Source organism: Mangrovimonas sp. ST2L15, from assembly GCF_001280515.1.
GTDB classification, from domain to species: domain Bacteria; phylum Bacteroidota; class Bacteroidia; order Flavobacteriales; family Flavobacteriaceae; genus Mangrovimonas; species Mangrovimonas futianensis.
On sequence record NZ_LBIQ01000030.1, the window covers coordinates 807,403 to 863,909 of the forward strand.

The window sequence follows — 56,507 nt, forward strand, 5'->3', positions numbered from 1 at the left end:
GAAATTGCAGGACGTCTTTCACAGATCAAGTCAGATGGATATATCGACCGAGCAACGTCCGACTTAAAATCCTATTTTGTTCAAGGCTCCTATGTAAGTGACCAAACCTTAATCAAGGCGGTTATGTTTGGTGGTAAGGAAGTAACCTATCAAAGCTGGAATGGTCTAGAAGATTTAGACAAGCTGGAAAACGATAGAACTTTTAACACGGCAGGGATGTATTTTGATGAGGATGGCAACATGCAGTTTTATGACAATGAAGTAGATAACTACAGCCAAGACCATTACCAACTGCATTGGAATCAAAAGTATAACAACCGTTGGTCAACCAATGTGGGGCTAAATTATACCTACGGAAGGGGGTTTTTTGAGCAATATAAAGAAGATGAAGATTTTTCAGATTACGGTTTGGAAGAGATTGAATTAGGTAGCGAAATTATCAATACCACTGATTTAATTCGTCGCAGATGGTTGGATAACGACTTTTATGTGGTCAATGCGAATGCCAACTATAAAGATGATTTTATGGATGTGATCTTTGGAGGATCTTATAGCTATTATGAAGGGGATCATTTTGGAGAAATCATTTGGGCACGTTACGCGAGCCAAAGTGAAATAAGAGACCGCTACTATGATGGGGTTGGTAAGAAACAGGATTTAAGTGGTTTTGCCAAGGCTAACTTGCGCTTTGATAGCCATTGGAGTCTTTTTGCCGATTTCCAAGTAAGAAATGTGGCCTATGAGACTTCTGGAATTTCATCTGATTTGGTGCCTTTTGTAGTCGATAAAAACTATACGTTTTTCAACCCAAAGCTGGGATTGACCTATGAGCTAAACCAAATGAATAACCTCTATTTCTCCTATGCTAGAGCCAATAGAGAACCTAATAGAGATGATTTTAAAGGAAACCCAGACGTGCAACCAGAGCGCTTAAACGACTTTGAATTGGGTTGGAGACATAACAATAAAAATTTCAGGTTAAATGTTAATGGCTATTACATGATGTACAATGAACAACTGGTGCTTACGGGTGAGTTGGATGATGTGGGTAGCCCTTTACGTGACAACAGTGGTGAGAGCTACCGTTTGGGACTTGAGGTGGAAGCTGCGGTAAGAATCAATGATGTATTGACAGTGCAGCCAAATATGACGTTAAGCACCAATAAAAATAAGGAGTTTGTCACATCTTTGGATGGCGAATTGGTGAACTTAGGAAAAACAAACATTTCGTTTTCGCCAGAGTTGATTGCTGGAAATGCCATCATTGTGACTCCTTTGAAGAATCTACAAATGACCTTGTTGAGTAAATATGTAGGTGAGCAATATATGGGAAATACAGATGCTGAAAGATCAAAGTTGGATAGCTATTTTGTAAACGATTTTAATATTTCGTATGAAATTAAAACCAAAACGGTATTTGATAGTATTGTGATTACTGGTTTAGCCAATAACATTTTCAATACCAAATACATCTCCAACGGATACTACTATACCTATGATGATACTTGGAGTGACCCCAATCAAATTACAACCATTGAAGGCACGGGATATTACCCACAAGCTACGGCTAACTTTTTAGTGGGAGTGACACTGAATTTTTAAAGGGAATTGTCATTCTGAACTTGTTTCAGAATCTATTAGTCTTAAAAAAAGCCAAGGATTTCCTTGGCTTTTTTAATTCAATAAAATAGATTTAAAAATTATTACATTTTTTGTTGGGTTTTAATTTCCATAGGTTGGCCCAATTTAGAAAGTTTCAAGTCTTGCATTTATTTCGAAGGCTGGATTAGTAAGGAATATATTTAAATGTTATGATAAGAAAATTTAGTATTCTGGTAATGGTTTTAGTTTTTTTGAGTTGCCAACCGGTTTTAAGAACTGTTACTGGTATAAAGAAACCACAAGTGGAAAGTATCCATTCTCTTAAAAAATACATCCAAGAGGAATCCTTACCCGTTGATTTAGCCCATAACTTTTATTTGTCTGCTTACACTGCCTATCAAGATTTAGCCATATTTAGGGATTCATTATTCCGACTGCCAGACACCTATCTGTTTAATAAAAATGGAGGGTACGTAGAAGAAACCCAAATGTGTTTGGTTAAGAAAAAAGAGGATGATTCAGATGCGAACTATTACGATATGATTTTAGAAGATCAGGAGCTTCAATTTAATGAAAAAAGCATATCGCAAATAGAGGGTTTTATAATTGATCAGCATGGAGATTCAGTTCGTTTTCCTGAGAATCAAAATATAGCTATAGTTCTTTGGGCTAAATTCATGGGGAGTAAAAAAAACAGGAAAATTTTAAAGACCTCAAATCAACAATTAAAAGATTCAAATAAAAACATTCAAATCTACTATTTGAACCTAGACATGTTGAATTTTTGGCCAGAAGAGGAAGCTTCAATAGAATAATGCTATCTTAGGTTTTTATGGTTGTGAATTATGGGAAATCATTTAAGTATTCTTTTTATTCTATCTTGTTTCGGTTTAAATGCCCAAACTGATATCTCAGGCTATTCCCTATTAAGCTTAGAGGTAAAAGATAGCTCATTGGGATTGTTCAGTTCTTCTCCATCCAAAAAGCAAATCATACTTGACGGTTTTGTGTTGTCATCACAAGCCAATTTTGAGACTGCTACGTCTAACGACGTATTATTCCTGAGGGAGCGTCCCAAGTTTCGTTTTGATGAGGGTGCTATGTCAATCTCACGCGAAGATGAAGTAAAAATGAAGCCCGTTCGGTTTCCTAAAACCTATTTAAGAATTAAGGTTTATGATAAGTGCAATTAGTTATATACCCTAATGATGCTACCAGAAACTTGTACCCGGTAATTTAAAAGCGCATAGGGGCCGTTGGTACCTTCTTGAGGGCTGCCCGTAACAATGTCATAGGAGTTGCCATCATCACAGTTGCAAGTGGCAATAATGCCATCTACAGTAAGTGTAGAGCAAGTTTGAAGGGTATGATTGGGATCTGCAATTTCAAAAGCGGTATAGCCACTACCCGTATTATATACAACAATACCTCTTATACCCACACCTTCTCCAGGAACCACCTTGTGGTTGCCAGTAAAATTCAAATCACTATACTGGGGTAAATTGGTGTTGATCATATTTCCAGTGTCAAAAGACACGTTGGGTAAATAAGGGTTTCTGTTGTTGTCATCATCATCCTTATTACATGAAAACAGCACGGTAACCGCCAAGATTATGAGGAGTTTAAAGGATTTCATTTTTTCTTCAATTTTTAGGTACAATTTACAACAAAAAGCACAGAGACATAAATATTTTGTATATTTGTAGGACAATCTCGTGAGAACGGGATTTTTTGCGTTTATGTCCCGTCTTCAGGAATTTTTTGGACGGGCTTTTTGTACACAAACAAGCGCTAATTATAATTTAAAAACGATGAAGTTATGAGTAAAGTATCTTATTACACGGCAGAAGGATTAAAAAAGTTACGAGACGAGTTAAACCAATTAAAAGATATAGAACGTCCAAAGGCCTCCCAAGCTATTGCAGACGCAAGAGATAAGGGAGACTTAAGTGAGAATGCCGAATATGATGCCGCCAAGGAAGCGCAAGGGCTTTTGGAAATGAAAATATCCAAAATGGAAGAGACGCTGGCCAATGCGAGACTGATTGACGAATCACAATTGGATACTTCTAAAGTATTGGTGTTGTCTAAGGTGAAATTAAAAAACCAGACCAATGGTATGGAAATGACCTATACGTTAGTAGCAGAAAGTGAAGCCGATTTAAAAACTGGAAAAATTTCTGTGAATTCCCCTATTGGAAAAGGCTTGCTTGGTAAATCTGTTGGTGATGTAGCCGAGATACAGGTGCCTAATGGGATCATGAAATTTGACATCTTAGAAATCAGCCGATAAGATTTTTACAACCTATAAAGATTCCTGCTTAGATGACTTTAGGCAGGAATTTTCTTTTTATCTTTAGTACTCAAAACACATACCCATGGCATCCATTTTTACTAAAATTATCAACGGAGAAATCCCATGTTACAAAATTGCAGAAACCGATGACTTTTTGGCGTTTCTGGATATTAATCCCAATGCCAAGGGACATACCCTATGTATTCCTAAAAAGGAAGTGGATAAACTCTTTGACTTGGATAAGGAAACCTATTTGGGCTTAATGGCTTTTTCAAGAACCGTGGCTTTGGCCATAGAAAAGGCTGTGCCATGTAAACGGGTGGGTATGACTGTAATTGGGTTGGAAGTGCCGCATGTTCATGTGCATCTCATTCCTTTGACTTCTATGGATGATGCCCGGTTTATTACAAAGTCGGCTCACACGCCTGAGGACTTTGAAGTTGTTGCTAAAGCCATAAGAGCGCAGCTGTAATAAGGAGCGCCAGTAATATGATTGAGGAAATTATTAGAACCCAAGACAGTTTCTTTAATTTCAAGGACTTGGTTTTTGGGATAAAAGCCTTTTGGTGGTACTTAAAAACACGTTCAATATCTTCTGTCCATCTTATGGGGTAAATCATGGTGTTGCACACACGGCATTCAATTTCTTGGATGGTCTCTTCGGTTAAAGACTTATAGAATTTATTCTCCACAAACTTCTGTTTGAAAGTCAAGTTGAGCCCTTGATTGTTGAAGCATTCCGGACAATTGTTGTTCAGGGCAGCTTCCTTAATCGTAATGTACTTAACGTCCATATTTAGATGGTTTTTAAGATGATTTGCATGGTGGTTCCTTTTCCTATTTCAGAATGTAAAACTTTAATCTTGCCACTGTGAAAGTCTTCAATAATGCGCTTTGCCAGAGACAGGCCTAGTCCCCAGCCTCTTTTTTTGGTGGTGAAACCAGGTTCAAATATACTTTTAAATTGGTTTTTATGGAGACCTTTTCCGGTATCTTTTACTTGAATTTTTACTTCGTCTTCCAAATGGGTAATACGCACCGATAGTTTTCCCTTACCCTTCATGGCGTCAATGGCATTTTTGACTAAGTTTTCTATGGTCCAACTATAAAGTTGCTGGTTTAAAAGCACAAAAATTTCTTCTTGAGGTGTCTCAAGTTCAAATTCCACCAGATTAGAGGAACGTGCCTTGAGATAGTCATAAGACTCAATAGTCTCCTGCACAATATCGGCTTTTTGCAAGGTGGGCACAGAGCCTATTTTGCTGAAGCGTTCGGTAATGGTTTGCAGCCTGCTTATATCTTTCTCAATTTCAACGATGTACTCTGGGTTGGTGTTTTCAGATTTTAATATTTCGGTCCAACCAATCAATGATGACAAAGGCGTTCCTATTTGATGTGCTGTTTCCTTGGCCATACCAGACCAGAGTTTGTTCTGGGTGGCTATCTTGGAGCTTCTATAAAAGAAATAAACCACAGCGCTAAACAGCACGATAATCAAAATAAGGGCAAGTGGGTAATATTTGAGTTTATTGAGTAAGGGTGAATTTCCGTAGTAGAGTGTTTGGTTTTCATTGATAATGGCAATGGGTTTGTTTTCATTGCTGAATTGCTCAATGAGTTGTTTGGCATTGTCCATAACAAACAACGAGTCTTTCTTGCTTACAAAGGTGGAGTCGGTCACTTTGCTTTCTCCAATGTTACTGAAAGTTACCACATTCAAATCTTGGTCGGCCACAATCATGGGTGTGGTGGTATTGCTTCCTAGTATTTTCAAGATAAGGTCTAGATCCTTTGGGTTGAAGTCGTTATCTATGGAAAGGTTGTCTAAAATCCTCAAATACTCCTTTTGGGCAAAGGACCAGTTTTCCATTTTGGTGCGCTCTTCTTCCTTGAAGTTTTGAAAAAATACATAGGTATTCCACAAAATGAGGGATATAATGACAAAAGAGAGGAACACCATGACCCATCTCATGACATTGGGGTATTTTGAAAAAAGCATGCGACTTATTTTGTTCTTGAAATATAATGTAATTCTGTTAATAATATTGTACAAGTCCTACTTCAAATCATTTTTTGTTGAAATGCTAATTGGTTACATTTGTACAAATTGGAAACTTAATGACCTCATACGAACCTCAGGAATTGCCTACAGCCAAATTGCAGGCTTATTTACAGAGTGCTGTTGCGCCTCGGCCTATAGCTTTTGCAAGTACCGTGGATGAAAACGGAAATCCAAACTTGTCCCCGTTTAGTTTCTTTAATGTGTTTAGCTCGAATCCGCCAATTTTGGTATTTTCGCCGGCTCGAAGAGTTAGGGATAATACCACTAAGCACACTTTGGAGAATGCTGAAGCAACGAGAGAGGTGGTTATCAATGTGGTGAACTATGATTTGGTACACCAAATGTCATTGAGTAGTACCGAATATCCTGATGGAGTCAATGAATTTGACAAGGCCGGATTGACCATGGTTCCATCTGATTTGGTGAAACCTTATAGAGTCGCAGAATCGCCTGTGCAATTTGAGTGCAAGGTCAATGATATTATCAAATTGGGGACTGAAGGTGGTGCTGGAAATTTAATTATCTGTGAGGTGATAAAGCTGCATTTAGACGGCGATGTTCTGGATGATCATGGCATGATTGTTCAGGAAAAATTAGATTTGGTTTCTCGTGCCGGTGGCATTTATTACAGTAGGGCCAAGAGTGGCTTTTTTGAAATTCCAAAACCTTTGACTACCTTGGGCATAGGAGTGGATAGCATGCCTGAAGCCATTAGGAATAGCATGGTGTTAACGGGCAACGATTTGGGAATGTTAGGCAATGTAGAAACCTTACCATCGCAAGATGAGGTGAAGACCTTTGTGTCTCAACTATCAGAGAAACACCCTAATTTGAAGACCGCTACCAACAGGGAGAAACATAAGTTGGCACAAAATTATTTAAGTTATGGCGATGTAGAAAGCGCCTGGAAAATATTATTATCGTAATTAGTAAATTGAATTAGAAAATGGAAGTACAAGGAAGAATTAAATTGATTGGAGACACGCAATCGTTTGGAAGTAATGGTTTTAGAAAGCGTGAGGTAGTTGTAACTACAGAAGAGCAATATCCGCAGCACATCATGATTGAGTTTGTTCAAGATAAAACGGATTTGTTGAATACATTTCAAGTAGGACAACAGGTGAAAGTTAGCATCAATTTAAGAGGAAGAGAATGGGTGAATCCACAAGGAGAGACTAAATATTTTAACTCGATTCAAGGGTGGAGAATTGAAGCGCTACAAGCGGATGCTTCAAATGGAAATATGCCACCTATGCCACCAGCTGAGGCTTTTGAACCAGCCAATGATTTAAATGATGAAGATCACGACGATTTACCATTTTAATAAAAGAGATTAAAAGATTAAATTGAGCCTGTTAAGTTAATTAACGGGCTTTTTTATGAATATTACCCAAACCATAGAGACTGCTTTTAAGAGGTTTTTGCCTTCACCTTTTACCATCGCTGTTTTGCTTACTTTGCTGACTATAGCTCTCGGTTTTATTTTTTCACCGGGGGATGCTGATGGGAAGTCGTTTCTTCAAGTGCTTTCTTTTTGGGAGAATGGTATCTGGAATAATGCCCTTTTGGTTTTTGCCTATCAAATGATGCTTATTTTGGTTCTTGGGCATGTGTTGGTTCTTAGTAAACCAATGAACCAGCTTATTCTAAAGTTGACCCAATATGCTAATACCATGACCAAAGCTATCGTTTTGGTAAGTGTCAGTACCATGTTGGTGGCCTTTTTTAATTGGGGTCTCGGACTTATTTTTGGAGCCATTTTGGCTCGAAAGGTAGGAGAACAGGCAGCAGAAAATCAAACCCCTATCAATTATCCGTTAATTGGTGCTTGTGGCTATGTGGGTCTAATGGTGTGGCATGGAGGGATAAGTGGTTCGGCACCCATAAAAGTAGCTGAGACGGGACACTTGAATTCTTTGATGTCTCAAATAGCCTCCGAGGAGGTTCTTGCCAAATTGCCTAATAGTATCAATTTTAATGAAACGGTTTTCAGTTGGTGGAACTTGATACTCATTGGTGTTTTATTGATATTGATTCCGTGGGTTCTTGTCAAAGTATCTAAGTCTACTTCTATGAAAGTACCGTCTTTAGAAGTTTACAAGTTTCATACAAAAGAAAATCAAAAAGTGGAGGGAGCAGAACGGCTTGAAATTTCAAAAATAATGGCTTGGGTTTTCGGACTCATTATTTTAGGAGCTCTTTTATATCAATATTGGGATGCTTTTATGACCTTGCAAATCACACCCAATATGTTGAATTTTTTCATGTTGGGATTGGCTATTTTGATGCACGGTAATTTCCATAATTTTCTTGCTGCTCTAGAAGAAGCTATCAAGGATACTTCTGGAATATTGATACAGTTTCCTTTGTATTTTGGAATTATGGGAATTATGAAGGAAACGGGTATGGTAGTCATGGTTTCTGATTTTTTTGTGTCCATAGCCAATGCTACAACTCTTCCTATTGTTACTTTTTTTAGCGCCGGTTTGGTCAATATCTTTGTTCCCAGTGGAGGCGGACAATGGGCCATTCAGGGACCTATTGTTATTGAATCGGCTTTAAAGCTAGGTGTTTCGCTTCCAAAGGCGATTATGGCCTTGGCTTATGGCGATCAAATCACCAATATGTTACAACCGTTTTGGGCGTTGCCTTTATTAGGAATAACCAAGCTTAAGGCTAAGGAAATTTTACCTTATACCTTAATCATGATGTTAGTAGGGATGGTTGTTTTTCTAATGGGATTGCTCATTTTTTAAGATAAGTTATGTTGTTTTTAGAACCTAATGTACCGTTTCCTGAAATCTCACAAGTGGCTATGGAGGGCATAGTAGCGGTAGGTGGCGATCTCTCAGTAAACCGACTTTTAGAAGCATATGGAAAGGGAATTTTTCCTTGGTTTGAAGAGGGGCAAACGATTCTTTGGTGGTGTCCCGATCCACGGTTTGTGCTATTTCCAGACAAGCTGAAGGTTTCAAAAAGTATGAAGCAGGTTTTGAGGAGTAATCGATTTCGGGTTACCTACAATATGGATTTTCGAGCGGTGATTGAGAATTGTGCTCAAATCCATCGGAAAGGTCAAGATAGTACTTGGATCACTAAGGAAATGATTCGGTCCTATGTGAGTCTTCATCGATGGGGGTATGCCAAATCGGTCGAGGTATGGGAAAATGACGAATTGGTAGGAGGTCTTTATGGTGTGGATTTGGGTCACGGCGTGTTTTGTGGGGAGAGCATGTTTTCTAAAGTCAGTAATGCCAGTAAGGTGGGTTTTATCCAGTTTGTTCAGGAGACCAATTATCGGCTTATTGATTGCCAAGTGTACACCCAGCATTTGGCCAGTTTGGGTGCCGAGGATATGGATCGGGACGTGTTTTTGAGTTATTTTTAGATTTAAATATAAAGGAAAGTTGTGGGGCAGGTGTTTGTGGTAGAATCACGGATTGCAAATCCGCGATATTGGAAAGCAGATTTCGACAGGTCATTAAGTGGGTTAAGTCTTAATTCTTCTCAAAAGTCAAATAATCCGTACCACCATTACCACCACTAACATCAATCAATTCGATTTTTGTAGTCGTTTGCGAAATAAAATCCCAGTCGTCATTTAAATCTTCAAAGTTATTGGTCACGTTGAAGTTTAAATTGAAGTGTAAATCATCTGGACTATCATCATTGCTATTACTGTCTGTGATGCTCCAAGTGCCTTCGTAGGTGTTGCTACCATTAGTGGCACTCACAGTACCATTGCTCATAAAGTTGAAATTGTAACCAGAGAAATTGGCAGTTTCATTGTCTCCCGAGTCAATAAACTTAGTAATCCTCCAAGTGCTAGTGGTGACATTATTTTCAATTTCATTTTGGGTGTTGTTTGAGCTGCTATCGTCATCGTTATTGCACGAAAAAATGACTAATAAACCCAATAGCAGACTGGAGATTAGTGTTCTCATTTTTAACTAAATTAGTTTGTGAAGTATCTCTAAGGTACGAAAAAAATGAATGTTAAAAAAGCTTCCTTAGCCTTGATTTTTGTCATGGCTAAACAAAGGAATTTTTATTTGTTTGGCTGATTCCCTTGCGGTCAATAACATAGGGGCAAACACCCCTACAGCAATGGCCAATAGAATGAACATGGTCTTGAAGCCATTGGTCACAGTCTCGTTTAGCAACGGTAAAAAATCTTCAGGAGTTTGGTTGTAAGCCAGTTTGATAATCCCTTTCATGGTATAGTAGGCAAAAGAACCGGGAACCATGGGAATGACGGCCGGAATGGCAAAAACAAAAGGCGGAGAATGCTTGGAATGGGCAGCAGCGATACTTACAAAGCCAACAAAAATAGAGGCGATTAAAGTGCCTAAAATAACACCGTTATTCCATTCTAAGAATAACAGTTTGACAAGGCCTCCAAAACCCCCCATCATAAAAATAGCGGTTAGGGTTCTTTTGGGAACGTTAAACAAGATGGCAAACCCCAAGGCAGCAAAACCAAACCAAAACCAACTTTCTATAAAGTGCATCCAGTCCATCCGTTATACAAAATTATAGATTAATAAGGCTATCAATAATCCTGATGCAATGGCAAAGGAAATAACAAACCCGTTTACAGCTCTTACCAATCCGTTTAGGGAATAGCCATCTAAGAAATCCGAAATAGAATTGATTAATGGAATCCCAGGAATCAAATATAAAATTGAAGTTACTAAGGTGATGTTATCGTGCTCGTAAAGCCCAAAATAGCCAAGACTTCCAGAGATTATTGTGGACAGGAACGCCGCTAAAAATACGGAGAAATAGGGGTTAAAACTTTTTTTTGTCAATTCCTGTCTAAGGAAAAGGCCTGTAATGGCTGCAAAAAAGACGGCTCCCATTTCAAGGGGATCGCCTCCCGCTAACCTACAAAAGGAACTACAGGCGAATGCCACAGCTGTTAAAACCACCCATCTTGGATATTTGGGTTTGGATTTTAAACGTTCGATCTCTTTCCTAACTTCGGCCATGGGTAATTGTTCTTCAACTATGTGCCAGCTTAAACGACTGATGCCGCTTACCATGGTGAAATCGGGGACTTGGGCATATGTTTGCTTTACTTGATTGAAAAAGGTTTTGCCTTTTTCGTCATAAATAGTCAACATAATGGCCCTATGGGTAATGAGAAATTCGGCTTGGTTGTGATAGCTTTGGGCAATACGTTTCATGGTCACCCTAATCCTGTTGGTGTTGGCCCCAGCACTCATCAATAAGGTTCCCACCTCGAGTAGGAGGTCGCCCAGATCGTTTAAATGGTCGTTATTGTTGGTAGCCTGTTGCATACTAAACTTCTTGATACCTAAAACAATCCACTTCATGGTCATTGACCATACCTGTAGCCTGCATGTGGGCATAAATAACGGTAGAGCCAACAAACTTAAAACCGCGTTTCTTTAAATCTTTACTTATGGCATCGCTGAGTGGGGTGGTAGCAGGTGCTGACTTGAAATGATCCAATTTGTTTTTAATGGGTTTGCCATCTACAAATCCCCAAATATATTTGGAAAACGACCCGAATTCTTCCTGGACTTTCATGAATGCCTGGGCATTGGTCACAGTGGCGCGTACTTTCAGTTTGTTTCTAATGATGCCCGCATCTTGAAGGAGATCCAATATTTTTTCTTCTGAATAGTGTGCTATTTTATGATAGTCAAAATCATCAAAGGCTTTTCTAAAGTTGTCGCGTTTTCTTAGGATGGTAATCCAACTTAAACCTGCTTGAAAGGTTTCTAAAACAAGGAATTCAAAAAGGGTTTCGTCGTCATAAACAGGAACGCCCCATTCTTGATCATGGTAAGCTTCATAGAGGTCGTCGCCTACACACCAGCCACATTTATGTTTCGCCATTTTGTGCCAAATTAAGACACTAAGATAAGAAAGAAACGGAAGCTAATGTTTGGATTTAAATAAAAATGTGATGGTTCCTAATTGGGTTTTTTTAGCCCGATCGGGATTAAATCTGGCCTTTTTGGCATATTCCAAAGCGCTTTCTTCCAAACACTCGTTTGAGGAAGTTGTGGATCCGTTCACGTTAGCCTTGGTGACCATGCCCTGTTCGTTAACTGTGATATTAATGACTACTTTTCCGCCATCTTCACAGAGGTAAATGGGAATGGGAAGGTGTTCATGAGTTCGGTCCTTAAGGGAGTATCTGATGGTTGTATTTTTGTTAACCGATTGTTCTCCCGGAGCCGCACTGCTGCGTTGTTTTTTTAATAGCGCATTAACCTCATTGAAAGAACTCATGGTTTCCTCATCGATACCCGCATCGCTATCAGCACTAGAATCTTCCATTGGCTCTTCTGATACTTCTGTGGTTTCGGTGTTTTTTAATTCGTAGTCTTGGGGTGGCTCAATGGGTTGGTATGCTTGAGCGAAACGTTTGTAAGTGCTGGTTTCGTTTATGGCCTTATTGGTGCTATTGGCGGCATTGTCTTCTGCCTCGGCTTCCAATTCTTCCAGTTTTTTAAGCTCTTCAAGCATTTCTTGAGGCTCCATTTCGTAGTAGCTTTCTGCAAGCACCTCTTTTTGCCTTTTTAAATGCATATTGAAAACGGTGAGCAAAACAGTACCAGAAATGAGTGCTGTTATGAGAATGGCCTTATGTTTGTCAGATAAATTCAAACGTCACAATTTGGGTTGGATGCCGTTAGTTTTCACGAAATATACGTAAAATTCACGTTTTTAGTTCATAAGTTGTCCAAAAAGCTATCAATGGACTGGCTATTCTCAATGGAGAAATCGCCAATTCTAGTACGTCTGAGAGCCGAAAGATGTCCTCCAGAATTCAAAGCTTTTCCAAAATCATGGGCCAAAGAGCGGATGTAAGTTCCTTTGCTGCAAACCACCCTAAAATCTACTTGCAACCCATTTATTTGGGTGATTTCAAATTCTGATATGTTAATGGTTCTGGATTGAATTTCTACTTCTTTACCTTCTCTGGCAAATTCGTAAAGGCGCTTTCCTTCCTTTTTAATGGCAGAAAATACAGGTGGAAATTGCTGGATGTCACCAATAAACTGTTTGGTGGTTTCGTGAATCAAGGTTTCGGAAATATGCTCGGTAGGAAAGGTTTGATCAATTTCGGTTTCCAAATCATAAGAAGGTGTCGTGCTTCCCAATACGATGGTTCCGGTGTATTCTTTTTCCTGACCTTGGAAGGTTTGTATTTCCTTGGTTTTTTTTCCTGTGCAGATGACCAATAGCCCAGTAGCCAAAGGATCTAGTGTTCCTGCGTGACCGACTTTTATTTTTTTAAGGTTGTGTTTTTTTCTAATTGCCCAACGAAGCTTATTCACCACTTGAAAGGAAGTCCAATCTAAAGGCTTGTCAATGAGCAGCACCTGTCCGTTTTTAAAATCTTCTCCCGTTATCATTAGCTCGTGAATGAATAAATGATGGCAATTAAACCAACGATGGCACAATAGACTGCAAAATAGGTGAGTTTGCTTTTTCTTACCAAAGAAATCATCCAGGTGCAAGCAAATAACCCTGATACAAAGGCAGCAATAAAACCTATGGTCAAAGGCATAAAGTTGGTAGCTTCATAAGTTAATTCGCCCCCTAAAATGTCTTTAGCAATTTTCCCCAAGATTAATGGGACCACCATTAAGAAAGAAAATCTAGCGGCTTTGGTTTTGTCATTTCCTAGCAATACAGATGTAGAAATGGTTGCTCCCGATCTGGAAATACCGGGCAACATAGCAATAGCTTGTGATATTCCAATCACAAAGGCATTGGCAAAACTTACTGGTTTTTGGGTGTCTTTGGCACGATCTGCCAAGAATAAAAGGGCTGCTGTAACCAATAGCATCAAGCCTACCAACAGAATGTTTCCACTGAACAGACTTTCCAATTCTTCTTCAAATAACAAGCCTATGATGACCGCCGGAATCATGGAAATACCAATTTTCACTGCAAATTGTAAATCGTCATTCCATTGGAATTTTAAAATTCCTTTGATAATGTTGTAAATGTCTTTTCTGAAAATGACCAAGGTGCTCAATGCTGTTGCAAAGTGTAATACAACGGTAAACAACAGACTTTCCTTAGGTACGGAATTATCCCCTAGAATGGCTTTTCCCAGTTCCAAATGGCCGCTGGAAGATACAGGTAAAAACTCGGTAAGTCCTTGTATAATACCTAAAATGATTGAATCAATGATATCCATGAAAATTGGTATGGTTGCAGTTTAAGTAATGAGGAGCCAGTTAGTTTTTGTCTGGATTGACCAAGATGGCATAAACTTCAATGGCAAACCCAATCAATACAAGAGTAGGGGCCAATCGAATGCGTCTAAAACTAAAAATATCAGGATTGAAGACATTGGGATCGTCGCTTCCGCCACCAGACATCAAAATAAAACCAACGGCAATAAAGGCTAAACCAATAAGCATGAATTTGTAGTTCTTTTTCCCAAAAAGGAATTGCCCTTTGGCTTCTTCTCTACGTTTTTTCTCTCCCATAATCAATTGAATTCGGTAAAAATAATCTGGTCTCCTAGTTGTATTTGGGCAATATGTTCAGAAGTGCCCCAAAACAGCTTTGGCAGTTGCAAAGTAACGGATTTATTTAAAATTTGCTTGTTAAGGCTATCTAAATTTAGGCCTCTTTCCAAACCCCGGTTAATGTAGTATAAATCCCCGCTGCCATCCTTTAAGACAATATCATGTGAGGAACCTTCATAAATTTCAACAATCTGTACCGTTTGACTGGCACATTCCTCTGGTTTTGGATCTGAGATGATGTTTGATTTGGCAATGAAAAAAATAAACACCGCAAACAATAAAAGAAAGATGTAGAATATTTTTTTCATGACTCAAATTAGTAATACAACTGATCTGTTTTTAAATTCAAGAATCGTTGTGTGGCAATAAAGGTACTGATCCAGGTGATTACAATTCCCATGGCAAAAACACCTAAAAATAACGAAGCAATCAGTATTTGGTTTTTTAAAAATTCCAATTCGGGGAATGTTTTGTCAATGTAATATAACACAACAGCCATTCCAATGAGTGCAACAACGGCTCCAATAATACCTAAACGGACACTCTTCCAAACAAACGGGCGTCTAATGAATTTTTTGGTGGCTCCCACCATTTGCATGGTTTTGATAGTAAACCGTTTGGAATATACAGAAAGTCTGATGGAGCTGTTAATCAATAACACGGCAATCACGGTAAACAGACCGCTGATTACTAAAATCCAAAAGCTTATTTTCTTGACGTTGTTGTTCATAAGGGTAACCAGATCATTGTCATAACGCACTTCATCTACAAAGCTTTTTGAAGTGGTTTCATCGGCTATGAGTTTCAGTTGTTCTTCGGTCACATAATCGGCTTTGATGTGTACATCAATCGAGTTTAATAGCGGATTAAAACCAAGGAATTCCATAAAATCTTCCCCGTTTTCGGCTTTCATAGATTCGGCAGCCTGCTCTTTGGAAACATATTCTGTGGATTTTACATAATCTGCCATGGCAAGACTTTTCTCCATTTGCTTCACTTCAACCTCTTTGGCTGTGTCTTTCAAGTAGATGGTCAAAACCACTTGTTCTTTAAAATGGTCTGAAACTTTTTTGGCATTCAAAACTAAAAGGCCCAAAAGACCCAATAGAAACAACACAAGGGCGATGCTTAGTACTACAGAAAAATAAGAAGAAATCAATCGGCGTTTTTGATACCTTTCAAACGATGAACTCATAGAATATGTAGGGTTTACTCTGTAAAAATATAAAGAAATCTCTTAACCTAACCTTTACAACGTTTAAACTTTCAACATTGTTATATTAACCGTAAATTTGCGCTTTTAAAAAGCAGAAACTCAACGATGAAATACAATTTCAACGACATCGAAGCCAAATGGCAAGCATACTGGGCCGAGAACCAAACTTTTAAAGCCGAAAACCATAGTGATAAACCTAAGTATTATGTCTTAGACATGTTTCCTTATCCTTCTGGAGCGGGATTGCATGTGGGGCATCCGCTAGGATATATCGCTTCTGATATTTATGCGCGTTACAAACGCCATAAAGGTTTTAATGTCTTACACCCTCAAGGGTATGATAGCTTTGGTTTGCCAGCAGAGCAATATGCCATACAGACTGGGCAACATCCTGCTGTGACTACCGAGGAAAACATTGCCACTTATCGACGTCAGTTGGATCAAATTGGATTTTCATTTGATTGGTCACGTGAAGTGCGTACCAGCAATCCAGACTATTACAAATGGACGCAGTGGATTTTCATTCAGTTGTTCAACTCGTATTACTGCAATATCGATAACAAGGCCGAAGACATTTCAGAATTGATCAAAGAGTTTGAGCGTGCTGGAAATGCTAAAGTAGATGCTGTTTGTGATGAGGATACGCCGAGTTTTTCTGCTGAAGATTGGAACAGCTGGTCTTCAGAAAAGCAGCAAGAAATCTTATTAAAATATAGATTGACTTACTTAGCGGAAACCGAAGTTAACTGGTGTCCGGCTTTGGGAACCGTGTTGGCGAATGACGAAATAGTCAATGGAGTTTCTGAAAGAGGTGGTCATACTGTGGTTAGAAAGAAAATGACGCAATGGAGCATGCGTATTTCGGCTTATGCAGAACGTTTGCTTCAAGGATTGGAAACCATTGATTGGACCGATTCTCTGAAAGAAAGTCAACGTAATTGGATTGGGAAATCGGTTGGTGCTTCAGTGGTTTTCAATGTTAAAAATCATGACGAAACTATTGAAGTATTCACCACACGTCCTGATACCATTTTTGGGGTAAGTTTTATGACCTTGGCCCCAGAGCACGAATTAGTATCAAAAATCACCACGCCGGAACAACAAGCGGAGGTAGAAGCCTATATAGAAAAAACAGCCAAACGCAGCGAACGTGAGCGTATGGCGGATGTAAAAACCATATCGGGGGTGTTTACGGGTGCTTATGCTGAACATCCATTTACAAAAGAGCCGGTACCGATTTGGATTGGAGACTACGTGTTAGCGAGTTATGGAACTGGAGCTGTCATGGCTGTTCCATGTGGGGATCAAAGAGATTACGATTTTGCGAAGCATTTTAATATTGCGATTCCTAATATTTTTGAAGGCGTGGATATTTCTGAAGAAGCGTTTGCTGATAAAGAAAACACTGTCATTGGGAATAGTGATTTCCTCAACGGATTAAACTACAAGCAAGCTACCAAAAAAGCCATTGAGGAACTTGAAAAACTAGGTCATGGACAAGGAAAAACCAATTACCGTTTGCGTGATGCGGTATTTAGCCGTCAGCGTTATTGGGGAGAACCTTTCCCAGTGTATTATGTGAACGGGATGCCTCAAATGATTGAGGCTAAACATTTACCCATTACTTTACCAGAAGTTGAAAAGTATTTGCCAACCGAAGAAGGCGAACCGCCATTAGGTCGTGCCGATGTTTGGGCTTGGAATACCGAAACTGCTGAGGTAGTTAACAATGAGTTGATTGATAACAAAACCATATTTCCATTGGAATTGAACACCATGCCGGGTTGGGCTGGAAGTTCGTGGTATTTCTTTAGGTATATGGATGCGCATAATGATGAGGCTTTTGCTAGCAAAGAAGCTTTGGACTATTGGCAGAATGTGGATTTATATATTGGAGGTAGCGAGCATGCTACAGGCCATTTATTGTATGCCCGTTTCTGGACCAAGTTTTTAAAAGACCGTGGTTATGTGCAAGTAGATGAGTTTGCCAAAAAACTCATTAACCAAGGTATGATTTTGGGGACGAGTGCGTTTGTTTATCGGATAGAAGGAGAAAATAAATTTGTTTCTAAAGATTTGGTTCAAGATCAAACGGTTCAACCTATTCATGCTGATGTTTCATTCGTAAATGCTTCGGATGAGTTGGATGTTGATGCCTTTAGGAATTGGCGTCCAGAATTTAAAGATGCTCAATTTATAACCGCGGAAGACGGAACTTTTAAAGTCGGTCGCGAAGTCGAAAAAATGTCCAAGTCCAAATACAATGTCGTCAATCCAGACAATATCTGTACAGAATACGGGGCAGACAGTTTAAGATTGTACGAAATGTTCTTGGGGCCTTTAGAACAATACAAGCCTTGGAATACCGCTGGTATTACAGGGGTTCATGGATTCTTGAAGAAACTTTGGAAGTTGTATGTAGACGACAATGGCATTAAGGTCACAGATGCTGAACCGTCTAAAGACAGTTTAAAGACCTTGCATAAAACCATTAAGAAGGTAGAAGAAGACATCGAAAATTTCTCTTTTAATACCTCGGTTTCGACCTTTATGATTGCTGTAAATGAGTTGACAGCTCAAAAATGTACCAGTAGAGCGATATTGGAGCCTTTGTTGGTATTGATTTCGCCATATGCACCTCATATCACCGAAGAATTGTGGAGCCAATTGGGACATGAAGGCAGTATTTCTACGGTAGCATTCCCTCAATTTGACGAATCCCATTTGGTGGAAAGTAGCAAGAATTATCCTATTTCCTTTAATGGAAAAATGCGTTTCACCATGGAGCTTCCTATGGATATGAGCAAAGAAGACATAGAAAAGGCTGTATTGGAATATGATAAAACCCAAGAGCAGTTACAAGGTCGAACCCCTAAAAAAGTGATTGTAGTTCCTGGTAAAATTGTCAATATTGTAGGATAAAATCCTTAAACATATTATAAGAAATAAGGGCTATGTTAATGGCCCTTATTTTTTGAGTTCTATCTTTTGAAAACTCTTTAAAAGTCCTATTTTGCATCCCACTTTGTAAATCATTTTCATGAAAGTTTGTATTGCCGAGAAACCAAGTGTCGCACGTGAAATAGCATCTGTATTGGGAGCTAATACCAAGCGTGATGGCTATTTTGAAGGCAATGGGTATGCAGTGACCTATACGTTTGGTCACCTTTGCACCCTCAAAGAACCTAATGATTACAAACCCCATTGGAAAAGTTGGGATTTGAACAACTTACCGATGCTTCCCGAGAAGTTTGAAACCAAGGTGGTAGCCAATTCGGGCATTCAAAAGCAGTTTAAAATTGTCAAGTCGTTATTTCAGAAAGCTGAGGTGATTATCAACTGTGGGGATGCTGGCCAAGAGGGAGAATTGATACAACGTTGGGTGATGAATGAAGCTAATTATCAAGGTGAGGTAAAACGCTTGTGGATTTCATCTTTGACCACCGAGGCTATCAAAGAAGGTTTTGATAATCTCAAACCTGCTACCGATTATGACAACCTTTACTATGCTGGTTTTTCTAGAGCTATTGGAGATTGGTTGTTGGGTATGAATGCCACCCGATTGTACACCCTGAAGCATGGGGGGTACAAACAAGTGCTGTCTATAGGTCGGGTGCAAACCCCAACCCTGGCCATGGTGGTTAATCGTTTTAAGGAGATCGAAAATTTTAAGCCACAGCCTTATTGGGAGTTACAGACCCTCTACCGCGATACCCTTTTTAGTTATGAGGAAGGCCGGTTCTTAAAAAAGGAAGATGGAGAGGCTTTGGCAAACCAAGTCAAAGAAAGTGAGTTTGAAATTGAGGATGTTTCAAAGAAAAAGGGGAAAGAATATGCACCCAAGCTCTTTGATTTGACTGGCTTGCAAGTGTACTGCAATACCAAATTTGGTTTTTCAGCCGATGAAACCTTGAAAATTGTTCAAACCTTATATGAACGAAAGGTTGTGACTTATCCTAGGGTAGATACAACTTTTTTACCAAGCGATATCTATCCCAAAGTGGAAGGCATTCTAAGGAAACTAACGCAGTACTCAGCATTGACGCAACCCTTGCTGGGAAAGAAAATCAAAAAGTCCACAAAGGTATTCAACGATAAAAAGGTAACCGATCACCATGCTATAATTCCCACGGGTATGGAGGCTAGTTTGCCATATAACCAACAGCAAGTTTACGACATCATTACCCGACGTTTTATTGCTGTGTTTTATGAGGATTGCACGGTCTCTAATACAACGGTTACAGGAAATGCTGCTAAAATTTTGTTTAAGGCTACCGGTAAGGAAATCTTAAAAAAAGGTTGGCGTGTGGTGTTTGAAAATCCGGACGTCAAGGAAAAGGAACCAGATATTTTACCAACCTTTGAAAAGGGTGAAAAAGGGCCTCATGAGCTTTCGTTTTTAGAAAAGGAAACCAAACCGCCTAGGCAGTTTACCGAAGCTTCCTTATTGCGAGCCATGGAAACTGCAGGTAAACAAGTGGATGATGAAGAGCTACGGGATCTCATGAAAGAAAATGGTATAGGAAGGCCATCTACCCGCGCCAATATTATTGAAACCCTTTTTAAAAGAAAGTACATAAAGCGAAATAAAAAACAGGTATTGCCCACGGTGACCGGTATTCAATTGATTGATACCATCCAGAATGATTTGTTGAAATCGGCCGAGTTGACGGGCTCTTGGGAAAAGCAATTGAAAGACATTGAAAAAGGGGAGTATAGTGCCGCTGCTTTTATAAAAAATATGAAACGCATGGTAGATGCTTTGGTGTATGAGGTGCGTAGTGAAACCACCCGTGCTAATATTTCCCAAGCCATGGTGGTTAAAAATAGAGCGGTCAAAGCTGAAAAAGTAAAGGCAGCAGGGATTCTAAATGAGGACTGCCCTAAATGTCAAAAGGCCAAATTACTGAAAGGGAAAACCGCTTATGGCTGTAGTGGCTATAAGTCTGGTTGCGATTTTGTGTTGCCCTTTAGTTTTATGGGCAAGAAGATATCCGAAAAGCAGTGGATTCGATTGCTTCAAAAGGGATCTACGGTCAATTTAAAAGGTTTTAAGGCAGACGGCGGAAATGTGGAAGGCTTACTGCGGTTTGATGAAAACTTTAAGTTGAAATTGGAACCTAAGAAAGGAGCGGTCAAAAAGAAGGCTTCAACAGATGCAAATGTTTTGGCGTGCCCAAAGTGCCAAAAAGGAACCGTCATAAAAGGTAAAACAGCCTATGGTTGTAGTGCCTATAAATCGGGCTGTGATTTTAAGGTGGATTTTGATGTCGTAAGGAAAGCTATTGCGGATCAAAGACCAACCAAGGCTTTGGTGTATCAGATTTTAACTTCGCACAAATAAACCTATTTTTATCATTCAGGACCCACTTGTCATTCCTGCGAAAGCAGCAATCTTTCAAGTTCAAACCGTGTCATCCCTAACTCGTATGGGGAACAAAAAAATCAATAATTTTAGCTCTAAAAACAAAATACCCTATAATTTATAGGGGTCATTTTCGTAAAATTGTTAAAAAGGAAATCTGACTCCTTTTTTGTTTGGGGGTATGAAATAAAAAACCCAATTTTGGAATATAAAAATCTTGAAATCATGAAAATAGGTGTTCCAAAGGAGATCAAAAACAATGAAAATCGTGTAGGGATGACTCCCGCTGGGGTTTTCGAATTAATCAATAGCGGTCATTCGGTTTATATTCAGTCCACTGCAGGAGAAGGTAGTGGATTTTTTGATGAAGATTATCAGGAAGTAGGAGCAGAAATTCTGCAAAGTATCGAGGAGGTCTATGATATTGCTGATATGATTGTGAAGGTTAAAGAGCCCATTGCTTCCGAATATTCTTTGGTGAAACCAAAACAAATTGTGTTTACTTATTTTCATTTTGCTTCCAGTGAAGCACTAACCTTAGCCATGTTAAAAAGCAATGCCGTTTGTATTGCCTATGAAACGGTAGAGGACGAGGAAGGTACGTTGCCTTTATTGACACCCATGTCTGAAGTGGCTGGTAGAATGGCTATTCAGCAAGGGGCCAAATATTTGGAAAAGCCTATTAAAGGACGAGGTGTTTTGTTAGGAGGTGTACCTGGGGTGACACCTGGGAAGGTTCTCATTTTAGGTGCCGGCGTTGTGGGTGTTCAAGCAGCAAAAATGGCGGCTGGTTTAGGGGCTCATGTGACCATTATGGATGTGAATATGAAACGTCTCAGATATATCAATGATATTATGCCTCCGCATGTGGTTACTGAATATTCCAGTAAATTCAATATTAAAAAGCACATTCAAACCCATGATTTGATTATTGGTGGGGTTTTGATAAAAGGCGCTAAAGCTCCTAAATTAATCACTAGGGAGATGCTGAAACTGATGCGTCCTGGGACCGTATTAGTGGATGTGGCAGTAGATCAAGGAGGTTGTATGGAAACAACTAAGCCCACAACCCACGAAAACCCGACCTATATTATTGATGATATTGTACATTATTGTGTGGCTAACATGCCCGGAGCGGTTCCCTATACTTCTACCTTGGCCCTCACCCACGTCACTCTGCCTTATATTTTAAAATTGGCAAATATGGGATGGGAAAAGGCCTGTGAAGCCGATGAGTCCTTGCAAAAAGGTTTGAACGTGGTGCATGGAAAGGTTGTTTACAATGAAATTGCTGAGGCCTTTGGATGGGAGTCCAAGACAGCTTAATCTGACAAAATTTCTTAACAAGAATTTGGCGCATTATTTGCTGTAATTGCTCTAATTTTAATATTTAAAAATTGAGAGTATGTTAGGCTATTATATATTATTAGGAGCGATTGCGCTCGTCAGTTGGTTGGTGAGTAATCAACTGAAGCAAAAATTCCATAAATATTCGCAAGTACATCTTCGGAATGGAATGAGCGGACGCGAGATTGCGGAAAAGATGTTGGCGGATAATGGCATTCGTGATGTGCAAGTTATTTCTACACCAGGTCAATTGACAGATCATTACAACCCAAAAAATAAGACAGTCAACTTGAGTGAATCGGTTTACTCGCAAAGGAATGCTGCGGCAGCTGCCGTTGCTGCCCACGAATGTGGACATGCGGTTCAGCATGCACAAGCATATAGTGCATTAGGAATGCGTTCTGCATTGGTACCTATTGTAAGTGTTACTTCTGGAATGTCTCAATGGTTGGTCATTGGTGGATTGGTGTTAGGTGCAGGAGCCGGAATGGGCTTGGGTTACTGGATAGCCGTTGCCGGATTGGCATTTATGGGATTTGCAACCTTATTTAGTTTTATAACTCTTCCTGTAGAATATGATGCGAGTAACCGAGCTTTGGCTTGGTTAAAGAACAAGAATATGTTGTCACAAGAGGAATATGCTGGAGCTGAAGATGCTTTAAAATGGGCTGCCAGAACCTATTTGGTGGCGGCAATAGGTGCCTTAGCTTCTTTATTGTATTGGGCATTTCAGGTATTTGGAAGACGGGATTAAAAAGTCACATATAAAAATTGAAAGTCGGATTTTTCTTTCCGACTTTTTTTTTGCTAAATTACCTCCTCAATTAACTAAATCTTATTTATGGAAAATCAAATGGAAAACAAATTGTTATTAAGTGATTTGTCAGCTGTCGATAGGGTAGCATTTTACAAAAAGACCTACGCCCATGTGGCTGGAGGGGTATTGGTTTTTATTCTTTTTGAGTACTTACTGTTGCAAAGTGATGCAATTATTAATTTCGCTTTGTCTATGACCCAAGGTTGGCGTTGGTTATTGATGTTGGGTGGGTTTATGTTCATTACCAATTATGCAGAAAATATGGCGATGAAAAGTGAAGATAAAAATAAACAGTATTTGGCTTTTGGTCTGTATATTTTAGCTGAGGCTTTTATTTTTGTTCCACTCTTATATATTGTAATCAATTTATTGCCTGAAGGGACTAAGGTGCTAAATCAAGCAGCTATTGTCACCTTATCATTGTTTACCGGTCTGGCTGCTGTTGTTTTTGTGACCAAAAAGGACTTTTCCTTTTTAAGAACCGGTTTAACCATTGGTTTTTTTATTGCTCTAGGATTAATTGCCGCAGGAGCCATCTTTGGGTTTGACTTAGGTTTATGGTTCTCTGTTGCGATGTGTTTACTGGCAGGAGGGAGTATCTTGTATCAAACCTCTAACTTGGTGAATAAATACTCGACGGATGATTATATTCCGGCTGCTTTGGGATTGTTTGCTTCTTTAATGTTGTTATTTTGGTATATACTTCAGATCTTTATGAGTAGAGACTAAAAAGAAATCTATAGAATTAAAAAAGCCCTTTCAAAAAGGGCTTTTTTTTATACTTGAATTTGACGGTCAATTTGCTGCTGCAGTGAAATAAAGGTTTCCGTTCGGGAAACTCCCGGGATGGATTGAATTTCTTTATTCAACAAATGCATTAAATGTTCATTGTCCTTACATAATATTTTGATAAAAATACTCCAGTTACCTGTGGTGTAATGACATTCAATAACTTCAGGTACTTTTTTTAATTGTTTCACCGCCTCAGGGTTGTTCATGGCCTTATCTAAATAAACACCAATAAAAGCCATGGTGGTGTAACCTAATACTTTGGGGTTGATAATAAATTTGGATCCTGAAAGCAAACCAGACTTCTCTAATTTTCTCAATCTTTGATGAATAGCAGCGCCAGAAATACCCACTTGTCGAGCTATTTCCAGGATAGGGGTTCTTGCGTCTTCCATAAGGGCGCGCAGGATTTGTTTATCTATTCCATCGATTTCAATATGGTTTTGATTTGTAACTTTCACTATAGTATAATTTTAGGAATGTAAATGTAAGCATTGAGTTTTAAAATGAAAGCTTAAAATCAATGTTTTACAATAATTGTTTAAAAAATGAATGAGATTGGCATCTATCTATCACTAAAGGTTTAAAGGATTATAGCCAAAATAAGGAACTTCATACTCATGGAACCGAATATCAAAGGTTTCTAATTCCTTTAAAATAGGGTCGTATACTTCTTTTGTTATGGGAATTTGAACGCCTGGTGTGGTTATCTTTTTGTTCAAAATGGCGAGTGTAGCAATGGCTACTGGTAAGCCTACCGTTTTAGACATGGCGGTGTAAGTTTGATCTTCACCGGTGGTAACCATGGTGGCGTCTATTTGATGCTTTTTTCCGTTAAGTTCATAGCCAAATTTGTGGTACATGACAATCATATCTTTGTCATCTGGAGCTAAGTCCCAGCTGTCCATTAAAACCTTTTGAAGTATTTGCGCCGGAGTGGCTTCTCTGAGTTCCACTTTTTTGGAATGGCTAAAAATGTCCAGTTCTTCCAATTTATCCCAAACAATATCGTCTTGGTCAATTTTCAATTGATGTCTGAATTTGAGTTCTACAGAATCTGTTGGACTGTATGGCAGAAAGGCATTTACGAAATCTCTATAAGTCATGTTCTCACTATCCTCTATGGTGTAACTATCATCCGTCATACCCAGTTGCACAAACATATTCCAGGCTCTAGAAAAACCAACTCGTCTCATCGTACCACGGTATAAGGTTTTAACTTGATCAAGACCATAGGCCGATTGGTATTTTAGGGAGTCTCTATTGGCATAGGCCTCAAATCTTCCGTAGCCTTCAACATCTAAAAATTCGGTTCTTCTAAATAGACGGTTATAAGGGATGTACTTGTAGGTTCCTTCTTGCAGAAATTTAGCAGCGCCACCTTGACCTGCAACGACCACGTTTCTCGGGTTCCAAGTGAATTTATAGTTCCATAGGTTATTGTCGCTTTCTGGCGCAACCAGCCCCCCAGTGAAGGATTCGAATAAAATCATTTTTCCGCCTTTATCTCGAATGGTATCAATCACTTTCATGGCGCTCATGTGATCAATTCCTGGATCCACACCAATTTCATTCATGAAAACAAGACCCTTATCCTTTGCTGCTTTATCCAGATTTTGCATGTCATCGCTTACATAGGATGCGGTTACCATGTTCTTGTTGAATTTGATACAATCTTTTGCGGCTTCAATGTGAAATCTAGCTGGTAGCATGGAGACCACGATATCTGCATTTTCAATGGCATTTTCACGAACTTGTTTATCAAATACGTCAAAAACAATGGCTTGTCCGTTTTTGTGGTTGTGTACTAATTTTTGGGCATGACTGAAATTTTTGTCGCCAACAATGATGAGTAGATTTTCTTCTTCGGATTTGTCAAGCAGATATTTTATCAAGTAAGACGATGATTTGCCTGAACCAATGACCAATATTTTTCGCATAATTAGTTAAGTTGAGTAATTTTGTGTTCACGAATTTAGTGAATTGAATGAGCAATAAAAACCTAAAATACTTTTTTAGATGAATCAGAAAATTTTAATAACTGGAGCCCTTTTTGGAATCTTAAGTGTGGCTTTAGGTGCTTTTGGTGCCCATGGATTGAAAGCTGTATTAAGTCCCGATCAACTAACTACATTTGAAACAGGTGTGCGCTACCAAATGTATCACGCGATATTGCTTTTATTTGTTGGTGGGACCAATATTTTAGAAGCTAAGACTAAGAAAACCATTTTTATTTTAATCCTTGTCGGCATTATCTTTTTTTCTGGATCTATTTATGGTTTGGCTACAAATGAGATGTCTGCCTTTAATTTCAAAACCATTGCTCTTATCACACCAGTTGGAGGTTCAGCATTAATAGCCGCTTGGGTGGTCATGTTGGTTGGTTTTATAAAAAAGTCACAGGTTTAAATCATTAAAAATAGCTATATAAAAATAAAGTTTTAGCTTTGTACCAACAATTCAAAACAAAAACTCATGGCTAATTACACCCAAACAACGAAAACGATTTCGTTAGAGCCCTATGGCATTAAGAATGCTCAGGTAAATTACCAACTATCTCCAGAAGAACTTCAAGAAGTAACTATTGAAAATGGACAAGGTGTAGAAACTGCAAATGGAACTTTGGCAGTTAACACAGGTGAATTTACGGGAAGGTCTCCCAAAGATCGTTTTATTGTAAAGGATGCTATCACAGAAGACAAGGTTTGGTGGGGAAATATCAATATTCCTTTTGATTCTGATCAATTTCAAAAACTATATGACAAAGTTGTAGATTACCTTTCAGGAAAGGAAATTTTCGTGAGAGATGCCTATGCTTGTGCAGACCCTAACTATAAATTGAACATTCGCGTCATTAATGAATATCCATGGAGCAATATGTTTGCTTATAATATGTTCTTAAGACCTGATGAAACAGAATTAGAAGACTTCTCACCAGAATGGACTGTGGTCAATGCTCCCGGTTTTATGGCTAACCCTGAAGTGGACGGGACACGCCAACACAATTTTGCTATTTTGGATTTTACAAGAAAGATAGCGTTGATTGGAGGAACTGGTTATACTGGGGAAATAAAAAAAGGTATTTTCTCTGCACTTAATTTTATTTTACCTGTTTTCAAAAATACCCTTCCAATGCACTGTAGTGCCAATGTTGGGAAAGATGGTGATACTGCTATTTTCTTTGGTCTATCTGGTACAGGGAAAACTACTTTGTCAACTGACCCGAACAGAAGTTTGATTGGTGATGATGAGCATGGTTGGACTAACGAAAATACCGTATTTAATTTTGAAGGCGGTTGCTATGCTAAAGTTATCAATTTGTCACAGGAAAATGAACCTGAAATCTTTCAAGCGATTAAAAAGGGGGCTATTCTAGAAAATGTTATTTTGGATTCAAATGGTGAAGTTGATTATGAAGACACCTCGATAACTCAGAATACAAGGGTGAGTTATCCTATTTACCACATAGAAAATATTAAAAAGCCGTCTATTGGTGAAAATCCAAAAAATATCTTTTTCCTTACTGCTGATGCCTTTGGAGTTTTACCTCCAATTTCAAAGCTTACTCCGGCTCAGGCTGCTTACCATTTTATTTCGGGATATACCGCTAAAGTGGCGGGTACAGAGGCAGGCGTTGTAGAACCCCAGCCTTCTTTCTCGGCTTGTTTTGGTGCGCCTTTTATGCCATTGCATCCAACAAAGTACGCTGAAATGTTGAGCAAGAAAATGAAGGAAGCTGGTGTTAACGTTTGGTTGGTCAATACTGGTTGGACTGGTGGTCCTTATGGTGTAGGAACCCGAATGAAATTGAAGTATACGAGAGCTATGATCAATGCCGTTTTAAATGGTGATTTGGGATTATACAATTATGACGATTACCATATTCATTCTGTATTTGGGGTGGCACAACCTAGACATTGTCCAGGAGTACCATCTGAAGTTTTAAGTCCAAGAACTACTTGGAATAATGACAAAGCGTATTATACAACAGCTTTTAAACTTTCAAATGCTTTTAGGGAAAATTTCAAAAAATTTGAATCTTTTGCCAGTGAAGAAATCAGACGGGGGGGGCCACAGCGATATAGCTTTTAAGATGCAAATACCTAAAAATCAGATGTTGTTCATCTGATTTTTTTTTGTTTATGTTAAAAAATTGGTAAGTTTAAGAAGACAAACTATTAACCAATTTATCCTATGAAACAAAAACTACTATTATTTATGACTTTATTAAGCTTTGGTTTTTCTGGTGTTTGCCAGTATACGGCTATACCAGATTCTAATTTAGAATTAGCCTTGGCTTTTTTTGACGACATCCCCAATGACAACCAAATACCGACTGCAACGGCTTCGGCCTTTACTGAGGTTTTGAATATTGAGAACTTTGATATTACAGATTTATCAGGTATTGAGGCATTTGATAACATTACGGGTATTATTTTGGGTTATAATGCTAATTTGGAATTTGCTGATTTTTCGGTCTTGCCCCAATTGGAATCTATTTCATGTGAGAGCTGTTCTTCTTTGGAAAGCATTGATGTCGCTGGCTTGTTTGATTTGACAGATTTATACATGCCAGATGCCGCTATAAATAGCCTGGATTTGAGTTCTAATTTTGCGTTGCAAAATTTAAATGTTAGAGCTAATAATTTAATTACCCTTGACTTGAGCTTAAATATCAATTTAGTTACTCTGGATGCTTACAATAATGGTGGCGGATCGAGTTTAATTTTGATAGATTTAAGGAATGGAAACAATGCTAATATCACCTCATTTGATACTGATTTTAATGGAAACTTAAGCTGCTTGTTTGTTGATGACCCTAGTGCTGCATATTTGTCTGGATGGACCATAGATGCACAAACAACTTTAATGAGTGAATCCTCTGAATGCACTCTATCTGTATCAGAGGTAGATAATGAAATAGGATTCCAAGTGTATCCTAATCCGGTTAGTAATAATCTAAATGTTCGTTTAAATGGAAACCAAACTGCTCAACTTGAAATTTATAGTGTTACAGGGAAACTGGTGCATTCTAGTGAATTGTTAGAAGGGAGTAATGCCATAAATATGTCTCATCTTTCAGATGGGATCTACATGGCCAAGTTGTTTGTAGATGACCATATGGAAATTAAGAAGCTGGTCATTCAATAAGGAAAATCATATGTCATAAAAAAAGCGACTACTTTAAGTAGTCGCTTTTTATTTTGAATAAGTCAAAAACTTACTTCTTTTTGTTTACTTCATTAATGTATTTCTCAAGCGCCATTGTCATAGAAGGCGTCTCTGGAGTGGGTGCTTGAATATCAACCCTCAATCCTTTTTCTTCTACTGCTTTAAGAGTGGTATTCCCAAAAACAGCTAAACGCGTGTTATTTTGTTTGAAATCAGGGAAATTGTGAAATAGGGATTCAATTCCTGAAGGACTAAAGAAAACCAGGATATCGTAATAAACATTAGCTAGATCAGATAAATCACTGATCACGGTTCTATAAAAAATAGCTTCTTTCCAATCAATTCCCAAATTGTTTAGAATTTCAGGGACTTCAGGCTTCAATTTGTCGGTGGTAGGAAGTAAGAATTTTTCGTCCTTATATTTTTTGATTAAAGGAGATAATTCAGCAAACGTTCTCTTACCTACATAAATTTTACGTTTTCTGTAAACCACATATTTTTGCAAATAGTAAGCAACAGCCTCAGATTGACAAAAATATTTCATGGTATCAGGAACCTTAAAGCGCATTTCTTCCGCTACTCTGAAGAAATGGTCCACAGCATTTCTACTCGTAAGAATAATAGCCGAATAATTGTTGAGGTCGACCTTTTGATGTCTAATTTCTTTGGCTTCTACACCTTCGACATGAATAAAGGGTCTAAAATCAATTTTAACTTTTTGTTTCTCTTGTAGATCAAAATAGGGCGAATTTTCTATTTTAGGTTCGGGTTGAGACACTAAAATTGTTTTCACTTTCATAGGATAAGTCAGTTTTATGCTTTTGCAGTTTCAATAAACAACTTGTATAAAATCAGATAAGGTCCGATTTCAAGTGCGCAAAGATACAAAATAAAATAAAAGAATTCCTTTTTAATTAAACTTTGATGTGATTTGTAAGAGGTGATTAGGCCTACTAAATTGACTAAAAACAGGAGGGCAATAACAATAAGAATGATGGTTTTATTGGGTGTCAAACTGTATAATAAAACGGCATTTATGGGGACTAATAGAATACCCAAAAAGTTTTTGTAGGAAATTTTTTGAAAAAGGTATTCGTCGATCAGTTTGTCGATGTTGAATATACTTGCCACCAACCTTTCTATAAGCACCTTTACCAAAATAAATACACTGATTGCCAAAATAAGCCTAAGAAGATTATTTGCAGATATTTCAATGGGTTCAAAAACTGTATTAAGTGTGATCCAAATAAAAATAGCTAGGGAGAAAATGAGGTTGACAAATAACAAGCTGTCGAAGTAATCAAAAAACTTTTGATTTTTTTCATAGACCTTGAGGTAAGTTGAGCTTACAAAAATTCCTATAAACTGGTTAAACCTCCTTTCAAAAAACAATTTGGAGGCAGCTACCAAAATAATTCCTGTTACCAGAAGGATGGTAAATAAGTCATGCGTGTCATAATCTCTTAGCATGGTTTAAAATTATTACAAAATTTTGATACCGGTCTTTTTAATTTAAGTAATATTTAAAAAGTCATCAATAATAATTAACTTACATTTGCTGAAAATTCCTTGTCAATGGCGGACGCCTTAGTGATCATACCTACCTTTAACGAAATTGAAAATATTGAAGCCGTTATCCGTGCTGTTTTTTCACAGAATAAGGAGTTTCATATTTTGGTAGTTGATGATAACTCACCTGATATGACTGGTTACAAGGTAAAGGAACTTCAAGAAGAGTTTCATAATCAGCTGTTCTTATTGGAACGGGAAGGTAAAACCGGGTTAGGTACGGCCTATATTGAAGGGTTTAAATGGGCACTCCAGAAGGACTATCATTATATTTTTGAAATGGATGCCGATTTTTCGCATAATCCAAACGATTTGGTGAGGCTCTATGAGGCATGTAGTTCAAAAGGAGCCGATTTGTCCATCGGGTCGCGATATGTAGTTGGTGTAAATGTGGTGAATTGGCCTATGAGTAGAATTCTACTGTCTTATTTTGCCTCCAAGTATGTGCGCTTTGTTACCGGGATGGAAATACACGACACAACTGCTGGGTTTGTTTGTTATAGAAGAGAAGTTTTGGAATCCATAAATTTGGATAAGATAGAATTTGTTGGGTATGCCTTTCAAATTGAGATGAAGTTTAAAACCCATTTATTAGGGTATGAAATTGTTGAGGTTCCTGTTATTTTTACAGATAGAACCAAAGGGAAATCAAAAATGAGTAAAGGAATTATTTCTGAAGCTATTTTTGGGGTAATAAAAATGAAATTAAAAAGTATTTTCAATCATAAAAAAACATGGCAAAGAACACTATTCTTTTAAAGAATGCTCGAATCATAAATGAAGGGAAAATTTTTGATGGTGATATTTTAATTGAGGATGCCTTCATAAAGGAAATAGATAGCAGTATCAGTGCCAAATCTGCACAGGTTAAGGTGATAGATGTGGAAGGTAATTATGTTATGCCCGGGGTTATTGATGACCAAGTCCATTTTAGGGAACCTGGGTTGACCCATAAAGCTACAATAGAAACAGAGTCTAAAGCCGCCATTGCGGGTGGTATTACTTCATTTGTGGAAATGCCTAATACCAATCCACAAACTGTAAATCTTGAGGCGATGGAAGAAAAATTCAGAATTGCCTCAAAAAGTTCTTATGCCAATTACTCTTTTATGTTTGGAGGAACTAACGATAATCTTGATGAAATTTTAAAGGTAGATCCCAAAGATGTAGCTGGATTAAAGTTGTTTTTAGGGTCTTCTACTGGGAATATGTTGGTGGATAATCCTGAGGTTTTAGAAAAAATATTTTCAAGCACCGATATGGTTATTTCTGTGCATTGTGAAGATGAGCAAACCATTAAGAATAATCTTGAAGCTTATCTTAAAGAGTATGGCGATGACATTCCAATGGAGATGCATCCCAAAATCAGGAGTGAGGAAGCTTGTTATTTGTCTTCTTCAAAGGCGATTGAATTGGCGAAGAAAACAGGTGCTAGACTACATGTATTCCATTTGTCAACAGGAAGGGAAACCAAGTTATTCTCAAACAAATTACCTTTAAAGGAGAAAAAAATTACGGCCGAGGTTTGTATTCACCATCTTTGGTTTACTGATGAAGATTATGAAAAGAAAGGGACATTAATTAAATGGAATCCGGCAGTTAAAACCGCAAAGGATAGGGATGAACTTTGGAAGGCATTATTGGATGATCGAATAGATGTTATTGCCACAGATCATGCTCCACATACTTGGGAAGAAAAAAATAATGTATACACCCAAGCACCATCAGGCGGGCCTTTGGTTCAACATGCTTTGGTAGCCATGTTTGAGATGTATCATCGCGGTAAAATATCTCTGGAGAAATTGGTAGAAAAAATGTGTCACAATCCAGCGATTCTGTTTGAAGTTGAAAAAAGAGGGTTTATTAGAGAAGGATACTATGCTGATTTGGTGGTGGTAAATCCTGCCAATCCATGGACCGTCAATAAATCTAATATTTTATACAAATGTGGTTGGTCACCTTTTGAAGGGGTCACTTTTAAGTCCCGTATTACTCATACCTTATTGAATGGTAATGTGGCTTATGAAAGCTCCAAGGTAAATGAAACAAGGTTTGCTAAAAGATTAACATTCAATAGATGAAAAAAGGGGCGCTCTTATTCTTGGTATTAGCAGTTTTTTTGGGTTGTCATGATGTTAAAATGCCTGAAGAACCAGAAAACTTACTGTCAAAGGAGCAAATGGCGCATATACTTTTAGATTTAGCCCTTGTAAATTCTGCCAAAGGAGTTAATAAAAAAATGTTGGAAAACAATGGGATAGTCCCCGATCAATACATTTACAAAAAGTACCAAATAGATAGCCTGCAATTTGTAGAGAATAATAATTACTATGCTTACCGTGTAGATGACTATGATGAAATAATTCAAAAGGTAATGGATAGTTTGGATGTGATCAGGAAGGGGTTGAGTGAAGAGATGAAAAAGGAGGAAGAAAGATTCAGAAGAAAACAGGATACTATAAAGGAAATTAAAACTATCCAGCCTGCTAAATCCGACAGTTTAAATCAGTTACTGGGTAGGGAGCAGATTGATAAAAAGGATGTGTTCAAAACGACTGACTCAATTGTCAATTAAAAACTCATTGCATACCCGTTGAATGGTCTGGTCAATGGGGGTGAATTCATAATTCAATTCCTGGACTATTTTAGAATTACTGTAGAAGCTTGGCGTATTTAAAGTTTTGGCCAGTTGCTTGGTTAGTAGGCGTTCTTTTCCTGTTAATTTCGTTTTTAACCAATCCATTCGCCAGCCAATCTCCAACATCCATTGGGATACCTCTTTAGTTGGTTTTGGTATTTTTAAATAGGTTGAAATTTTGGATAAAATGTCATGAGAGGACAAATGGTGCGCAACTAAAATGTAAGTCTCATTTTGTAGGTTGCTCGACATCAAATGCATCATAATGTTAACCACATCCTGAACGTCTACATAACCAGTGCCTCCTTTGGTGTAATATTTATTTCCTTCAAAGGCTTTTTTGAAAATGATACCACTTCCTTGATCCCAATTTCCGCCGCCAAGAATGACTCCTGGATTTACAATAACTGCGTTTAAACCTTCTTGGGTCCCACGCCATACTTCTATTTCTGCACCATACTTGGTTATAGCATAAACATTGTTATCTGCCTCTGGATTCCAAGCAGTCTCTTCAGTTATTGGAGTGTTATTTGGAGTTTTACCCAAGGTGGCAACAGAGCTCACATAACATATTTTTTTTATGTTATTTGCAATACAGAGGTTAACAATGTTGGCAGTACCTTCTATATTGGTTTTCCGAAGTTGGTGATAACAATCAGGGTCAAAGGAGACCATGGCTGCACAGTGGTAAACATATTCAATATTTTTGAATGCCGCAGAAAGTTTTGGAATATCCAATAGGTCGGCATGAACCCAATCTATTTGGTTCCATAAAAGTTCGAAGTTGGATTCGTAGTAAGAGAACACTTTTTTGGTAACAGAGAGCTTGTTCTCACTTCTGAAAATAGCTCTTACACGTTCCCCCTTTTTTACTAGATGGTAAATTAGATGAGCGCCTACTAACCCTGTTCCGCCAGTTACCAAAATCATGAAACTAAAGTAAAGAATTCTATTGAAAGGCTCAGTAATTCTTGTTGTATTTTTATCTTTGCTCCAATTAAATTTTAAAATTTTATACATGTCAAATTCAATCGTAGAAGAATTACGTTGGCGAGGAATGGTTCATGATATCATGCCTGGAACGGAGGAGCAACTTAATAAGGAAATGACAACAGCTTATATCGGCTTTGATCCAACCTCTGATTCTTTACATATTGGTAGTTTGGTGCCTATTATTTTGTTGGTGCACCTTAAGAATTTTGGACATAGACCTATTGCCTTAGTAGGAGGTGCTACTGGCATGATTGGTGACCCATCTGGGAAGAGTGATGAAAGAAATTTATTGGATGAAGCTACCTTAAACCATAATGTTGAAGGTATTAAAGGCGTGCTCTCTAGGTTTTTGGATTTTGATTCTAAGGATGAAAATGCTCCTGTTTTAGTCAATAACTACGATTGGATGAAGGACTTCTCGTTTATAGATTTTGCTCGGGATGTAGGAAAACGAATCACGGTTAATTATATGATGGCCAAGGATTCTGTTAAAAAACGTTTGTCGGGGGAAGAGGGTAGTGTAGGTATGTCTTTTACGGAATTCACTTATCAACTCATACAAGGTTACGACTTTTATTATTTGCACCAAAACTTCAATTGCTTGCTTCAAATGGGAGGGAGTGATCAATGGGGAAATATAACTACCGGTACCGAGTTGGTGAGAAGAATGAATGTGGGAGAAGAGACAAAGGCATTTGCTATGACCTGTCCGTTGATAACTAAAGCAGATGGCTCTAAATTTGGGAAGAGTGAAGGAGGTAACGTATGGTTGGACCCTGAAAAAACATCCGTTTATAAGTTTTATCAATTTTGGTTGAATACTTCTGATGAAGATGCGGAAAAGTATATCAAGATTTTCACCTTTTTGGATAGAGCTACTATTGCAGGATTGGTTGAAGCCCATCAGGAAGCTCCTCATTATAGAATCTTACAAAAAAGATTGGCAGAGGAAGTGACTACTTTTGTGCATTCCAAAGAAGCCTTTGAAACAGCTGAAAAAGCTTCAAATATTTTGTTCAGTAAATCCTTTAAACAAGATATTCAAACTTTGGATGAAAAGACTTTCTTAGACGTGTTTGAAGGTGTGCCTCAAGCCGAATTACCGATTTCAGATTTTGATGAAGGGGTTGATATGATTGGTGCTTTGGCTGCAAAAACGGAGTTTTTGGCCTCCAATGGTGAAGCTAGAAGATCCTTGAAAGAAAATGCTATTGCTGTCAATAAAGAGAAGGTTAAGGAAGACTATCTGTTGACCCGTGATGACTTGATCAATGATAGGTATGTTATTATAAATAAAGGGAAGAAAAATACTTATATAATTAAGGCGGTTTAATTAAGCCGTATCAATAACTATAAAAGCGCCTGAGTTATAAATCTTCAGGCGCTTTGCTTTCTAACCAACTTAAAAATCAATTTCTTTTCCATGAAAGCATGTTATTAGTCGATTGGAAAATTAATTCCTTACAAGATTAGAAGGTTACATCCCCTAATATCTGAATGATCAAATCGGCCTATAACTTCAAAACTTCCATCTTTATGTGTTTTTCCTAAATCTTGGGTGGCAATAAAGGAGCAAGAGTGATAATTAGCAAGATCAATCACATTGATACCTCCAGTTTTGCCATGGTTTTGAATGGTAAGAGCGTCTTCTGGATCTCTGGTTAGAACTTTCATCCAAGGGGGGCAATTAAAAATTCCATTCCCTTTAGAATATCCTTGGCTTAATAATTCGGTCATGCCATATTCACTATGAATTTCTTTAACGCCAAATCCTTTTTCCAAGATGGCATGTAATTCCTCGCGAATCAATTCTTTGCGACGTCCTTTCATTCCCCCTGTTTCCATGATAATGGTGTTTTGAAGATTGAAGGAGTACTTTTCAACCAAATCTAACAGTGCAAAAGAAACACCTATTAACAATGTTTTTTCTCTTTGGGCATCCAATTGGTTTAAAGTGTGTGCTAATTTTTTTAAATCATCCAAATAGAACCCACTATTCTCCTTTTTGGAGTTTTTAATAAGGTCTTCAACCATGTATATGAGTGAGGAGCCTTCTCGTTCTAAATAGGAAGGTAAGAGAGCAAGAATTGTATAATCTTCAAAATTCCCATAGAAATGCTGAAATCCTTTTCTAAAACTTTCAATGTAGCATGAAATATCAGAAACATAATGCTTGCTGGTAGAAGAGCCTGTAGTGCCGGAGCTTGTAAAGATAATGTCTTTGACTCCCGGAGTGGTAGTTACTTCTCTTGTTTTAAAAAAAGATATAGGTAGAAAAGGAATATCCTCTATGCAGTTCACATCCGCTGGATTCTTATAGAGTAGATCGCAAAATGACCTATAAACTTTATTGTTTTGAAATTGATATTTAAACACTTCCAGAGCCTTTTGCTCAAAGTGGGTAAGGGAATTAATATTAAAAATAGTAGCGGGATCCATGTTCACAAAAGTATTGAAAATAAAAAAGCACTGCCAATAGGCAGTGCTTATAAAAATTAGGTTGTGCTTCTTTTATTTAACTACTAATTTCTTAGTTGTGTTAAACCCGTTTTGAGAAATTCTAATCAAATAAATTCCAGACTTTAAGCTTGAAACATTTAATGTGTTATTAGAAATTTCTTTGTTCAATACATTTTTCCCTAATACGTCAAATACTGAAACAGAAATAGTACCATTACCTTGAGTTTGAATGGTTACCTGGTTTCCTAAAACTGGATTAGGATACATACTTAGAGTACTTAGAGAATTGATTTCGTTTACTGATAATAAATAATCTGCTCCCGTTGGATATACTTGAGGAGTTCCAAAAAATTCACCTGCAAGAGTCATGATATTTACAGGAGTATTAGGAATTAATTCTCCATCCAAGTTATCATTTGGATAATTGGTTCTAAACACAAAAGCAGAAGAAGTGCTATCAGAGATATCATAATTGGTACTCGAAGAAAAAGTAGTTGTGCCATCGCCATCTGCAAAAGTAACACCATTAATCATAACTAATTCTGATTCGTACATGTCTAAATTATTTTCCAAATCAGTCAATGTTACCATTTGAGGAGAGATACTGTTGGCAGAAGAAGTAGCTGCACCTGGATCTTCAGTGGGCACAAATTGAAGTACGTCTGCATAGCTACCCAATTGTCCTGTAAGACCTGTTATACCATCTCCATCCATATAGGCAGTAGTAATAGTTCCTGCATTATCATCAATTAGCATACCAGCAGTCGCATCTTGGATGAAAATTTGGTTTCTATTGTTTCCTGTTACAAAGGTGACAATAACTTCACCAGTCACTTCATAGATTCCACCTTCGGCAGAAGCTCTTAAAGTAGCAAGGTCAGCTACCTCAGTAATAGAAGTCACAGTAAAAGTAACAGAAGCCTCAACTGGTGGGTCTAAAGGAGTATGTGTGTTGTCTACTAACCAAACATCTACTGTATGCTCACCATCAGCAAGTCCAGTTAATGCAATAGGATCTGTGTCATATACCATAACCGTACCACCAGCATCTAAAGAATAATGAATGTGTCCATCCAATCCAGCATTAGTAGCTCCAACTTCAAAATTTTGAACTGATAATTCAACGTCCACATCGGGACCAACAACTGATGCGCCGTTAGTAGGAGATGTAATACTTAATGTCGGGGTTCCTTCAGCTTCTTGAAAGAAGGAGAAATCATCCCAAAATGTGATAGCTCCTGAATATGTTCTAACCTCAAAATAAAATTCGTTAGCTCCTGCAGGGGCAGTTACAGTTGTGGTGTATTGCGTCCATTGGAAGTTGTTATTGTCTAAATATCCGCCTCCTGGTCCTTGTAAAACATCTGCATCCGTAGTGTTGTCATAGGATCCATCTGTTGACCATTTTGACCATAGTCTAGCATCCGATCCATCACCTGTACCGGATTGAACCATATACCAAATACTTAATGTATAGGTTTCTCCAGGAGTAATTCCTGTAATTAATTGGCCCAAATCACTTGTCCCACCAGTGTGCTTTACGGAGTAAGTACCTCCATGCACTTCTGTAGATTCTTGTTCTGCACTTTCAATATGAGTCCATCCTGTTGGAGTTGTGGTATCATCCCAAGACTCAAAGTCCCCGTTAACAAGAACTTCCTGTCCAAACGAAACCGCAGAGGTAATAAGTAGAATTAATAATAAGTAAATTTTTCTCATAGATTATTGATTTAATATGTTGAAAAACAAATATAAAGATTATTATGAGTAAAATCTACCTGAGAAGTAGGTTTATGTCAGTTTTTACGTTAATATAACATAAGGGTTTTAGCGAACTATAAGTTTCCTAGTCACTGTTAGGCTTTCTTCGGAAATTTTCACAATATAGGCACCTGCCTTTAACTTGGAAATATTGAGTTCGTTACCTAATTGCGTGGTGGATAAAATCAATTTTCCTAAAACATTGAAAATTTCAATTTTTTTAACCTTGTTGTTTTTAGAGGAGATATAAACTTTTCCATGACTAGCAGGATTGGGATATAGCGTTAAATTTTCTGCTAGATCCGTATCTTGTTTGGCCGCCATATACTTCTCAGTAGTTTGGGAGAAACCACTTAGAGAAAAGACCACACAAAAGAATGTTATTAGGTAAAACTGCTTCATTGGGAAAAATTATTCAATTAAATGTAATAAAATAATTCAAAAATCAGACCAAAATTATCATAACATTCGTTAAAACGCCCTTTTTCTTTAACTTGTTGTAAGGTATTTGTTACCTAATTGTTATTTGTAATCAAATGATATTAAATTATTTTGATTAATACTATCTTTACTTTTCAAACTAAACGAAACCTTTAAAAATGAAAAAAAAGGACATCAAAATCCTCCTTGTAGATGATGAGCCAGATATTTTGGAAATCATAGGTTATAACTTGACAAGTGAAGGTTATCAAGTAATTACAGCCGAGAATGGAGTTGAAGCTTTGAAAAAAGCTAAAAAGGAGAAGCCGCATCTAATTATCTTGGATGTTATGATGCCTGAAATGGATGGAATTGAGGCTTGTGAGCAAATCAGGAAAGTGCCAGACTTACAGGATACTATTGTTACTTTTTTAACAGCTAGAGGTGAAGATTATTCACAAGTTGCTGGTTTTGATGCGGGTGCTGATGATTACATTACCAAGCCGATTAAGCCAAAAGTTTTGGTAAGTAAGGTGAAGGCTTTGTTAAGACGAATTAAAGAAGATGAAACCCAAGAGTCTACAGTGAAAATTGGAAGCTTGGTAATCAATAGGGACGAGTATAAAATCACGCTTAAGAATGAAGAAATTATACTTCCTAGAAAAGAATTTGAATTACTATCTTTGTTGGCATCAAAGCCAGGTAAAGTTTTCAAGCGAGAGGAAATTTTGGATAAAGTTTGGGGTAATGAAGTTGTTGTTGGTGGGCGTACAATTGATGTACACATCAGAAAGCTTCGTGAAAAAATTGGAGACAAAAGTTTTAAAACCGTAAAAGGCGTTGGGTACAAGTTTGTCGATTGATGCAAAAACTCAAGAAAACATATAAATTTGCGATTAGAACATCGCTGTTTATCACCATAATACTAACACTCCTTTTGAGTGTTTTTTTATATGTAGTGGGTGCCTTAGGTTGGTTTGTGATTCCTTTTGCACTTCTTTCTTATTTGGTTTGTTTTGCAATTATTCAATACCGCGTGGAACGCTTCATATACAGAAGGGTTAAGAAAATTTATGATGATTTGACCCTTTTGGAATCTACGTCCTTGACTAAACAACCCATTACTACGGATATGGCTACTCTGACCAAGGAAATAGACAAATATGCCAAGGATAAAAAGTTGGAAATTGAAACTTTAAAGGTTAGGGAGGAATATCGAAAGGAGTTTCTAGGAAATGTTTCTCATGAGTTAAAGACCCCTTTATTTACTGTCCAGGGCTATATTTTAACCCTCCTCGATGGTGCCATGAAGGATAAAAAAATCCTTAAAAAGTATTTGTCAAGAGCCAACAAGGGGGTAGAAAGACTCATTTATATAGTAAAGGACCTTGATATGATTACCAAATTAGAGGCAGGTGATTTGCGACTTAATATGGAGGTATTTAACATTGTGGAGGTCATCCAAAGCGTTTTTGATATGCTGGAGATGAAGGCGGCCAAAAAAGAGATTACCTTAATGTTTGACTTGAATTATGATGAGCCGGTTTTGGTAAAAGCAGATAAAGAACGAATTCAACAGGTGGTGACCAACCTTATGGTGAACTCCATTAAATACGGAAGGGAAAAGGGTACTACAGAGGTGAGTATAGAGAACCTGATTAAAAATAAAATTATTATAAGGGTAACTGACAATGGAGAAGGTATTGGTGAAGAACATATCTCCAGAATATTTGAGCGATTCTACAGGGTTGATAAAAGCGGGTCAAGAAAAGAGGGAGGTTCTGGTCTTGGACTTTCAATAGTTAAGCACATCATTGAAGCGCATGAAGAGAAAATTTACATTGAAAGTGAGTTGGGGGTAGGGAGTGAATTTTCTTTTAGTTTAGAAAAGGCTGAATAGACTTTCAAAGTTTGTTTCTGTCTCAAAAGAGAGCCCTTTAAAATCCTTAACACGTTCTAGGTCTTTAATTTTGAATTGACTTTGTTTGCATGTAGGAACCAATCCTTGTTTTTGTAATTCTAGAGCTAAATATTCTTGTTCCGTTTGCCCAGGTGTGGGAATGAAAAATGCCTTTTTGCCTAGTTTAGCTAAATCCAATACAGTGGTATAACCAGACCTTGAAACTACTATGGCGCTTTGGTTCAAGGCAGTTTCCAATTCGTTACTGGTCATGAAATTGTAAATGGTAATATTTTCTTTTTTTTCAACCAATTGTTCTGGTTCGATGACGCCCCTCACAAAAAGGACTTTTGCATTGTAATTTGAAAGTTCGGTTAGTAGCTTATCTTGAAGCATTGTGCGTTGAGGTTCTGGACCAGAGAGAAGCACCATCAAGTCATAAATTATTTCCAAGTTTTGCCTGTTAAACCGACTAATAGGACCCAAATATTTAGTAGGAATAATGGGGTGGTCTAAATGCCCTAACTTGCCACTTAAATTCAATTTTCCTGCAGCATCTGGGACCCAGCATTCATCAAATTTTTTAATGACGTTATGATGAAATCTTGTGCTAAACCATGTGGTAGCACCACTTAAAACTTGTAATTGATGCGTGATAAATATGGAAGGAATGTTTTTATGCCTCACTCCAAATCGGTTATCTGAAATGATTCCAACAATATCATAAGTTTTAACCAATTCTTTGACTTTTTGAAGCTCTTCCTTTTGGGTCTTCAATATTCTTGGAGCATCTTTTAAAATCTTATATTTAAAAAATATCCCTTTTTTGGAATAGGTAATGTTATAGGAGGGTAATTCTTCGTGGATTAAGCTGGGGAATTCTTTTTTAAGTAATTCTAATGCGACTCCATCACTAGCAATTATTGGGTCAAACCCTTGGTCAATTAAAGCTTGAATTATCGGAATGCAACGTGTGGAATGACCTAAACCCCAATTAAGAGGGGCTACTAATATGCGTTTTCTCAATTTCATAAAAAAAGCAAATGTAAAGCGGCTATGTTTCCTTAATTTTGCCTAAACATTAAATTTATCCGTGGGAAGTAAAAATAAACTAAAAAGATTTAAGGAGAATGAATCTTTTGATAACGTTATCCAACCTAGTAGGGAGGAATTGGTGAATGGTGATTTTCAATTAAAAGGGCAATGGAATAAAACGTTTTTCAAAAACGACCAGCCTTTAGTTTTGGAATTGGGTTGTGGTAAAGGTGAATACTCTGTAGGTTTAGCAAAGAAATTTCCAGATAGAAATTTTATAGGGATCGATATTAAGGGGGCTAGATTTTGGAGAGGAGCTAAGACGGCTATTGAAGAAGGGATATCGAATGTCAGTTTTTTGAGGATTCAAATAGAATTGATTGAATATGCTTTTGCAGAGAATGAAGTTGACGAAATCTGGATTACTTTCCCAGATCCTCAAATCAAATACAAGCGCACGAAGCATAGAATGACCAATACCCATTTTTTAGAAAAATACAGGAAGGTTTTAAAACCTGATGGTGTTCTTAACTTAAAAACAGATTCTGAGTTTATGCACGGATATACGCTTGGGTTGCTTCATGGCGAAGGCCATGAAATTATTTATGCCAATCATGATGTATATAGACAGCAGGGAAGCCCTGAAGAAGTGACTGGAATCCAAACCTTCTACGAAAGTCAGTATTTGGAACAAAACAAACCAATTACGTATATTAGGTTTAAATTGAGATAGAATTGAATTTAACTTTTGTCTTTTTCCTGGGTTTTGTGGTAACTTTTTTAACCACAATGCCACCAGGACTACTTAATATGACTGCTGCTAAAATCAGCATGCGAGAAGGTCATGTTCGAAGTGTCATGTTTGCATTGGGGGCATGCTTGGTCATAGTATTTCAAGTGCTTCTGGCAACCATATTTGCTCGGTATTTAAGCAACCATCCAGATGTAGTCGATATTCTTCAAAGAGTCGCTTTGGTGATATTTATTTTGGTGAGTATTTACTTCTTTTTTATTGCGAATAAACATGAAAGACCCAAGGCAGATCTTGACAGTAGAAGTAAAACCAGTCGGTTTTTTCAGGGAATGTTTTTGTCGGTTATCAATGTGTTTCCCATTCCATTTCAGGCCTATGTAACCATTTCCTATTCTGATTTTGGTTGGTTGCATTTTGATAAGATAAGTATTTTGTCTTATGTCGCAGGATCGACTTCAGGAGCCTTTGTAGGGTTGTATATCTATTTGTTTTTCTTCGAAAAAATTAAGAGTAAAAAATTCAATAACCAACGAAATATGAACCGTATTATCGGAACTATTACGGCCATCATTTCTTTGATTACTTTAATCAGAATCATTCAAGAATTTTAATGAAACCAGAAACGCTTAATTTTTTTGAAAAGGTTTATGAAGTGACTAGGTTAATTCCTTTCGGTAGGGTAACCAGTTATGGCGCCATTGCATCCTATTTGGGAGCTCCAAGAAGTTCTAGGATGGTTGGTTATGCGATGAATGTGTCGGGTGAAAAGGATGTGCCTGCGCACAGAGTTGTCAATAGAGTAGGCTTGTTGACTGGAAAGCATCATTTTGATGGAACCAATCTCATGCAGCAACTATTGGAAACTGAAGGTGTTCAAGTTGTTGATAATCAGATCCAAGCTTTTGAAAAGGTGTTTTGGGATCCAACAAAGGAGTTGAAATAAAAACAAGCAATCACTCGGGTTAATCAAACCATAAATCATTTCAATAAAACCGCTTCCCTTTCTAAACATTTCGCAGTATATTTGGAGTTTAGAATTATTCTGAATAATAAGTTTGTAACTTACGTTACATGAGTTGTTTAGCTCAGCTAGTAACTTTACGTATTGATTAAAAAATGAAATTGAATAAACAAGATATTCTTGCAGCTTTAGAAACTATATCAGCCCCAGGAGAGGGTCAGAATTTGATAGAAAGTGGTGCCGTTGGTAATGTAGTGACCTTTGGAGATGAAGTCATAGTAGATGTAACTATTAAAAATCCAAGTCTTCAAGCAAAGAAAAAGACCGAGGTTGAAATCATGAAGGTTATCCATGAGAAAGTATATGAAAAGGCAAAAATAAAGGTGAATGTCAAAGTAGATGCCCCAGAAAAACCTAAGAACGAAATTAAAGGAAAGGCGATTCCCGGGATTCAGAACATCATTGCTGTGGCTTCTGGAAAGGGAGGGGTAGGAAAGTCTACAGTGACAGCCAATTTAGCCGCAACCCTGGCTAAAATGGGATTCCAAGTTGGAATTCTAGATGCAGATATTTATGGCCCATCCATTCCCATTATGTATGATGTAGAATTTGAAAAACCATTATCTGTGCAAGTAGATGGAAAGTCCAAAATGAAACCAATAGAGAGTTATGGGGTTAAAATTTTATCAATCGGCTTTTTTACAAAGCCTGATCAGGCTGTAATTTGGCGAGGGCCTATGGCTGCCAAAGCATTAAATCAAATGATTTTTGATGCGGCTTGGGGAACCCTAGATTTCTTATTGATCGATTTACCTCCGGGAACTGGAGATATTCATTTAAGTATTATGCAATCTTTGCCTATTACTGGAGCGGTAGTAGTAAGTACACCTCAACAAGTGGCCTTGGCAGATGCCAGAAAAGGAGTTGCAATGTTCCAACAGGAAAGTATCAATGTACCAGTATTGGGTATCATTGAGAATATGGCCTATTTCACTCCTGAAGAGCTTCCAGATAACAAATACTATATTTTTGGAAAGGAAGGAGCTAGGAATCTTTCAGAGAATCTAGAAGTGCCATTTTTAGGAGAAATTCCATTGGTGCAAAGCATTAGGGAAGCTGGTGATGTGGGAAGACCTGCAGCACTCCAAACGGCTACGCCATTAGAGCAATCCTTTGAGAAAATCACCCAAAATGTGGTGCAAGAAGTTGTTAAAAGAAACGACCAATTGCCGCCAACCGAAGCAATTAAAATTACAACTATGGCTGGTTGCTCAGCCGTTAAGAAATAAGTGATGACAACAGAAGAAATAAAATTGAATGTTGAAAAGGCTTTGGACGAGATTCGTCCATTTCTTCAGAGTGATGGAGGGAATATTTCCTTAATTTCTATTGAAGATGATAAGCTAGTTAAAGTGCAATTGGAAGGTGCATGTATTAATTGTAGTGTCAACCAAATGACGTTAAAATCAGGGGTTGAAATGACTATAAAAAAATATGTTCCTCAAATTGAACAAGTCATAAACATAGAGATTTAACCTAACGGAATTTCTAATGGTATTGGAACAAGTCTCTTCTAACGTTCCTTTACAACAAAAAACAAATTCATGATTAAAACAGATATTTTAATAATTGGCGCTGGACCAACAGGGCTATTTACAGTTTTTGAAGCAGGTTTGTTGAAATTAAAATGTCACCTAATAGATGCCTTACCACAAGCAGGGGGGCAATGCTCGGAAATATATCCTAAAAAACCTATTTATGATATTCCTGCCTATCCAGAAATTTTAGCAGGTGATCTTACTGAAAAACTTTTGGAGCAAGGGAAGCAATTTGAACCTGGTTTCACATTGGGGGAAAGAGCCGAAACCATTGAAAAATTAGAAGATGGCAGTTTTATAGTGACAACCAATAAAGGAACCAAACATCAGGCTCCTGTAGTTGCTATTGCTGGAGGTTTGGGGAGTTTTGAACCCAGGAAACCTTTAATTCATAACATTTCAGACTTTGAAGATAAAGGTGTGGAGTATATGATTAAAGATCCAGAAGTTTATAGAGACAAGCGCGTTGTTATAGCTGGTGGAGGAGATTCAGCATTGGACTGGAGTATTTTCCTAAGTGATGTAGCCAAGGAAGTCACTTTGATACATAGAAGAAATGAGTTCAGAGGGGCTTTGGATTCTGTTGAGAAAGTTCAAGATTTAAAAAACCAAGGTAAAATCAATTTGATTACGCCTGGTGAAGTGACTGGGATTTTAGGTGATCCTATGGATCATTTGAAAGGGGTGGTAGTATCTCAAGCAGATCATATTGAAAAGGAATTTGAAATTGAGTGTGACCATTTTATCCCATTGTTTGGGTTGTCCCCAAAATTAGGACCCATTGCAAATTGGGGGTTGGAGATTGAGAAGAATGCCATAGTGGTTAATAATGCTTTAGATTACCAAACCAATATTACTGGCATTTTTGCCATTGGAGATGTGAATACCTATCCAGGGAAATTAAAGCTCATTTTATGTGGTTTTCATGAAGCAACATTGATGTGTCAAGCTGCATACCAAATCATTAATCCTGGCAAGCGCTATGTTTTAAAATATACTACCGTTAGCGGTGTTGATGGTTTTGATGGAACGAGAAAAGAAGCCCCGAAAGCTGTAGTTAAAGCAATAAACTAATTCATGGAAGGACAAGATATAAAAATCACGATTATAGATAGAGATGGAGTAGCCCATGATGTGGATGCTCCTACAGATATGGCTATGAATTTAATGGAGGTGGTTCGCAGTTATGAATTGGCTCCAGAAGGAACTATTGGCGTTTGTGGTGGTATGGCCATGTGTGCCTCTTGCCAATGTTATGTTTTAAGTGATACCGAACTTCCGGAGATACAGGATGACGAAGAAGCTATGTTAAGTGAAGCCTTTTACGTCAAAGATAACAGTCGCTTGGGTTGTCAAATTCATATTACGCCAGAATTGGATGGTTTAAAAGTAGAATTGGCTCCTGAAAGCTAATTATTCCTCTCTTATGGAATTTTTTCTATAGCCAAAGGCATCAACCTATCCACAAACTGGGAATATGCTTCTCCTGACGGATGCAATCCATCAGAAGCTACCAAACTGGGATTTTCAAGTCCTAGCCTTGTTATATCGGTAATATATAGGAAGTTGACATTGTTGGTTTCTGCAATCGATTGGGCAAAGTCATTGTACTGATCAATCTGTTGTGAAATCAATTCAAAGTCTGGATTGTTCTCACCATATGGAGTGTATGCATAGTCAGGGATAGAAATAACAATGACCCTATTGGGGTCTCCACCTGCAAAACCTTTAGCTAAATCTAATAGTTCTGGGAATTCTTCTTCATAAATGCTAAACGGCTTATGTTGGTATTGATTATTAACCCCTATTAAAAGAGTGACTAAATCATAATCATTAGAAGGGTTTTGAGCGCTAATAGCACCTAGTAAATTGGTGGTGGTCCAACCCGTTTGGGCAATTACTTCTTTGTTATAATCACCACTAATTTCAGAATTTTCTAAACGACTAATAAGTTGTGCTGGAAAGTTACAGGTTCCACATACACTTTGTCCCACCGTGTAACTATCTCCAAGAAACAAGAGTTTATATTCTGGGGTCGTATTCGAATCATCCTCAGAAGTAGTTTCTTCAGAATAATCAACAGGACTATTCGAATTATTGGAAGAATTATTACCGGAAGAGCATCCGAATAGTAAAACGATAAAAATTAAAAAATGAGCTTTCATTGCGAACATATATTTCTACAATTTACGAAAAGAAAGCTCATTCAGTTTTATTATTTGAAAGCATTAAGCCCTGTGATATCCAAACCAGTAATAAGCAGGTGAATATCATGGGTGCCTTCATAAGTAATCACACTTTCCAAATTCATGGAATGACGCATGATGGAATATTCTCCTGTGATTCCCATACCGCCTAACATTTGACGTGCTTCTCTGGCAATATTTATGGCCATATCAACATTATTTCTTTTTGCCATGGATATTTGTGCTGAAGTGGCTTTCCCTTCATTTCTTAAAACGCCAAGTCTCCAAGTTAATAATTGAGCCTTGGTAATTTCAGTAATCATTTCGGCCAATTTCTTTTGTTGCAGCTGAAATTGCCCAATTGGTTTTCCGAATTGTGTTCTTTCTTTGCTATATCTTAAAGCGGTATCATAACAGTCCATGGCAGCTCCTATAGCTCCCCATGCAATTCCATATCTGGCAGAATCTAAACATCCAAGTGGCGCTCCCAATCCAGATTTTTTAGGCAATAAATTTTCTTTAGGAACCTTAACATTGTCAAAGATCAACTCTCCGGTAGCCGAAGCTCGTAAAGACCATTTGTTATGGGTTTCCGGGGTAGAAAAACCTTCCATGCCACGTTCTACAATCAATCCGTGGATACGGCCTTCTTCATCCTTTGCCCAAACAACTGCGATATCCGCAAAGGGGGCGTTACTAATCCACATTTTGGCTCCATTCAATAAGTAATAATCGCCCATATCTTTGAAATTGGTCACCATGCCTCCTGGATTACTTCCATGATCTGGCTCAGTCAATCCAAAACAGCCCATCATTTCTCCAGAGGCTAGCTTTGGAAGGTATTTTTGGCACTGTTCCTCTGAACCGTATTTCCAAATAGGATACATCACCAAACTTGATTGTACAGAAGCTGTACTTCTTACTCCGGAGTCGCCTCGTTCTATTTCCTGCATAATCAATCCGTAGGAAATTTGATCTAGACCTGCACCGCCGTATTCCACAGGAATGTAAGGCCCAAAGGCTCCTATTTCAGCCAAACCATTAATGATTTGATTTGGGAATTCTGCTTTTTGAGCATATTCTTCTATAATGGGAGATACGTTGCGCTTTACCCATTCCCGGGCAGCATCACGTACTAATTTATGTTCTTCTGAAAGTAACTCGTCTAATTGATAGTAATCTGGAGCTTCAAATAAGTCTGGTTTCATGAGTTGTTTTTAGTTTGTCACAAAATTAACGAAATCGTTTTCAAAGGCATAATAAATTGCCTGGTTTTGACGTAAATTACTGGTATAATTTTTTATTTGGTTTGCTACCCATTTCAAAGGTTAAAACACCTCCTTGCATAATTTGGCTATGTTTTATAATAGGTTGAGACAGTTCTTTTCCATTCCAAAGAACGCTTTGAACATATTTGTTTTTCTCTGAAAGTTTTTTCGATTCCACTCGGAAGGTCTTACCATTTTCCAAGTGAAGTACCGCATCCTTTACCAGCGGACTCCCTAAAGCGTAGTCCTCAGTGCCAGGAGCAACAGGGTAGAAACCAAGACTGCTAAAAATATACCAGGCGCTCATTTGACCAAAATCATCATTACCACCTAGGCCATCTACGGTTGGTTTATACATGGTTCTTAAGATCATTTTGATTTTATCATGGGACTTCCAAGGATCTTTTGTCCAATTGTACAAATAGACCACATGATGTGAAGGTTCGTTGCCATGAACATAATTCCCGATAATGCCATCTCTAGAAATGTCCTCGGTTTTCTCAAAGTACTTGTCTGGTAAATCCATTGAGAACAATGAATCTAGTTTTTGGGAGAATTGTTCTTTTCCACCCATCATAGTTACCATGTTTTCGGGATCATGAGGGACATACAGACTATAATTCCAAGAGTTTCCTTCAATAAAACCTTGGCCATGGGTATCTAAGGGGTCAAACTCCTTTTTAAAGGTGCCGTTGGACAATTTAGGTCGCATAAACCCAGTTTTGGAATCAAATACGTTTTGATAGTTTTTGGAACGATTTATAAATTCTGAATATATAGTCTGTTCTCCTAAAGTTTTGGCGGCTTGCGCAATCGCCCAATCATCATAAGCATATTCTAGAGTCTTGGATACAGATGCTCCATTTTTGTCTTCTGGAACAAATCCTTGTTTGATGTAATAATCCAAACCGTCAAAATAGAGGACATTGGCTGTAGCAACACATGCTTGCAGCGCTTGATTGGTGTCAAAGTTAGAGTTTCCTTTGACAATGGCATCGGCAATCACCGAAGCGCTGTGATATCCAATCATACACCAGTTCTCATTGGCATAGTGCGACCAAATGGGAAGCATGTGATGGACACTTTGTTCTTGATGTGCCATCATGGATTGTATCATATCTCCATTTCTTTTGGGTTGGATCAAATTGAAAAAAGGATGAAGTGCTCGGTAAGTGTCCCAAAGTGAAAAGCTCGTATAATTTGTGAAGCCGTTAGCTTTATGGGTGTTCATGTCCAGTCCCTTATAGTTTCCATCTACATCCATGTAAACGGTTGGCCCTAAAAAGGCATGATACATAGCCGTATAAAAATTGGTTTTGTCACTATCATTTAATGAAGTGATTTCTATTTTTTGAAGTTCCTTTTCCCAATTACCCTGAACCTTCTTTTTGGTGCCTTCAAAATCCCAATTTGGAATTTCAGTTTGCATGTTTTTTATAGCACCTTCTGTACTTACTGGTGAAAGGGCTACTTTGATTTGAATGGATTCTTGATCTTGAGTGTCAAAATCGAAATAGGCTTTTATTTGTTTTCCTGCTATTTCTGGAAACTGATGCATCTGGTCAAACTTTCTCCAAAAGCCTTGATAGGTGCTTTTCTCCAGTTTCTGATAGCCATAATTTTTAAAAGGTTTGCTAAAAGCCATAGCAAAATATACCGTTCGGGTTCTCGCCCATCCATTGGTTTGTCGATATCCCGTAATAAGGGTATCGTTTTCAACTCGAAGGAACGTCCAAACATTTTTATCGTCATAATTATAGATGCCCGAAGTCAGGTCAAGGATGATGTGTGCATCTTCCGACTTTGGGAAAGTATATTGATGCATGCCCGTTCTGGTGGTTGCTGTTAGTTCTGCTTTTATGTTGTAATCTTCCAGTAGGACACTGTAGTAACCAGGTTGTGCAATTTCGGTGTCATGGGAGAAAACAGACCGATAACCATTCTCAGGGTGCTCCTCTGTTCCTGAATTTAGTTGAAGTTTTCCAGTAGTAGGCATAATGAGAAGATCACCTAAATCAGAATGGCCGGTGCCACTAAAATGCGTATGGCTAAAACCAACAATTGTTGTATCCTCATATTGATAACCCGCGCAATATTTATAAACGTCAGGATTGTATCTGCCATTGACAGCAAAGGGGATGGTGTCGGTGTCTGGACTTAATTGAACGCTACCAAAAGGTGATGACGCGCCAGGATAGGTATGCCCCATTTTGGCTGTTCCAATCATTGGGTTTGCAAATTGTATGAGTTTGTTTTGCTGAGAAAATATGTTAAACGGGAGAAATAGTAGTGTAGTTATACAAATACTATATAATGAGAGTTTATTCATAATTATTTTTGATTTGATAATGAATATGGAACGTCATTTGGTGTTGTGCCTCTTTCTTTATTAGGTTGAGGTCCCATTTTAATTTCAATAGTGGCGCCTTTCATCAGTTCTGAATGTGATAACCAATTTTTAGTGTATGGCTTACCATTAAATGTCATGCTTTGAATGTATCGATTTTCAGAGTTGTTTTCTTTGGCTTCTATAGTTATGGTGTTGCCATTTTCGAGACTAATCTCAGCTTTTTTAAATAGAGGAGCGCCTAAAATATATTGGTCTGTAGCTGGACAAACTGGGTAAAATCCAAGGGAAGAAAACACATACCATGCTGATGTTTGTCCATTGTCCTCATCACCACAATAACCATCTGGGGTAGGAAGATAGAGCCTGTTCATGGTTTCTCTTATCCAATATTGAGCTTTCCAAGGTGTTCCAGCGTAATTATAGAGGTAAATCATATGCTGTATGGGTTGGTTTCCATGGGCATATTGCCCCATGTTAGCAATTTGCATTTCCCTTATTTCATGGATGGTTCCACCGTAATAGGAATCATCAAAAATGGGTTTCATGGTAAAGACGCTATCCAGTTTTTGGACAAATTTCTCTTTGCCTCCCATGAGCCCAATTAAACCTTCAATATCATGAAAAACAGACCAAGTGTAGTGCCAGCTGTTACCTTCAGTAAAAGCATCTCCCCATTTAAAAGGATTAAAGGGAGCCATAAATTGGCCATTTTTATTTTTCCCTCGCATCAAGCCCGTTTTAGGATCATACAGATTTTTGTAGTTAAGACTTCTCTTTTTGTAAACTTCAATTTCTTCCTTGGGCTTATTGAGTGCCTTGGCAAGTTGGTAAATGGCAAAATCGTCATAAGCATATTCTAAGGTCCTTGCGGCATTTTCATTTATGCCGATATCATATGGAACATATCCTTGCGATTTGTATGCTTCTGCTCCCGCTCTTCCAACGGCTTCCATAGGTCCCTCATTATTGGCGCCATGAATTACTGCTTCATATAAGGTTTCAATGTCATAGGGAAATTGCTCTTTGTTTTTGAGATAGGCATCAGCTACTACCGAAGCTGAATTGTTTCCAACCATAATATTTCTTAGACCCGGACTAGCCCATTCTGGTAACCATCCACTTTCTTTATAGGCGTTGGCCAATCCCTCCTGCATGTGTACATTGAGTTGTGGATACATAAAATTGAGGAATGGAAATAGAGACCGGAAGGTGTCCCAAAAGCCGGTGTCCGTGAACATATACCCTGGAAGAATTTCACCATTGTAAGGACTATAATGAACTATGTTTCCTGTCGCATCCATTTCGTAGAACTTTCTCGGGAATAGTAAGGTGCGATAGAGACAAGAGTAAAATGTTTTGGTTTGTTCAACCGTGCCTCCCGTAACTTTAATTCGGTTCAACTCTTTATTCCAAATGGCTTTGCCCTTTTCCTTTAAAGCATCAAAATTGTTTGGTCCAATCTCCTTCAGATTTTGGAAGGCCTGTTCCTTACTGATAAACGAGGAAGCTATCTTGGCATGAACCTGTTCTCCTTTCTCGGTTTTAAACCCAATGACAGCGCCAACATGGTCATCTGTATTTTCCAAAGTATTCATGAGTGTTTCACCAGAAAAGGTCTGGTTGAAGGTGAAAGGTTTGTCAAATTCAATCACAAAATAATTTTTAAAATTCTCTGGGACACCACCGCTATTCTTGGTGGTATATCCGGTGATTCTTTTGTGATCTGGATCTATTTTTATGTAAGAACCTTTGTCAAAGGCATCAATAACAACAAATGAGCTATCTGTTTTTGGAAATGTAAAACGAAACATGACAGCTCTCTCTGTAGGAGTAAATTCTGTAGTCACATCATGATCTGCCAAATAAACTTGATAGTAATATGGTGTTGCTTTTTCTGCTTTATGTGAGAACCAGCTGGCTCGTTCGTTTTCCGTGAATCGCAAACTTCCGGTAATAGGCATGATAGAAAATTGCCCATAATCATTCATCCAGGGAGAGGGTTGGTGTGTTTGCTTAAAGCCTCTTATTTTGTCGGCATCATAGGTGTAGGCCCAACCATGGCCCATTGGTCCGGTTTGGGGCGTCCAAAAATTCATTCCCCAGGGTAAGGCGATAACGGGATAAGTATTACCATTAGAAAGACTCGGTTTGGAATCTGTTCCCATTAAAGGGTTCACATATTCTACAGGACTATTGATTTGGTTAACAAGTGCCTCCTGTGAATGGGATATCCAGCTAAAAAGGATAAGGAGAACAAAAAGGGTTTGTTTCATAATAGGAAGAAGAAATCTTTAAAGCCTTAAATATACCTATTATATATGTCTTAAGCTCTCGCTACATTTTTAAATAAAAATCTTTTACCAATTCCTTGTAGGCATCTGTATATTGATGTCTTTCAGATTCTATGATTAATTCTGAAATTTTAGGATCCTTTTGTTCAAAGCTAAATGCTAGTAGGCTTCGTTTGATTTCTGCTATGCCTGTTCCTTTGACTCGCATAATTTCAAGAGGAAACAATCCAAATTGACTGGCCAATTGGATAAAAGTGGTTTCTTCCTTGTTAGGAATGACCACATTAAAAATTCCGTTCTCTGAAAGAATGAGAGAGGTGCCTTCTATCAAATCCTCAAAAGGTAAGGATGAGGACATTCTTGCTTGATCTCTTTTTGAATTTCCAGAAGAAACTTCTTCGGTATAAAAAGGGGGGTTGGACACAATGATGTCATAGGTTTCTTCTTCCTCAAACATTTCGGCAACAAATTCTGTGAATTCGGCATGATAACAAAATAAGCGGTCGTCCCAAGGAGAGTTTTCAAAATTATCTACAGATTGCTCGTAGGCATCCGGATCAATTTCTAGGGCATCAATAGCTGGTGCGTCGCTTCTTTGGGCAAGCATAAGTGAAATGACTCCCGTTCCCGCTCCAATGTCTAGGATGTTGCGGGGATGGTTGTCAATTTTAGACCAGGCTCCAAGTAGAACGCCATCGGTTCCTATTTTCATGGCGCAGTGTTCTTGGTTGACGGAAAACTGTTTGAATTGGAAGGGTTTCATGATAGGTAAAGGTCAATTAAACCCTCGGGAGTTTCAACAAAAATAGTTCTATTTTCTTTATCTATTTTAGTGATAAATTCATCATTCATCGGAATTAAAATCTCGGTTCCGTCTCGGTCTATTTCAAAAAGAGCTTGAGCCGTCGAATCATTTACACCTTTAATAACGCCAACTTTTCCAAAGTTAATATCCTCGATATCAAAACCAATAATTTCATGGTAGTAGAATTTATCATCTTCCAGTTTTGGCAGAAAAGCTAATGGCAGGTAAAGATCATGTTTTAAGAGAGAGTCGGCATCGGCTTCGTTTTCAACATCCTCAAATTTGATTCTCAATAATTCCGATTTGTGGAATTGGGAGGACTCAATAAAGAAGGGAATCAGCTGGCCTCTTAATTCGATAAAAACAGAATCTAAATTTTCATAGAGTTCTGGTTCATCGGTATCCAATTTGGCGAGTAATTCACCTTTGAAACTGTATTTTTTTACAATTTTACCTAAGTAGAAACATTCTTCCTTTTTCATAGTCTTGGCAATAAAAAACCCCGACAAAACTTGTCGGGGTTAAAAGTATAAAAAATAAATTTTTTATTCCTCTTCGTTAGAAGCTTCAGCTTCTACTTCAGGAGCTTCTTCTGCTACTTCTTCTTCAGGAGTATTAGCAGCGATTCTAGCAGCATTTACTGCTTTTTCAGCTTCTAAGGCAGCAGCCTTGGCATCAGCATCAGCTTGGGCTAAACCATCAGCTTTTGCTTGTACTTTGTTTGCTTTCTCATCTAACCAAGCAGTGAACTTTTGTTCAGCTTGCTCTTCAGTTAAAGCTCCTTTTTTAACACCTCCAGCTAAGTGGTTTTTCAATAAAGCACCTTTGTAAGATAAAATAGCTCTCGCTGTATCTGTAGGTTGCGCTCCATTTTGTAACCATTTTACAGCACCATCAACGTCAAGGTCAATTGTTGCAGGGTTAGTGTTTGGATTGTAAGCACCAATTTTTTCAAGGTATTTACCATCTCTTTTAGCACGCGAATCAGCGGCTACGATCCAGTAAAAAGGTTTCCCCTTTTTACCATGTCTTTGTAATCTAATTTTTACAGGCATAATAATTAAATTTTGAGGTTCGCGACCTCGGTTATTAATGAGGGTGCAAATATACCACAATTTTTTAATTTTCAACTTTTTATTTCTCTGCGATATGAATTAATTATTTTATTCTATTTTTGGGCATATTTGTACCCTTACTATTAAAATCGACTATGAAAAAAATTTATGTATTACTGTTGGCGGTCCTTTCTTTGGTAGGCTGTCAAGATGAAGTAGAATTCAATTCGCCTGCTGTTCAAGGAAGATTTAATGGAGACTATTGGAAAGCTGTTTCCATGACTGGAGATTATGATGAAGCTGGTCGTGTGGTGATTACTGCAAGAAGTAGATATGAAACCTTAACCATTAGAGTGAATGCCCCAAGCCAAGGACAAACTTACCAATTAGGGGGTGAGTCTGGTACAAACTCTCGTATGGCGGCATTAGAGTTATCTGATGGAGACTTATATTCAACCAACTATTTAAACGATGGTGAGAACTTTATGTATCCTCCAGATGGGGAAGTGACCATTACAAGATGGAATCCAGATTTACGTGAAATTTCTGGGGAATTTTGGTTTAATGCTTACAATGAAACTGGAGATGAAACAGTTAATTTCAGTGAAGGGGTGTTTTTTGATATAGTTATGCCTTATGTAGGTGGAGGAGATGATATTATGTCTTGTGATGAGGCAGTTTCTTCGGCAGCTACTGCGCTTCAGGCTTATCAAGCAGCAAGTCCAACAGATGCTAATTATGTTGTAGTATGTAACAATTATAAGGAAGCTTTAATGGACCAGCAAGTTGCTTGTGGTGATGCAACTGGAGTTTTGCAAGGAATTATAGATGGGTTGAATTGTGAGGCTTCTGACCAAGATGGAGATGGTATCGTAGATGTTGATGAGGATACCAATGGTGATGGTGATTTGACAAATGATGATACAGATGGAGACGGTACTCCAGATTATTTGGATACAGATGATGATGGGGACTCCATTTTAACCATGTATGAAATAGAAGATGCTTTAGGTGATCCTTTAGATTCTGATTCGGATGGTATTTTGGATTATTTGGATAATGATGATGACAATGATACGATATTGACTATCGATGAAAATCCAGATCCAAACGGCGATGGAAACCCAGATGATGCTCAAGATGTAGACAGTGATGGTATTCCAGATTATTTGGATGCCAACTAGTATATCTTAAAATACTTTAACAGAAACGCAGCTTTAGGGCTGCGTTTTTTGTTAATTAAACATAACAAATTGGTAAAGTTGTTAA

Annotated in this window: 60 protein-coding genes (1 of these 60 running past the window's edge); 31 read left to right on the forward strand and 29 right to left on the reverse strand. The window is 37.9% G+C overall.

Annotation, left to right across the window (positions count from 1 at the left end):
* From ZA07_RS07400 to ZA07_RS07410, 3 genes are all read left to right on the forward strand, one after another.
* On the forward strand, positions 1-1,602 hold the 3' portion of the coding sequence (locus ZA07_RS07400; RefSeq protein WP_053971071.1) for a TonB-dependent receptor. Its footprint begins 603 nt before the window's first position; the window shows 1,602 of its 2,205 coding nt (coding positions 604-2,205); its start codon lies off the left edge, out of view; the stop codon is at positions 1,600-1,602.
* Positions 1,603-1,811: 209 nt separating this feature from the next.
* The gene (locus ZA07_RS07405; RefSeq protein ID WP_053971072.1) at positions 1,812-2,417 is read left to right on the forward strand and encodes a hypothetical protein; all 606 of its coding nucleotides are present in this window, start codon (positions 1,812-1,814) and stop codon (positions 2,415-2,417) included.
* Between the two features lie 30 nt (positions 2,418-2,447).
* Complete coding sequence (locus ZA07_RS07410) at positions 2,448-2,795, forward strand: hypothetical protein (protein ID WP_053971073.1); 348 nt, start codon at positions 2,448-2,450, stop codon at positions 2,793-2,795.
* Here the strand turns inward: ZA07_RS07410 and ZA07_RS07415 are convergent.
* The gene (locus ZA07_RS07415) at positions 2,792-3,238 is read right to left on the reverse strand and encodes a hypothetical protein (RefSeq protein WP_053971074.1); all 447 of its coding nucleotides are present in this window, start codon (positions 3,236-3,238) and stop codon (positions 2,792-2,794) included. The genes ZA07_RS07410 and ZA07_RS07415 overlap by 4 nt on opposite strands.
* A gap of 183 nt (positions 3,239-3,421) precedes the next feature.
* Between ZA07_RS07415 and greA the strand changes: the two genes are divergently transcribed.
* Positions 3,422-3,895: a transcription elongation factor GreA gene (gene greA / locus ZA07_RS07420; RefSeq protein ID WP_053971075.1), complete on the forward strand. Its 474-nt coding sequence runs from the start codon at positions 3,422-3,424 to the stop codon at positions 3,893-3,895.
* An 85-nt stretch (positions 3,896-3,980) separates the two neighbouring features.
* A complete protein-coding gene (locus tag ZA07_RS07425) occupies positions 3,981-4,370 on the forward strand; it encodes an HIT family protein (protein WP_053971076.1) in 390 nt (129 codons plus the stop codon).
* Here the strand turns inward: ZA07_RS07425 and ZA07_RS15875 are convergent.
* Entirely contained in the window at positions 4,345-4,692 is a 348-nt protein-coding gene (locus tag ZA07_RS15875) for a hypothetical protein (protein WP_082316538.1), read from the reverse strand. The genes ZA07_RS07425 and ZA07_RS15875 overlap by 26 nt on opposite strands.
* A 2-nt stretch (positions 4,693-4,694) precedes the next feature.
* Positions 4,695-5,897, reverse strand: coding sequence for a PAS domain-containing sensor histidine kinase (locus ZA07_RS07430; RefSeq protein ID WP_053971077.1), 1,203 nt, complete (start codon positions 5,895-5,897; stop codon positions 4,695-4,697).
* Between the two features lie 119 nt (positions 5,898-6,016).
* On the opposite strand from ZA07_RS07430, the gene ZA07_RS07435 reads away from it, so the two are divergent.
* The 4 genes from ZA07_RS07435 to aat are packed head-to-tail and all read left to right on the forward strand — an operon-like array spanning position 6,017 to position 9,348.
* On the forward strand, positions 6,017-6,886 hold the full coding sequence (locus ZA07_RS07435) for a flavin reductase family protein (protein ID WP_053971078.1): 870 nt from the start codon (positions 6,017-6,019) through the stop codon (positions 6,884-6,886).
* Positions 6,887-6,906: 20 nt separating this feature from the next.
* Positions 6,907-7,284, forward strand: coding sequence for a DUF3127 domain-containing protein (locus ZA07_RS07440; RefSeq protein WP_053971079.1), 378 nt, complete (start codon positions 6,907-6,909; stop codon positions 7,282-7,284).
* A gap of 55 nt (positions 7,285-7,339) precedes the next feature.
* The gene (locus tag ZA07_RS07445; RefSeq protein ID WP_053971080.1) at positions 7,340-8,716 is read left to right on the forward strand and encodes a short-chain fatty acid transporter; all 1,377 of its coding nucleotides are present in this window, start codon (positions 7,340-7,342) and stop codon (positions 8,714-8,716) included.
* An 8-nt stretch (positions 8,717-8,724) separates the two neighbouring features.
* The gene (gene aat / locus ZA07_RS07450) at positions 8,725-9,348 is read left to right on the forward strand and encodes a leucyl/phenylalanyl-tRNA--protein transferase (RefSeq protein ID WP_053971081.1); all 624 of its coding nucleotides are present in this window, start codon (positions 8,725-8,727) and stop codon (positions 9,346-9,348) included.
* Between the two features lie 109 nt (positions 9,349-9,457).
* Here the strand turns inward: aat and ZA07_RS07455 are convergent, their stop codons facing one another.
* The 10 genes from ZA07_RS07455 to ZA07_RS07500 all read right to left on the reverse strand — a co-directional run bounded on the left by ZA07_RS07455 (position 9,458) and on the right by ZA07_RS07500 (position 15,683).
* Positions 9,458-9,904 (reverse strand): hypothetical protein, encoded by a 447-nt coding sequence (locus ZA07_RS07455; RefSeq protein WP_053971082.1) that lies wholly within the window; start codon positions 9,902-9,904, stop codon positions 9,458-9,460.
* A gap of 66 nt (positions 9,905-9,970) precedes the next feature.
* Positions 9,971-10,480, reverse strand: coding sequence for a threonine/serine exporter family protein (locus ZA07_RS07460; RefSeq protein ID WP_053971083.1), 510 nt, complete (start codon positions 10,478-10,480; stop codon positions 9,971-9,973).
* 3 nt (positions 10,481-10,483) lie between these two features.
* Entirely contained in the window at positions 10,484-11,299 is an 816-nt protein-coding gene (locus ZA07_RS07465; protein WP_197276712.1) for a threonine/serine exporter ThrE family protein, read from the reverse strand.
* The gene (locus tag ZA07_RS07470; RefSeq protein WP_053971085.1) at positions 11,265-11,828 is read right to left on the reverse strand and encodes a DNA-3-methyladenine glycosylase I; all 564 of its coding nucleotides are present in this window, start codon (positions 11,826-11,828) and stop codon (positions 11,265-11,267) included. The genes ZA07_RS07465 and ZA07_RS07470 overlap by 35 nt, the downstream gene beginning before the upstream one ends.
* A 42-nt stretch (positions 11,829-11,870) precedes the next feature.
* Positions 11,871-12,605, reverse strand: a complete 735-nt coding sequence (locus ZA07_RS07475; protein WP_053971086.1) for an energy transducer TonB — start codon at positions 12,603-12,605, stop codon at positions 11,871-11,873.
* Positions 12,606-12,670: 65 nt separating this feature from the next.
* The gene (truB, locus tag ZA07_RS07480; RefSeq protein ID WP_053971087.1) at positions 12,671-13,357 is read right to left on the reverse strand and encodes a tRNA pseudouridine(55) synthase TruB; all 687 of its coding nucleotides are present in this window, start codon (positions 13,355-13,357) and stop codon (positions 12,671-12,673) included.
* The gene (locus ZA07_RS07485) at positions 13,357-14,151 is read right to left on the reverse strand and encodes an undecaprenyl-diphosphate phosphatase (protein ID WP_053971088.1); all 795 of its coding nucleotides are present in this window, start codon (positions 14,149-14,151) and stop codon (positions 13,357-13,359) included. Before ZA07_RS07485 ends, truB begins: the two co-directional genes overlap by 1 nt.
* A 40-nt stretch (positions 14,152-14,191) precedes the next feature.
* Positions 14,192-14,446, reverse strand: coding sequence for a DUF3098 domain-containing protein (locus ZA07_RS07490; protein WP_053971089.1), 255 nt, complete (start codon positions 14,444-14,446; stop codon positions 14,192-14,194).
* Between the two features lie 2 nt (positions 14,447-14,448).
* Positions 14,449-14,796 (reverse strand): hypothetical protein, encoded by a 348-nt coding sequence (locus tag ZA07_RS07495; RefSeq protein ID WP_053971090.1) that lies wholly within the window; start codon positions 14,794-14,796, stop codon positions 14,449-14,451.
* 8 nt (positions 14,797-14,804) lie between these two features.
* Positions 14,805-15,683, reverse strand: a complete 879-nt coding sequence (locus tag ZA07_RS07500; RefSeq protein ID WP_053971091.1) for an ABC transporter permease — start codon at positions 15,681-15,683, stop codon at positions 14,805-14,807.
* Positions 15,684-15,809: 126 nt separating this feature from the next.
* On the opposite strand from ZA07_RS07500, the gene leuS reads away from it, so the two are divergent.
* The 5 genes from leuS to ZA07_RS07525 all read left to right on the forward strand — a co-directional run bounded on the left by leuS (position 15,810) and on the right by ZA07_RS07525 (position 23,962).
* Positions 15,810-18,626: a leucine--tRNA ligase gene (leuS, locus tag ZA07_RS07505; protein ID WP_053971092.1), complete on the forward strand. Its 2,817-nt coding sequence runs from the start codon at positions 15,810-15,812 to the stop codon at positions 18,624-18,626.
* A 118-nt stretch (positions 18,627-18,744) separates the two neighbouring features.
* Positions 18,745-21,048: a type IA DNA topoisomerase gene (locus ZA07_RS07510; RefSeq protein WP_053971093.1), complete on the forward strand. Its 2,304-nt coding sequence runs from the start codon at positions 18,745-18,747 to the stop codon at positions 21,046-21,048.
* 246 nt (positions 21,049-21,294) lie between these two features.
* Entirely contained in the window at positions 21,295-22,395 is a 1,101-nt protein-coding gene (ald, locus tag ZA07_RS07515; protein WP_053972085.1) for an alanine dehydrogenase, read from the forward strand.
* A 79-nt stretch (positions 22,396-22,474) separates the two neighbouring features.
* Entirely contained in the window at positions 22,475-23,170 is a 696-nt protein-coding gene (locus ZA07_RS07520) for a zinc metallopeptidase (protein ID WP_053971094.1), read from the forward strand.
* Between the two features lie 87 nt (positions 23,171-23,257).
* On the forward strand, positions 23,258-23,962 hold the full coding sequence (locus ZA07_RS07525; RefSeq protein WP_053971095.1) for a Bax inhibitor-1 family protein: 705 nt from the start codon (positions 23,258-23,260) through the stop codon (positions 23,960-23,962).
* Positions 23,963-24,009: 47 nt separating this feature from the next.
* On the opposite strand, the gene ZA07_RS07530 is transcribed toward ZA07_RS07525, so the two are convergent.
* Together ZA07_RS07530 and ZA07_RS07535 are read right to left on the reverse strand one after the other, a co-directional pair.
* Complete coding sequence (locus ZA07_RS07530; RefSeq protein WP_053971096.1) at positions 24,010-24,483, reverse strand: Lrp/AsnC ligand binding domain-containing protein; 474 nt, start codon at positions 24,481-24,483, stop codon at positions 24,010-24,012.
* Between the two features lie 114 nt (positions 24,484-24,597).
* Positions 24,598-25,962 (reverse strand): saccharopine dehydrogenase family protein, encoded by a 1,365-nt coding sequence (locus ZA07_RS07535; protein WP_053971097.1) that lies wholly within the window; start codon positions 25,960-25,962, stop codon positions 24,598-24,600.
* 79 nt (positions 25,963-26,041) lie between these two features.
* On the opposite strand from ZA07_RS07535, the gene ZA07_RS07540 reads away from it, so the two are divergent.
* The 3 genes from ZA07_RS07540 to ZA07_RS07550 all read left to right on the forward strand — a co-directional run bounded on the left by ZA07_RS07540 (position 26,042) and on the right by ZA07_RS07550 (position 29,173).
* Positions 26,042-26,431, forward strand: a complete 390-nt coding sequence (locus tag ZA07_RS07540; RefSeq protein ID WP_053971098.1) for a DUF423 domain-containing protein — start codon at positions 26,042-26,044, stop codon at positions 26,429-26,431.
* Between the two features lie 66 nt (positions 26,432-26,497).
* Positions 26,498-28,114: a phosphoenolpyruvate carboxykinase (ATP) gene (gene pckA, locus ZA07_RS07545; RefSeq protein ID WP_053971099.1), complete on the forward strand. Its 1,617-nt coding sequence runs from the start codon at positions 26,498-26,500 to the stop codon at positions 28,112-28,114.
* A gap of 102 nt (positions 28,115-28,216) precedes the next feature.
* Positions 28,217-29,173 (forward strand): T9SS type A sorting domain-containing protein, encoded by a 957-nt coding sequence (locus ZA07_RS07550; protein ID WP_082316541.1) that lies wholly within the window; start codon positions 28,217-28,219, stop codon positions 29,171-29,173.
* A gap of 70 nt (positions 29,174-29,243) precedes the next feature.
* Here the strand turns inward: ZA07_RS07550 and ZA07_RS07555 are convergent, their stop codons facing one another.
* Together ZA07_RS07555 and ZA07_RS07560 are read right to left on the reverse strand one after the other, a co-directional pair.
* Positions 29,244-29,993, reverse strand: coding sequence for a uroporphyrinogen-III synthase (locus ZA07_RS07555; protein ID WP_053971101.1), 750 nt, complete (start codon positions 29,991-29,993; stop codon positions 29,244-29,246).
* A 14-nt stretch (positions 29,994-30,007) separates the two neighbouring features.
* Positions 30,008-30,664 carry a DUF4271 domain-containing protein gene (locus ZA07_RS07560; protein WP_053971102.1) on the reverse strand — a complete coding sequence of 219 codons (657 nt, stop codon included), beginning with the start codon at positions 30,662-30,664 and terminating at the stop codon, positions 30,008-30,010.
* Between the two features lie 105 nt (positions 30,665-30,769).
* Between ZA07_RS07560 and ZA07_RS07565 the strand changes: the two genes are divergently transcribed.
* From ZA07_RS07565 to ZA07_RS07575, 3 genes are read left to right on the forward strand one after another with little or no spacing between them, the layout of a single operon-like run.
* Positions 30,770-31,522, forward strand: a complete 753-nt coding sequence (locus ZA07_RS07565; protein ID WP_053971103.1) for a polyprenol monophosphomannose synthase — start codon at positions 30,770-30,772, stop codon at positions 31,520-31,522.
* Entirely contained in the window at positions 31,498-32,844 is a 1,347-nt protein-coding gene (locus ZA07_RS07570; protein WP_053971104.1) for a dihydroorotase, read from the forward strand. Before ZA07_RS07565 ends, ZA07_RS07570 begins: the two co-directional genes overlap by 25 nt.
* A complete protein-coding gene (locus ZA07_RS07575) occupies positions 32,841-33,338 on the forward strand; it encodes a DUF4296 domain-containing protein (RefSeq protein ID WP_053971105.1) in 498 nt (165 codons plus the stop codon). The genes ZA07_RS07570 and ZA07_RS07575 overlap by 4 nt, the downstream gene beginning before the upstream one ends.
* Here the strand turns inward: ZA07_RS07575 and ZA07_RS07580 are convergent.
* Positions 33,324-34,421, reverse strand: a complete 1,098-nt coding sequence (locus ZA07_RS07580; protein WP_369793501.1) for an NAD-dependent epimerase/dehydratase family protein — start codon at positions 34,419-34,421, stop codon at positions 33,324-33,326. The two genes, ZA07_RS07575 and ZA07_RS07580, sit on opposite strands and share 15 nt — an antisense overlap.
* Here ZA07_RS07580 and tyrS point away from each other — a divergent pair.
* Positions 34,420-35,727 carry a tyrosine--tRNA ligase gene (gene tyrS, locus ZA07_RS07585; RefSeq protein ID WP_053971106.1) on the forward strand — a complete coding sequence of 436 codons (1,308 nt, stop codon included), beginning with the start codon at positions 34,420-34,422 and terminating at the stop codon, positions 35,725-35,727. The two genes, ZA07_RS07580 and tyrS, sit on opposite strands and share 2 nt — an antisense overlap.
* A 128-nt stretch (positions 35,728-35,855) precedes the next feature.
* Here the strand turns inward: tyrS and ZA07_RS07590 are convergent, their stop codons facing one another.
* From ZA07_RS07590 to ZA07_RS07600, 3 genes are all read right to left on the reverse strand, one after another.
* Complete coding sequence (locus ZA07_RS07590) at positions 35,856-36,833, reverse strand: acyltransferase (RefSeq protein WP_053971107.1); 978 nt, start codon at positions 36,831-36,833, stop codon at positions 35,856-35,858.
* 72 nt (positions 36,834-36,905) lie between these two features.
* Positions 36,906-38,573 (reverse strand): T9SS type A sorting domain-containing protein, encoded by a 1,668-nt coding sequence (locus ZA07_RS07595; protein ID WP_053971108.1) that lies wholly within the window; start codon positions 38,571-38,573, stop codon positions 36,906-36,908.
* 108 nt (positions 38,574-38,681) lie between these two features.
* Positions 38,682-39,017 (reverse strand): T9SS type A sorting domain-containing protein, encoded by a 336-nt coding sequence (locus tag ZA07_RS07600; protein WP_053971109.1) that lies wholly within the window; start codon positions 39,015-39,017, stop codon positions 38,682-38,684.
* A gap of 197 nt (positions 39,018-39,214) precedes the next feature.
* Between ZA07_RS07600 and ZA07_RS07605 the strand changes: the two genes are divergently transcribed.
* A complete protein-coding gene (locus tag ZA07_RS07605) occupies positions 39,215-39,898 on the forward strand; it encodes a response regulator transcription factor (protein WP_053971110.1) in 684 nt (227 codons plus the stop codon).
* On the forward strand, positions 39,898-40,935 hold the full coding sequence (locus tag ZA07_RS07610; RefSeq protein ID WP_053971111.1) for a cell wall metabolism sensor histidine kinase WalK: 1,038 nt from the start codon (positions 39,898-39,900) through the stop codon (positions 40,933-40,935). The genes ZA07_RS07605 and ZA07_RS07610 overlap by 1 nt, the downstream gene beginning before the upstream one ends.
* Here ZA07_RS07610 and ZA07_RS07615 read toward each other — a convergent pair.
* Complete coding sequence (locus ZA07_RS07615) at positions 40,918-41,967, reverse strand: glycosyltransferase (protein WP_053971112.1); 1,050 nt, start codon at positions 41,965-41,967, stop codon at positions 40,918-40,920. The two genes, ZA07_RS07610 and ZA07_RS07615, sit on opposite strands and share 18 nt — an antisense overlap.
* A gap of 61 nt (positions 41,968-42,028) precedes the next feature.
* On the opposite strand from ZA07_RS07615, the gene trmB reads away from it, so the two are divergent.
* The 7 genes from trmB to ZA07_RS07650 all read left to right on the forward strand — a co-directional run bounded on the left by trmB (position 42,029) and on the right by ZA07_RS07650 (position 46,696).
* Positions 42,029-42,703, forward strand: a complete 675-nt coding sequence (trmB, locus tag ZA07_RS07620; RefSeq protein ID WP_053971113.1) for a tRNA (guanosine(46)-N7)-methyltransferase TrmB — start codon at positions 42,029-42,031, stop codon at positions 42,701-42,703.
* A gap of 56 nt (positions 42,704-42,759) precedes the next feature.
* Positions 42,760-43,335, forward strand: a complete 576-nt coding sequence (locus ZA07_RS07625; RefSeq protein WP_157492088.1) for a LysE family transporter — start codon at positions 42,760-42,762, stop codon at positions 43,333-43,335.
* The gene (locus tag ZA07_RS07630; protein ID WP_053971115.1) at positions 43,335-43,667 is read left to right on the forward strand and encodes an MGMT family protein; all 333 of its coding nucleotides are present in this window, start codon (positions 43,335-43,337) and stop codon (positions 43,665-43,667) included. The genes ZA07_RS07625 and ZA07_RS07630 overlap by 1 nt, the downstream gene beginning before the upstream one ends.
* 173 nt (positions 43,668-43,840) lie before the next feature.
* Positions 43,841-44,974, forward strand: coding sequence for an Mrp/NBP35 family ATP-binding protein (locus ZA07_RS07635; protein WP_053971116.1), 1,134 nt, complete (start codon positions 43,841-43,843; stop codon positions 44,972-44,974).
* A gap of 3 nt (positions 44,975-44,977) precedes the next feature.
* Positions 44,978-45,220 (forward strand): NifU family protein, encoded by a 243-nt coding sequence (locus tag ZA07_RS07640; protein WP_053971117.1) that lies wholly within the window; start codon positions 44,978-44,980, stop codon positions 45,218-45,220.
* Between the two features lie 69 nt (positions 45,221-45,289).
* Complete coding sequence (locus ZA07_RS07645) at positions 45,290-46,357, forward strand: NAD(P)/FAD-dependent oxidoreductase (protein ID WP_053971118.1); 1,068 nt, start codon at positions 45,290-45,292, stop codon at positions 46,355-46,357.
* A 3-nt stretch (positions 46,358-46,360) separates the two neighbouring features.
* Positions 46,361-46,696: a 2Fe-2S iron-sulfur cluster-binding protein gene (locus tag ZA07_RS07650; RefSeq protein ID WP_053971119.1), complete on the forward strand. Its 336-nt coding sequence runs from the start codon at positions 46,361-46,363 to the stop codon at positions 46,694-46,696.
* 11 nt (positions 46,697-46,707) lie between these two features.
* Here ZA07_RS07650 and ZA07_RS07655 read toward each other — a convergent pair whose 3' ends face one another.
* The 7 genes from ZA07_RS07655 to ZA07_RS07685 form a co-directional block, all read right to left on the reverse strand.
* A complete protein-coding gene (locus ZA07_RS07655; protein ID WP_053971120.1) occupies positions 46,708-47,448 on the reverse strand; it encodes an SGNH/GDSL hydrolase family protein in 741 nt (246 codons plus the stop codon).
* A gap of 50 nt (positions 47,449-47,498) precedes the next feature.
* Positions 47,499-48,677: an acyl-CoA dehydrogenase family protein gene (locus ZA07_RS07660; protein WP_053971121.1), complete on the reverse strand. Its 1,179-nt coding sequence runs from the start codon at positions 48,675-48,677 to the stop codon at positions 47,499-47,501.
* 76 nt (positions 48,678-48,753) lie between these two features.
* The gene (locus tag ZA07_RS07665; protein ID WP_053971122.1) at positions 48,754-51,066 is read right to left on the reverse strand and encodes a GH92 family glycosyl hydrolase; all 2,313 of its coding nucleotides are present in this window, start codon (positions 51,064-51,066) and stop codon (positions 48,754-48,756) included.
* 2 nt (positions 51,067-51,068) lie between these two features.
* Positions 51,069-53,360: a GH92 family glycosyl hydrolase gene (locus ZA07_RS07670; RefSeq protein ID WP_053971123.1), complete on the reverse strand. Its 2,292-nt coding sequence runs from the start codon at positions 53,358-53,360 to the stop codon at positions 51,069-51,071.
* 61 nt (positions 53,361-53,421) lie between these two features.
* Positions 53,422-54,141, reverse strand: coding sequence for a tRNA1(Val) (adenine(37)-N6)-methyltransferase (locus ZA07_RS07675; protein WP_053971124.1), 720 nt, complete (start codon positions 54,139-54,141; stop codon positions 53,422-53,424).
* Entirely contained in the window at positions 54,138-54,665 is a 528-nt protein-coding gene (gene rimM / locus ZA07_RS07680; protein ID WP_053971125.1) for a ribosome maturation factor RimM, read from the reverse strand. The genes ZA07_RS07675 and rimM overlap by 4 nt, the downstream gene beginning before the upstream one ends.
* Before the next feature lie 63 nt (positions 54,666-54,728).
* Positions 54,729-55,238, reverse strand: coding sequence for a 30S ribosomal protein S16 (locus ZA07_RS07685; protein WP_053971126.1), 510 nt, complete (start codon positions 55,236-55,238; stop codon positions 54,729-54,731).
* A 155-nt stretch (positions 55,239-55,393) separates the two neighbouring features.
* Here ZA07_RS07685 and ZA07_RS07690 point away from each other — a divergent pair, with 155 nt between their 5' ends.
* On the forward strand, positions 55,394-56,422 hold the full coding sequence (locus tag ZA07_RS07690) for a DUF6252 family protein (RefSeq protein WP_053971127.1): 1,029 nt from the start codon (positions 55,394-55,396) through the stop codon (positions 56,420-56,422).
* Positions 56,423-56,507: the final 85 nt, after the last annotated feature.

Excerpts from the sequence above, each read along its gene's own strand:
- ZA07_RS07535 (WP_053971097.1), bottom strand. The coding sequence starts at position 25,962 with ATGCGAAAAATATTGGTCATTGGTTCAGGCAAATCATCGTCTTACTTG.
- ZA07_RS07555 (WP_053971101.1), bottom strand. The coding sequence starts at position 29,993 with ATGAAAGTGAAAACAATTTTAGTGTCTCAACCCGAACCTAAAATAGAA.
- ZA07_RS07580 (WP_369793501.1), bottom strand. The coding sequence starts at position 34,421 with ATGTATAAAATTTTAAAATTTAATTGGAGCAAAGATAAAAATACAACA.
- ZA07_RS07650 (WP_053971119.1), top strand. The coding sequence starts at position 46,361 with ATGGAAGGACAAGATATAAAAATCACGATTATAGATAGAGATGGAGTA.
- ZA07_RS07465 (WP_197276712.1), bottom strand. The coding sequence starts at position 11,299 with ATGAAGTGGATTGTTTTAGGTATCAAGAAGTTTAGTATGCAACAGGCT.
- ZA07_RS07415 (WP_053971074.1), bottom strand. The coding sequence starts at position 3,238 with ATGAAATCCTTTAAACTCCTCATAATCTTGGCGGTTACCGTGCTGTTT.
- ZA07_RS15875 (WP_082316538.1), bottom strand. The coding sequence starts at position 4,692 with ATGGACGTTAAGTACATTACGATTAAGGAAGCTGCCCTGAACAACAAT.
- ZA07_RS07570 (WP_053971104.1), top strand. The coding sequence starts at position 31,498 with ATGGCAAAGAACACTATTCTTTTAAAGAATGCTCGAATCATAAATGAA.
- ZA07_RS07575 (WP_053971105.1), top strand. The coding sequence starts at position 32,841 with ATGAAAAAAGGGGCGCTCTTATTCTTGGTATTAGCAGTTTTTTTGGGT.
- ZA07_RS07640 (WP_053971117.1), top strand. The coding sequence starts at position 44,978 with ATGACAACAGAAGAAATAAAATTGAATGTTGAAAAGGCTTTGGACGAG.
- ZA07_RS07635 (WP_053971116.1), top strand. The coding sequence starts at position 43,841 with ATGAAATTGAATAAACAAGATATTCTTGCAGCTTTAGAAACTATATCA.
- ZA07_RS07595 (WP_053971108.1), bottom strand. The coding sequence starts at position 38,573 with ATGAGAAAAATTTACTTATTATTAATTCTACTTATTACCTCTGCGGTT.
- ZA07_RS07675 (WP_053971124.1), bottom strand. The coding sequence starts at position 54,141 with ATGAAACCCTTCCAATTCAAACAGTTTTCCGTCAACCAAGAACACTGC.
- ZA07_RS07590 (WP_053971107.1), bottom strand. The coding sequence starts at position 36,833 with ATGGATCCCGCTACTATTTTTAATATTAATTCCCTTACCCACTTTGAG.
- leuS (WP_053971092.1), top strand. The coding sequence starts at position 15,810 with ATGAAATACAATTTCAACGACATCGAAGCCAAATGGCAAGCATACTGG.
- ZA07_RS07460 (WP_053971083.1), bottom strand. The coding sequence starts at position 10,480 with ATGGACTGGATGCACTTTATAGAAAGTTGGTTTTGGTTTGGTTTTGCT.
- ZA07_RS07630 (WP_053971115.1), top strand. The coding sequence starts at position 43,335 with ATGAAACCAGAAACGCTTAATTTTTTTGAAAAGGTTTATGAAGTGACT.
- ZA07_RS07500 (WP_053971091.1), bottom strand. The coding sequence starts at position 15,683 with ATGAGTTCATCGTTTGAAAGGTATCAAAAACGCCGATTGATTTCTTCT.
- ZA07_RS07560 (WP_053971102.1), bottom strand. The coding sequence starts at position 30,664 with ATGCTAAGAGATTATGACACGCATGACTTATTTACCATCCTTCTGGTA.
- ZA07_RS07655 (WP_053971120.1), bottom strand. The coding sequence starts at position 47,448 with ATGAAAGCTCATTTTTTAATTTTTATCGTTTTACTATTCGGATGCTCT.
- ZA07_RS07565 (WP_053971103.1), top strand. The coding sequence starts at position 30,770 with ATGGCGGACGCCTTAGTGATCATACCTACCTTTAACGAAATTGAAAAT.
- ZA07_RS07550 (WP_082316541.1), top strand. The coding sequence starts at position 28,217 with ATGAAACAAAAACTACTATTATTTATGACTTTATTAAGCTTTGGTTTT.
- ZA07_RS07625 (WP_157492088.1), top strand. The coding sequence starts at position 42,760 with ATGCCACCAGGACTACTTAATATGACTGCTGCTAAAATCAGCATGCGA.
- ZA07_RS07495 (WP_053971090.1), bottom strand. The coding sequence starts at position 14,796 with ATGAAAAAAATATTCTACATCTTTCTTTTATTGTTTGCGGTGTTTATT.
- ZA07_RS07660 (WP_053971121.1), bottom strand. The coding sequence starts at position 48,677 with ATGAAACCAGACTTATTTGAAGCTCCAGATTACTATCAATTAGACGAG.
- ZA07_RS07425 (WP_053971076.1), top strand. The coding sequence starts at position 3,981 with ATGGCATCCATTTTTACTAAAATTATCAACGGAGAAATCCCATGTTAC.
- ZA07_RS07690 (WP_053971127.1), top strand. The coding sequence starts at position 55,394 with ATGAAAAAAATTTATGTATTACTGTTGGCGGTCCTTTCTTTGGTAGGC.
- ZA07_RS07525 (WP_053971095.1), top strand. The coding sequence starts at position 23,258 with ATGGAAAATCAAATGGAAAACAAATTGTTATTAAGTGATTTGTCAGCT.
- ZA07_RS07685 (WP_053971126.1), bottom strand. The coding sequence starts at position 55,238 with ATGCCTGTAAAAATTAGATTACAAAGACATGGTAAAAAGGGGAAACCT.
- ZA07_RS07600 (WP_053971109.1), bottom strand. The coding sequence starts at position 39,017 with ATGAAGCAGTTTTACCTAATAACATTCTTTTGTGTGGTCTTTTCTCTA.
- ZA07_RS07490 (WP_053971089.1), bottom strand. The coding sequence starts at position 14,446 with ATGGGAGAGAAAAAACGTAGAGAAGAAGCCAAAGGGCAATTCCTTTTT.
- pckA (WP_053971099.1), top strand. The coding sequence starts at position 26,498 with ATGGCTAATTACACCCAAACAACGAAAACGATTTCGTTAGAGCCCTAT.
- ZA07_RS07520 (WP_053971094.1), top strand. The coding sequence starts at position 22,475 with ATGTTAGGCTATTATATATTATTAGGAGCGATTGCGCTCGTCAGTTGG.
- ZA07_RS07455 (WP_053971082.1), bottom strand. The coding sequence starts at position 9,904 with ATGAGAACACTAATCTCCAGTCTGCTATTGGGTTTATTAGTCATTTTT.
- ZA07_RS07665 (WP_053971122.1), bottom strand. The coding sequence starts at position 51,066 with ATGAATAAACTCTCATTATATAGTATTTGTATAACTACACTACTATTT.
- truB (WP_053971087.1), bottom strand. The coding sequence starts at position 13,357 with ATGATAACGGGAGAAGATTTTAAAAACGGACAGGTGCTGCTCATTGAC.
- ZA07_RS07435 (WP_053971078.1), top strand. The coding sequence starts at position 6,017 with ATGACCTCATACGAACCTCAGGAATTGCCTACAGCCAAATTGCAGGCT.
- ZA07_RS07605 (WP_053971110.1), top strand. The coding sequence starts at position 39,215 with ATGAAAAAAAAGGACATCAAAATCCTCCTTGTAGATGATGAGCCAGAT.
- rimM (WP_053971125.1), bottom strand. The coding sequence starts at position 54,665 with ATGAAAAAGGAAGAATGTTTCTACTTAGGTAAAATTGTAAAAAAATAC.
- ZA07_RS07615 (WP_053971112.1), bottom strand. The coding sequence starts at position 41,967 with ATGAAATTGAGAAAACGCATATTAGTAGCCCCTCTTAATTGGGGTTTA.
- tyrS (WP_053971106.1), top strand. The coding sequence starts at position 34,420 with ATGTCAAATTCAATCGTAGAAGAATTACGTTGGCGAGGAATGGTTCAT.
- ZA07_RS07445 (WP_053971080.1), top strand. The coding sequence starts at position 7,340 with ATGAATATTACCCAAACCATAGAGACTGCTTTTAAGAGGTTTTTGCCT.
- greA (WP_053971075.1), top strand. The coding sequence starts at position 3,422 with ATGAGTAAAGTATCTTATTACACGGCAGAAGGATTAAAAAAGTTACGA.
- ZA07_RS07610 (WP_053971111.1), top strand. The coding sequence starts at position 39,898 with ATGCAAAAACTCAAGAAAACATATAAATTTGCGATTAGAACATCGCTG.
- aat (WP_053971081.1), top strand. The coding sequence starts at position 8,725 with ATGTTGTTTTTAGAACCTAATGTACCGTTTCCTGAAATCTCACAAGTG.
- ZA07_RS07470 (WP_053971085.1), bottom strand. The coding sequence starts at position 11,828 with ATGGCGAAACATAAATGTGGCTGGTGTGTAGGCGACGACCTCTATGAA.
- ZA07_RS07645 (WP_053971118.1), top strand. The coding sequence starts at position 45,290 with ATGATTAAAACAGATATTTTAATAATTGGCGCTGGACCAACAGGGCTA.
- ald (WP_053972085.1), top strand. The coding sequence starts at position 21,295 with ATGAAAATAGGTGTTCCAAAGGAGATCAAAAACAATGAAAATCGTGTA.
- ZA07_RS07430 (WP_053971077.1), bottom strand. The coding sequence starts at position 5,897 with ATGCTTTTTTCAAAATACCCCAATGTCATGAGATGGGTCATGGTGTTC.
- ZA07_RS07510 (WP_053971093.1), top strand. The coding sequence starts at position 18,745 with ATGAAAGTTTGTATTGCCGAGAAACCAAGTGTCGCACGTGAAATAGCA.
- ZA07_RS07670 (WP_053971123.1), bottom strand. The coding sequence starts at position 53,360 with ATGAAACAAACCCTTTTTGTTCTCCTTATCCTTTTTAGCTGGATATCC.
- ZA07_RS07440 (WP_053971079.1), top strand. The coding sequence starts at position 6,907 with ATGGAAGTACAAGGAAGAATTAAATTGATTGGAGACACGCAATCGTTT.
- ZA07_RS07485 (WP_053971088.1), bottom strand. The coding sequence starts at position 14,151 with ATGGATATCATTGATTCAATCATTTTAGGTATTATACAAGGACTTACC.
- ZA07_RS07405 (WP_053971072.1), top strand. The coding sequence starts at position 1,812 with ATGATAAGAAAATTTAGTATTCTGGTAATGGTTTTAGTTTTTTTGAGT.
- ZA07_RS07410 (WP_053971073.1), top strand. The coding sequence starts at position 2,448 with ATGGGAAATCATTTAAGTATTCTTTTTATTCTATCTTGTTTCGGTTTA.
- ZA07_RS07540 (WP_053971098.1), top strand. The coding sequence starts at position 26,042 with ATGAATCAGAAAATTTTAATAACTGGAGCCCTTTTTGGAATCTTAAGT.